Consider the following 57,671-nt stretch of genomic DNA (forward strand, 5'->3'; position numbering starts at 1 on the left):
ACCCTGTCCATGACAGATTTATGAATTCGAAGTTTGATTGGTGTTTGCAGAGTTGCCAAAATATCAGTAAAATCCAACTGTGGTTTTTGATAATCTCGTGGCGTAAAAAATTCCGCTTGTATTTGTAGGTTTGACATGCGGGATAGTTTAAATAAGCGAAAATCATTTCTTTTATGGCAATATCCTTGCCAATACCAATGACTACTTTTCAATACAAGCTGATACGGCTCGGCTGTTCGTGTGGTTTTATTTCCGTGGCGGTCTGCATATTCAAACGAAAGTAGCTTGCTTTCCTGTAACGCTGTTTTGATCATTTCTAAATATGATTGTATGTTCCTGTTACCCATCCACGGACTTAAATCTATATATATTTGATTTGCTTTTAATTCAATGTCTTTCGCTCTGTCGGCGGGGATAAAACTCTTGACTTTTGCAAGGGCATTTACCAGTTCATCACCTCGTATCATGTTGGAAAGACTGGAAAGCCCCATCAAGATAGCGGAAAGGTCGGCAGTCGAAAAAACCTTTCTATCAATCTTGTATTTCTGCATGATTTCAAAGCCGCCGCCCACTCCCGATGTTGACCGAACAGGAATACCCGCCATGTTGATAGTGTCTATGTCACGGTAGATTGTGCGGGGTGAAACTTCAAACATATCTGCTAACTCCTGTGCGCCTATACGCTTCTTATCAAGGAGTATCATAATAATGCTAACAAGCCTATCAACTTTCATCTGATAACCACCTTCCAAAATTTCTTGTTATCATTGTAGATTGTTGCCATACTGTTGTCAACAATTGCAAGGTATGATAAAAAAGCAAACAAATCAATCTACCTGTCAGGAGGAAACACTATGCAAAATAAAGCCTTAGTAATCATCGATATTCAAAATGACATAACAAAGAATTACAAGGATGTTATTGGCAATATCAATAAAGCTATTGATTGGGCAGTCAATAATAATATTTATGTTATTTATATAAGGCATGAAAATTTATCAGCCGGAACGAGGACATTTAAACCCGATACATATGGGGCTGAATTAGCTTCAGACATGAAAATGGTATCAAAGAATATTTTTACAAAATACAAAGGAAACGCATTAAGTTGTGAAGAATTTACAGACTTTATTAGTAAAAATGAAATCTGTGACTTTTACATAGCAGGAGCAGATGCTGTTGCTTGTGTTAAATCAACCTGTTACAACTTACGCAAAGCAAATTATGGCGTTAATGTCCTATCAGATTGCGTTACCAGTTATGATAAAAGGAAAATTGACGAAATGCTACATTATTATGAAAGTAAAGGAAGTAAAACTATTTGTTTGAATGACCTATTAATTTAAGCTCTTTCCATATAACCGCATAGCGCGGCGGCTGGATAGTTTTGTCCAAACAGCATCATAGTCGTGGATTATCCTTTCTGACAGACAGATAACTATGTAATATCATATCAAAAACTATGTGCAAGTGTAAATTCCAGTTTGAGTTAAAATTGGGGGGTGTGGAGTGGAATTTAAAATTTCACTTTACGTATTAGATTAATAATTGAATTGCTAAATGTACATAATAATGTTACAATAACATACAAAAAGGAGGCGATTATTATGCCACAAATTAGACCGATAACAGACTTAAGAGATACAAATGAAATTTCAGAGATATGTCATTCTAATTCAGAACCGATATTTATAACAAAGAATGGATATGGAGATTTGGTTATTATGAGTATAGAAACCTATGAAAAATTAGTAGAAGGAACAAGGGCAGAGGAGATAGTTACTGAAGCAGAACCGGAGTACAAAGCAGGAACAGAATTATTCGACGCCAAAGAAGCTTTATCTTCATTAAGAAAGTTAGATATCCCTCCATTATTACGCAATAAATGAGTATTACGATACAGCAGTATCAATGTCCTCTTGATATGCAATCTCTCTAATTTTGTTTACTATTGATTTTAAGCAAATATATAGAACCCATCTGCACAGATGGATTCTATTCATTCAATAATTATTTTTATAGAATTTATATACTGAAATAGTTTTATTGATTGTGCGTTAACCCATTCTTACTGAATTTATAAAAACTTGTGATAATAACATATCCAAGTATCACCTCGATTAATGTAATATATTCTGCGTAACATATGTTCATACAAATCACCGTCCAAGGATGAAATATAACACCTATTGGAGAGTTATAAATAGTTGCCAACCAATGAATAGGTATATAACCAAGCGCTGCAAGTGAGATATATAATGCGGGCAACCCAAGCAGAATTACTTTAGGCAGATTAATTTTCCATTTCCCTTGCTTCTTTATTTCGATAAATAAGTTTTCTCCTCCTAACAAAAATCCAATCGCTATGCACATAACCATACCATAAATTATATATTTACCATCCATTTGACGCATATGATTGCCCGACACGATTGCCGATTCCGTACGTTCTCTTAAAAATACTACGATAACTATCAAAACAATATTTACCAAATACCTTAACCATGATTTGAAATTGCTGGTTGGTATCTGATTATGTAAATCATCTTTGGTGCGTTTATAGAAGCTTGTTATAATAATATATCCAAGAATAACCTGAAATATCCTCACATATCCTGTCCAATAAGAAACAATTCCGCATACCTCACACACAGTATAAGATACATTTTTTATCATATTAGACCAAAGTGGACTATCTGACGCAAATCCAAAGTTTGCAATTGAAAAATATAATGCTGGCAATCCAACCAAAATGAGTTTAGGGAAATCAATTCCCCATCTTCCACCTTTTTTAATTTCTTTTAATAAGTATTCTCCTCCTAAAAGCAATCCAATTGTTATGCAAATAACCATACATGCCATCGGATATCTCCAATCAGACAAACGACCTCTTATAAATTTTTCTTCTATATAAGCACTTAACATCACCATTGCTGCTACTAAAACAGCATAGACTAAATACTTCAACCAAGATTTCCCTCTCATATGCTCCTCCAAATCAGATTTTTAATTTTATCCCTACTCTACTATCAAATCATAGTCGGTTATAATTCCTTGCTGAGACGATACCGGCGAGTGATCACCATTTAACATAAAACTGAATGCATATCCATATATTTTATTGACACAAAAGCTATCGAGCTCCTCTTTGGTAAAGAAACCAGCTACACGAAATTTGCTGACCTGTTCCTCCTTCCCTTGATATTCCCAGTACATAGCATATCCAACATGATAGCCAAGATTGTTTAATCGCTGCAGCTCAATATTCAATTCATCTTTACTATTATTTAATGCTTTATTGTCTGCAAAAATATCGATAGCAAGGAAATATGTTAGATTTTGGTCATTATATTTTTTCAATGCATCATTAACTTCAATAAAGTAAAAATATTTCCCAGCATCAGGTGGTATATAACAGGCCGCTGAATTAGAAGTATAACTATCTATAACTTTTCCTGTTGGAACATACCGTTTGGCGACAGTCGTCAACGTTTCAGGGTTGGAGTCCTGGTCTTGCGAGGGGCTTAAATATCCGGCTATATCATCTCCAAACATTGGACCATTGGTTGATTTTGTGTTTAGGCTCCTATTATGTAGTGGTAAATTTATAAATAGTGCTCCGCTCACTATCAGCATAAAACAAGCAGCTATTTCAGCTATTTTTTTCCAAGGACGTCTATGCTTCTTAATTTTGTTCTCTATTTTTGCGGCAATAAATTCATCTATATATTTCACATCTACGCTTCCGATGGCGTCGATCAGCTGCTCGTTCTTAGTCATACAAAGATACTCCTTTCAGTTAAATAAATTTTCAGCTTTTTTCTCATCCTAGTCAGACGAACATTTACGGCATTTTTACTTATGGAATGCCTGTTAGCAATTTCCTCCACACTTTGGAATCCATAATATCGGCTCATAAATATGTGTCTATGCTCAGCAGACAGCTCACCAAGAAATTCATTAATTACATCTGAAAGATCACTATCTTCACTTTGTATTGCATTTATATTTAAAATGCATTCATCCATTTCAGCAAGCGATATTTCATACTCTGTTCCCCCGCGCTTCTTTGCAGTATAAAAACGCACACGATCAATCGCTTTCCGTCTCACGATCATACATGCATAGGAAGAAATAGATTCTGGTTCTTTCGGTGGTACCGAGTTCCAAATATCAAGCAATGTATCATTTACACATTCCTCTACATCATCATTCGAAGGTAGAACGTGGTATGCAATGCTGTGTAATAAATTCCCATAGTGTATAGAAATTTCTTTAAGTGCCACCTCACTTCGCTGCCAAAGTAATTCCATGATTTTATCATTCACATTCAACCCCCCCCCCCTTCTTATATACTGATTGCCAATACGAATACTCTTGTGTATGAAAGATTGAAAATCTCGCTCACTATATAATCGTAAAATAATCAAATAACTTTCACTTTGATTGTAAATATATTTTATTTTTCTAAATTGTCGAATTCCTGAAATTTATGCAACTATACTTAAGTCTATAATAATATAAGATCCACGAACTATCAACATTTATAACTTCAAACAAGAGAACCATAATAATTGCTTTAAAACTATATAAAATAAATAAAAAGAGATCATAAGTGTCTAAAAAGCAAATATAACACTTAATAATATTAAGAAAAAAGCACGATAATACACTTTATATCAATTGAAACACGCTATATTTAACTTTAAGTTTTGAAGTTATTGAACCATATTTACATTTGATTCTTAAGGTGTTATTCTCAAAAACGATAAGGAAACACATGAATAACATAATAAAATAAAGTGACATAAAGAAAACAGAGAAAACAAAGAAAAAGCGAATAACAGAGAAGAGGGTAAAATGTTGACAAGAATGGAATCAGACTCAATGGGTATGTTGGAAGTAGAGAAGGACGCTTATTATGGGGTACAAACATTAAGAGCAAAGAGAAACTTTTCAATTACAGGCCAAACAATGCATCAGGAATTAATTATTAGCCTGGCTAAATTAAAAAAAGCTGCAGCTATTACAAATCGTTCCGGAGGAATGCTTTCTTCAACTATTGCAAATGCCATAATAAAGGCGAGTGACGAAATCATAGCGGGGAAATTACATAATGAGTTTATAGTTGATGCCATTCAAGGAGGCGCTGGTACTTCTGCTAACATGAATGCAAATGAAGTGATTGCAAATCGCGCAATTGAAATCTTAGGGGGAGAAAAGGGAGACTATTCAATTGTTCATCCAAACGACCATGTGAATATGGCGCAGTCAACAAATGATGTTTTTCCATCAGCTGGAAAGTTAGCAGTTGTGACGTTACTTCCAAAAACGATTTATCAATTAGAACGATTAGATGCGGCATTGATGAAAAAATCATTTGAATTTGACCACATCATAAAGATGGGAAGAACGCAATTGCAAGATGCAGTGCCAATGAGACTAGGACAGTCATTTCATGCATATAGCTCTGTTATTAAAAGAGATATTGAAAGGCTGATTAGAGTAGAAAAAACTATGCATACATTTAATATGGGTGCCACAGCAATTGGAAGCGGAATCAATGTGAGCCCTATATATTTCGATAATATAGCCCAAAATGTAAGCCTTGTATGTAATGATAAATTTTATCAAGCAGAAGATTTGTTTGATGCTACGCAGAATTTGGATGGATTCGTTGAAGTATCTGCAGCACTAAAGATATGTGCAGTAAATATTTCAAAGATATGTAATGATTTAAGATTGTTGTCTAGCGGACCAAAGACGGGTCTGGCAGAAATTAATCTTCCTGCAATGCAAAATGGATCTTCAATTATGCCAGGTAAGGTAAATCCAGTTATCCCGGAAGTGGTTTCACAGGTGGCATTTAATATAATAGGAAATGATATTACGATTACAATGGCAGCGGAGTCTGGTCAAATGGAATTAAATGCATTTGAGCCAGTATTGTTCTATAAATTGTTTGAGTCCATTGAGACACTAAAAGCTGCAGCTGCTACATTAGTAGATAATTGTATACTAGGGATTTCTGCAAATGAGGAACGATGTAGTGAACTCTTAAATGCGAGTGTGGGAATATCAACAGCGCTATGTCCTCATATTGGATATAAGAAATCTGCAGAAATTGCAAAAGAGTCTTTGAAAACAGGGATTTCGGTAAAACAGTTAGTATTAGAGAAAGGTTTATTGAATTCTTCCCAATTAAAAATCATCTTAAATCCAATCATAATGACTGAACCACAAAGTGACCTTAAAAAGATGGCAATCTAAAATTACATTTTTCTTTATTTTTCCTATTGTATATTGTTACATAAAAAGATAAAATAATTAGTAACATAATAAATATATAATATGAAAGGAATTTCTTAATATATGAAAAAAATTATTTTATCAACAATACTAATAACTACCGCAATTGCACTTACTGCATGCAATTCTAATACTACTTCTAAGATTGAAGCGACGTTAGAACAGCCAATGTCAACAACGTCAGGACAAATATTAGGATCAGATATTGTATCTGCGTTACCCTCCAATGCAGCAGTCCCAGTATATTCAAATATGGCCTATTATTTGAGCGCAAAGCTAGAGGAATACAAAGCTTATTCACTTGTACATCCTGATTATACACTTGAAAATATAGTCACTTATGTGAATATAGGACTTGATAATGCATTTTATACGAATACTAAAGTGATTCAGAAGCCAGAAGATATACTGGTACTGTGTAACAAATATAATTCACTTCCAGATAATTATGTGCCAAGTGATCTAGTAGAAGTGACAACTGCTAATTCAGCTGCAAGTGGCTTGAAGCTTAGAAAAGAAGCGGCACAAGCGTTTGATAAATTGTGTGATGGTGCAAAACAAGCAGGATATACGATTTTTGGAGCTTCTGGTTATAGGAGTTATAGTACGCAGAAGTCGTTATATAATAATTATGCGGCATCAGACGGTGTTACGAATGCGGATACTTATAGTGCAAGGCCTGGATTTTCAGAACATCAGACAGGATTGGCTATCGATGTTAAAAATGCTACCGTTGTATATGATAGCTTTGGCACCACACCAGAATATCAGTGGGCTAAGGATAATGTACAAAAATATGGATTTATAATTAGATATCTGCCTTCAACAATCGGTATCACAGGATATAAGTCAGAAGAATGGCATTTTAGGTATGTTGGAGTTGACACTGCTACGGCTGTATATGCGTTAGGAATAACATATGATGAATATTGTGCTAGGTATTTGATGAAATAAGGGGGGACAATATGAAATTATTTCATTTGTCAGATTTGCATATTGGAAAACAATTGCATGGTTACAATCTAAAGGACGATCAAATTGTTGTTTTCGGGAAAATTGTTTCGGAAGTAACAAAGCAGAGACCGGATGTGATTATGATTGCAGGGGATATCTATGACAAATCGGTTCCTTCTGCGGAAGCGGTTAATGTGTTTGATGAATTTCTGACAGAATTATCGATTATTGAACCATCAATTCCGATTCTTATTATTGCAGGAAATCATGATTCTCCAGAGCGTTTGGAATTTGCTAGTCAGATTCTTGGAAAAAATAATATATATATTGCTGGAATGCCGCCAAGAAACAAGGAAGATTTTATTAAAAAGATAACACTCACGGATGAATTTGGTGAAATAGATTTTTATTTATTACCATTTATGAAACCTGGTTATGTTCGGAATGTTTTTGAGGAGCCAATCGATAACTATGATGAGGCTCTAAGACGGATTATAGAGAGAGAAAATATAGATTATACGAGACGAAATGTGCTTATATCGCATCAGTTTTATACGGCAGGAGATAAGGAAACAGTTCGAAGTGACTCTGAACTGATTAGTGTTGGCGGTATAGATAATGTTGATATTTCTGCGATAGCCAAGTTTGATTATGTGGCATTGGGGCATATTCATGGTCCACAGCAGGTAGGGCATGAACATATTAGATATTGTGGAACACCTCTAAAATATTCTGTTAGCGAAAAGAATCACAATAAAGCAATACTATGTGTATCCATAGGAGAGAAAAACACTCCAATTGCGCTAGAAAAGATTGAATTTGAGCCAATAAGAGATGTTAGAGAAATCAAAGGAAAACTGCAGGAGGTTATTGCAGCAGCCACGAAGGATAATAAGGATGATTTTATTAGTGTGATTCTAATAGATGAAGACGATTCACTTTACAAACCGAAGGATCAACTGATGGATGTATATTCCCATATTCTAGAAGTAAAGGTGGATAATCAAAGAACAAGAAATATGCTTGAAGATGCGGATGAAGTAGAAAAGATTACGGATCCGTTTTTGGCATTTGAAAAGTTCTTTTTTGCTATGCAATCTAGAGATATGACAGAGGATGAGAAGAATATTATTATTGAAATTATAAATAATGCAAAGGAGTCAGAGTGATATGAAACCGTTAAGGCTAGAAATGTCGGCATTTGGCTCTTATGCAGCTGAAACAAAAGTTGATTTTACAGCAGTAAATCATGGGATATTTTTGATCGCAGGGGATACAGGAGCTGGAAAAACAACAATATACGATGCCATTAATTATGCACTTTATGATAAAACAAGTGGAAATCAACGTGATGGAAATATGATGAGAAGTCAGTATGCAGCACTTGATGTACCCACGTTTGTTAAACTTACATTTAATTATGGCAGTAATGAATACACAATAATTCGCAATCCGGAATATATTCGAGAGAGTAAAAGAAAGAAAGCGGACGGTACGAATGATAGCGCGGCTCAAAAAGCAGAGGTTAGTCTGATTATGCCGGATGGTTCAGAATTCATTGGGAAAAAGGTAGATATCAATAAGAAGATTGTTGATATTATTGGGCTTGATGCGAATCAGTTTTCTCAAGTGGTTATGATTGCACAAGGAGATTTTCTGAAGTTGCTTCATGCTAATTCTGACGATAGAAAGATAATATTTTCTAAAATATTTAATACTAAGATATATTGGAAAATAGAAGAAGAGTTAAAGTATAGATTTAAGAGGATATACGGTAAGCTTGAGGATAATAATAAGGAATGTAGAATCATAATTAATAATGTAACAGTTAGTGAAGATAGTATGCATATAGATTCATTTTATGGGTGTAAAGAAAAGTTAGAGCCCGACTTCGAAAAGTTATTACCGTTGATTAAAGAGATTATTAATGAGCAAAAGGCAAGCCAGAAGATAATTAAGAAGAAGGAAGCAGATTTACAGACACATTTAGATGAAATAAATGCACAGCTTAAGGCTGCTAATGATTTAAATCAATTATTTGTACAGTTAGAAAATTCCAATCGTAAGTTATTAAAGTTAAAAGAACAAAAACCATTCATTGATAAGAAGATTTTGCTTGTAAATAGTGCCAAGAAGGCCGAAAAAGTGTTCGTATTTGAGGAAAGATATAGGAACGGCAAGAAAGCATATGATGATGGTGCTACTAGAATTGCAGAGTTGAGCAGGTGGATTACGGCGAACCAAAGTATCGTTGACGAGAAGAAGTCATCGGTAGAGATATTAAAACATCAAAAGGATGAGGAAGAACCGAATCTGCAGCAAATCATAGCTAGAATAGATTCCGTTATTTCAGAAGATAAAAATTTACTTAAAAATAGATTTAATGCCGGAAATAATATAGATGCAAGAGCGATAAAAACATTAAGTGAATTAAGAGAAGAATATCAAGACTGTAAGTTTGATTTTGCTAAAATGGAAGCGGATGTAACAGAATTAACTGCAAAAAAAGAGGCACTTAGCAACCTATCTAAAAATATTGAAGTTATCGAAAAGCTAAATAATATACAAAAGAGAGATTATCAAAAGTTAGATGATGCGATTGGTAGCTATCGTAGTAAATTTCAAGAGTATGAGAAATTTTATGAAACATTTTTAAGCGAACAAGCAGGAATTTTAGCAATTGGGCTGAAAGAAGGGGAGCCATGTCCTGTATGCGGGTCAATGACACATCCCAATAAAACACCATTGTCAGCAGCAGCGGTTACGCAGGAGCAGGTCGATAGAGCAAAAAAAGATAGAGATTTACAAGAAGGTCTTAGAGATAAGGCAAATCAAGCCTTTCAAATTAGTAAAGGTGAATATGATAAGGAACTAGATTATATTGAACGGGAAGCAAAGAAAATCGTGGCGATTAATTTTGTCGCAGATGACAAAGGGTTTCTATTAATATCACAAAAATTCGAGGAATTTAGTAAACAGCTTATTTCTTCTCAATATCAATTGGAAACAGCGAAGAAAAGGGCTGAAAAGTATAGAATAGAGGCAAATCAACGCCTACAATATCTGAACTTTAAATTTGAAGAAGAGTCTTATCAGTATCAAAAACTTGTCAGTGAACTGGAAGCAAAAAATGGTGCAAGAGATAACGAAAAAGCAAATTACACAAAACTTGAAGAGGAATATGTTCTGTCGCAGGAGCATTACCGAAAGTCTATTGTTGATAATGGATTTAAAGATGAGAATGACTATAAACTTAGTAAAAAGACAGAAGATGAGCTTGAATACATTCTTAAGGAAATCGAAGTATTTAAGGAAGAGAATATTCGAACTAGTGAAAATGTTTTAGTACTAACCAAGCAGACGGAAGGAAAGTCAGTGATTGAAGTTGACTCTTTACTTGAACGGCAAAAAGGCATCTCAAGGGAAAAATCAGAGATTGAAGAACGCCATAGAATTATATATAGTAGCGTGCAACAAAACTCAGATGCATTTAATAAGTTGGAAAGTTTAGCAGGTAAGCGAGAAAACTTGAAGCGGGAATATGAAAATATTAGCGTTTTAAGTAAAACTGCAAATGGTAATCTTGCAGGAAGTGCAAAAATTGATTTTGAGACATATGTACTTAGACAATACTTTAGACAAATTATAGCTGCGGCGAATAAACGTTTAATAAAAATGGTATCGAATCAATTTAAACTACAGTGTAGAAATATTGATGAATTGGGTGGACAGGGTTCCGCCGGTCTTGATTTGGATATATTTAGCATGGTGACGAATTCGAGTAGAGATGTGAAGACGCTTTCAGGTGGCGAGTCATTTATGGCGGCACTATCAATGGCACTTGGGTTGGCAGATGTAATTCAGAACTCGGCTGGTGCAGTTCATATTGAGACAATGTTTATAGATGAAGGATTTGGTTCACTTGATGATGAATCTAGGGAACAGGCAATTATGATTTTAAATGAACTTGCTGGAAATAACAGACTGGTCGGGATTATATCCCATGTAACAGAATTAAAAGAGCAAATTGATTGTAAACTAATTGTTGAAAAGAGTGAAAAGGGTAGCAGAATCAGATGGTCCTTTTAATAAAATAGAATACATAAAGAATACCTAGTATGGTTTGATAAAAAAAACAGTACTAGGTATTTTTTGACATAAAATCATAAAAAAAACTCTTATATTAGACAAAAATGATGCATGCCAAAAATGACTCTGTAAAATATAGATAAAATAATTGTATAGTAGGTGTATAAGTTGTTAGAAATGTCAGTAAGAAAGGAGAATTAGAATTAACAAAAGAAAGCAAGGCAAGAAGTAGTGAAAGATGAGAAAAAATTAGTATGATTTTAAATAGGAGGAAGAATTAAAATGATGTTTATGAAAAGTAAGACATTAAGAAAAACATTAGCTATTATGTTTTCATTTATAATGGTAGCAATGCTAGCAATCCCATCAGGTGGATTCGGATTTAGTTCAACAGCATATGCGGCTAGTACAAAAGCGGTAGATGGAGATTATTTCTTTGATTTTAGAGATGGTTCAATAATCCCAACAACTACAAAGGGAAATGTTGATGTAACTTATGAAACAATGAAAGTATTAGTAGGAACAAAAAATGCATACGGCTATAACGGAGCACAGCATGGCGTACAATTTAAGGCAGGTAATTCAATTGAAATAGCAGTAACAGGACCTACAAAAATTTCAGTTGGTGATTGCCAATATTCAAATGGTCAAAAACCTACAACTATGACATTATCTAGTTCGGATGGATCATATACACAGACATGTGATTCTGCAAAAGCTTGTTATGATGATAATGGGAATAATATGATTGTATTTACATATAAAGGAGATGCTGCAACAACACTTGTACTCTCATTTACTGGTTCAACATATGTTCCTGTCATTAAGGTAGAGTCTTTAAGCAAAACATATGCTTTTACAAATCAATCAATTATTACATCAAGTACAGCGACCACAACAGATACTACCTATGGAAGTTTAAAAGTATTAGCAGGAACAAGCTCATATTATAATCATATGGATGTACATGGTTCAGAATTTCATCCTGGAAATTCATTTCAACTATCTGTTTCAGGAGCTACAAAGGTAAGTGTTGGTGATTGTAAGTATTCTGATTTTACATCAATGACACTGAAAAGTGCAGATGGTTCATATAGTGAAACTATAAATGCCACAAGAAGCGAAACAGGAATTCTTGATTTTAAATATACTAGTGTTGATGCAACGGTACTTACTTTAACAATTAATGGTGGAACAAAGGCTTATATATCATCTATTAAAACAAGTGCAATATTTGAAGAAGTAGGCGATGTTAATGGTGTTCCTAAGGATTCCGTACACGCTTATAACTTTTCAGATGGTTCAGTAGTTGCAACATCATATGATGCAGCAACTAGATTAACATCTTTCGTTACTTCTACTGACGGGTTCTTAAAGGTAGTCAGTGCAGGAAGTTTATACACACATGATAAACAACATGGTTTAGCAATCTATAATGGAGACAGTTTTGAAGTCAAAGTTTCAGGAGATGCAGTTGTAACCTTTAATCTTTGCCAGTATGGTGCAGATAAAACAGCGACTATTGTTGCAAGTAATAAAAAAGGTGCAATTACTTCATCAAAAACACAACTTCTACAAGGGACTGAAAATGATGGACTTTCACAAGCATCATTTCAGTACGCAGGTGTTGCTACAACATTAGTATTTACAATTAGCACACCAGTGGCAGGAGCAGAAATGTACTTACATGGTATGAATGTATCTGATCTTCCAGCAGCACAGGCTACGCCTACATTAGTCGGAAATGGTAAAGTTGATGTATGGGATCTTGGTGCACAACAATTAGATACAGCAAAGTATAACAACATGTTATCTGAAAGTATCATTAACAGTTGGTATCCTTCTACAATAACAGCTGGTAGTGCAGGAAACTCTTTAGGATCATTTGCTACAGCTGAACTTATGTTTGTTGCACAAGGTTACACAAATAACAGACTTAGAACATCTAATAAAAATCTTACAAGATATGATGAAAAAACTGATATTATAGTTGATGGTACAACATTGTCAGGTTATGTTTATTCAAATAATGCGGCCAATGCTACACTCAGTTTAGATGTTAAAGCTTATAAGAATGATATTTTAACAGTTTATGCTGGCTCAAATGGCGCGGACTCAACAATTTACTGTGTATCTCCAACAGGCGTTATTCAACAGGGAATGTCAAATGGAACGGGTGTAAAACTTACATTTGCAGCACCAGAATATGGCCTATACAAAATCTACTCAACAGATGAAAAATTAGTTATTTATAGAGTAGAAAGAGCGCATACACAACCGATTTTAGTTACTGGAAATGTTGACATAACAGCAGCAACTGGAATTGCTGCAAAAAATTATAAAATTAATTTCACTAATAAACAAACAGGTGAAGTAATTGAAACTTCAGTTGTTGGTGGATCATATAGCGCATATTTAAATGAAGAGTTTGATTATAATATTACATTAGCAAATGCAAATGGTTATATTATAAGTAGTCAAAATGCAGTTAAATATGCAAAAGGAACTGGAAATTCCACATTGTCAATTACAATTAAATCAGTTGATTTGGCGACTGTAACAGGAGAAATTGTAGGACTTTCTGCAGCAGCCTTAGCTAATTTAAAATTATCATTTGTAAATACAGATATGATTTATGTTCCTGATTTTACAATTAGTGGAACAACAATAACGGCAAAATTAGAAAAAGGTGTTACATATAAAATAGTTGCTAATAATATTAATGATTATTATCTATCAGATATATCAACAATTAATAAAACAGCTGATGTAACGCAGAATATTACATTTGCATTAAAACCAACCTATAAGGTTTCATTAAACTTAGCCGAGCTTCCAATAAATGTTGCAGCAGGAGCTACGGTAACATTTACAAATATCAATGAAACTGGATACAAATATACTTTTAATGCTGCAGATCCTATTAAATTAAGAGATGGACAATACAAAGTAGTAGTGAAAAATATTGGTACCGATGCATATGTTCAAGCATTAACTTCAGATTTGAAGGTTAATGGAGCAGATGTAAGTAAAACCGTTAAGTTTAAAAACAATACATCATGGGATTTTTCAGTATATAACGGTAATCCAGGTATCGAAACAATTGCTGGAAGCCAATATTACTTAGGATTAGCATTAACAGGTGCAGTTCTTGAAAACAAGACTTATTTACTTGTTAATACAGATGGACAAATAGCAATTCCAGTTAAAAAAGGAAACATTGTTAATTTATCATACTGTTATTGTGCTTCATTTAGCATAGACGGTGTTCAAGCGGTTGATGCAAAATCTGGAAGTACAACACAGATTGATTCATACCAGTACGTAGCAACACAAGATGGAGTTGTAACAGTAAAAGGTACTGCAGGAACTACATCTTCACAAACATACTTTACATCTATTGCAGTTTCAGCGACGGTTCCATATAGTGCAAAAGTATATGTAGGCGCTGACAAACAATACAAGACGATTAACGCAGCTCTTGATGATGTTAAAAAGATGGCTAGATTAAATAATGAAAGAGTTGAAATTGTTATTAATCCAGGCAACTATGAAGAAATGTTAACAATTAATATTCCTAATGTATCGCTTGTAAATGCAGCAGGAACAAGCGCAAGTATTGCATTAGCAAATAAAGGCGTTGATATTACAAATAACGCAGTAAGAATTACATCATATTACGGACATGGTTATAGCTATTATAGTATGATTAGTGGATGTAAATATGATGAAGAGACACTTGCAGTTAATGAAGAAAATGGATATCTTACAACAGTAAATCCAGGCTCAGGAACAACAAACGGATCCTATTGGAATGCAACAGTTGTTGTTAATGGAAGTGGATTTGAAGCGAATGGTATCATTTTCGAAAATTCATACAATCAATATATTTCAGCAAAAGAAGCAAATGATACTGTAGTTGAATGGGCAACAGGCGGAAAAGGAACAAGACCAACAACTGTAGGTGATACATCAGTTCAAAATAAATCTTTCGTAGAAAGAGCAGCTGCAATTGCAGTTAATGGAGACAAATCAGTATTCTCCGGTTGTAAATTTATCGGAAGACAAGATACATTATACGGTGCAACAGGAATTACTTCATTATTCCAAAAATGCGATATTTTAGGTGCAACAGATTATATCTTCGGTGGAATTACCGCAGTATTTTATCAATGTAACCTTACAATGAATACTGACAGTGCGGCTACAGCAGATACATCATATATTACAGCAGCACAGCAATCTACGGGTAGAGGATACTTAATGTATAACTGTAATGTAACGTCTACTACACCAGGTGTTGACACAGCATCAGCTTATCGTTCAAAGCCAGGATATTTCGGTAGACCATGGGCAGCGAATACATCAGAAGTAGTATTTTACAAGACAACGGTACAAGCAACAGATGATTCTAATAATGTAGGAGCATCTTTAATATCAAAGATTGGTTGGCTTGATTCATTAGGTGGTCAATCAACAAAAATGTATGAATATGGCACTATGGATGCAACAGGAGTTGATAATAGTACATCAAGAGCAACATGGTCATCCGTATTGACAACACCAGTTCTTAACGATGGTACAGCAATCTCAATTGCAGCATTCCTCGGTGATTGGGTAACTACATTACAAGCTAGAGGTTTAGCTTTAGATTTAACAGATTCACAATTTACATCATTAAGTACTGTTACAGGTACACTCGAAGAGCGTTTAGCAGCATATAATAGTCTTACAACAGTGATTACTTCAGCAGGAGCGATTACATCAACAGTATATACAACAGACAGCTATGCAACATTAACTGCAGCAATTAAAGCAGCTAAAGCGATTGTAAGTACAGATGCTTTAGGTACTATTAATTCAACAACAACTGCATTAAATAGTGCAGTAGCAGGTTTAACAAAAAAAGGTGCTGATTATTCAGCTCTTAATAAAGCGATAACAGATGCGCAAGCGCTAACCTCATCAATGTATACTGCAAATAGCTATGCAGCAGTAACCACGGCACTTCAAGCAGCAAAAGCTGTTGATAGTACGTTGAAGATTGATGCTCAGGCAACAGTTGATGCAGCAAGAACTTCATTAAATAATGCAATAGCAGGTTTGACAAAACTCGGTGCTGATTATACAGCTCTTAATAAAGCGATTGCAGATGCACAAGCTCTTTCGGCAACAATTTATACAGCAAGCAGCTATGCATCAGTAACAACAGCACTTCAAGCAGCAAAAGCAGTTGACGCTACTTTAAAGATTGATGCTCAAGAAACTATTAATTCAGCAACAACTGCATTAAATAATGCAATAAAAGCATTAGATATTCAAAATGAAGTAATTCCAGCGGTAGGTGTTACCGGTGGTCAGGTTGTTGATATAACTAATGTTATTCCATCAGGTGCAAAACTTGCTATACAATCAGTTGTATTTGGAACAGCATATGATACCGCAGCAGCAATCGTTAAACAATCAAGTAACAATTTATCTCAATTCGCAGTATTTGAAATAAATCTTACAGATTCATCTAATACAGCAATTACACTATTAGGTGATAAAGTAAGAGTTACACTTCCAATACCAAGTGTATTTGATCTTACTAAGACAATTAGTGTGTTCCGTGTTGAATCAAATGGTAGTCTTACAAAACTCGATACACAAATTGTAGATAGAAAATGTATATTTGAAACAAATCATTTCAGTACGTACGTTATTGGGGAAGTTGCAGCAACTATAACTACAACTGATCCAGCAACGGTAGTAACAACTGATACAGCAGTAACTGCAACAACTGTTGATACGACAACAAAGACAGGTGATACATCACCAATAATGGTATATTTAGTATTATTTATGGTATCTGTTGGCGCAGCAATGTTAGTAATCAGAGCGAAAAAGAAAGAAGTAAAAGAATAATATATAAAATATCAATTAGACGGAATAGTTAGACAGAATATTCACACAAACATAATTGATGCGAGATACCAAATAATATTGGTATCTCGCGTTTTTTACTTGATTGTAGGTATGAAAAAACATATAATAAAAATATATTATTTTATTTAATTAAGATAGGAATTGAGGAGATATTCGTGAAAAAATCATATTTCAATAAGGAATATTTTAAGAGTAAAATATTTAAGAAATTATTTGCATCATATATCATGATAATACTATCGTTGTTTTTATTATATACAGCAGTTATTGTATTTGAGACGATTAATATTAATAAAGAGAGACAGAGCCAATATTATAACTTAAAAGTGCAGGAACTTGCTAATGTTTTAGATCTTCAGTTTGTAGAGGCAGATATTATTGTTTCAAATATTAACTCATCGGATGTAATTAGGCAGTTTAGCAGGGATGTTAATAATAATGCGAATATTAATACATATGACGTTATATCTGAAATTAAGAATTATACAATTTCAAGCTATAATTTGAATATATATGACACTGTCTTGTTTTTAAATGGATTTAATAAGGCATATTCTAGTATTCAGACATATAATTTAGATAAAACGAATGATGATTATGATCAATATAAGGCCTCGAAAATTAGCACGATGACACTTGATAATTTATTTTCGCTTTCTAACACATCTACCGTCTTTAACAAGGAGTGGATAATCTATACAGGCGGCTTCAATTCTGTCCTAAATCAAGGAAGAGTATGTGTACTTTTTGATAAAAATAGTATTTCAAATAGTGTGAAGAATATTATTGGAAATGATACTAATATTAGGTTTTGCTTTAATGATGAACAGATGTTTTCCAGTGGGCAGGTGAAGAATCAAGTTATATTTGAAAAAAAATCATTTGTAAATAATGATATTATATATAAAATTGTAGTGGATAGTGGGAATCTTAAGGTAAGTGGGAATTTGTATATGATAGTTGCAATCAGTCTTGCAATTATATTGTGTATTGGATTTATAATAATCTCATTATATCTATCAAATAAGTATTACCAACCATTTGGTAATATTGAAAGAATAATCGATAATCAGCGTCAAAGTGATCAAAATAGTAATGAGCTTGAAAATATTATTTCGGGAATTGAAAATCTAATTGGTGAGCGCAACGGTTATATGGAAAAAATGGTTATGATTAAGCCATATGTGCAGCAGGGTATGATTCATGGAATGCTAAATGGCAATTTAGAACCAGAAAAATTAGATGTATTATTTAAAAAAGAGTATATGGTACTCCAAAAACCATACTTCCTTTTGTCTGTAATTAATATTGCATACGTGGGTAACGATGTATACGATAAACAGCAATGTAAACGTATCAATGCTATTATTTCAGATATATCAAAAGAATATTCTACAGAAGATATCAATATTGCGTTATATGACAACGACCTTTTTAACACATTTGTAATAATAAATAGTAACATAAACGAGAATTTGGATAAGTTATATTATGAACTATTTGAGAGGATTGTAAAACGAATTGATAATGATGATTACGTAATTACAGTTGGTGTGGATGAAATAAGAGAAGATATATCACAATTATCAGAAGCATGTAATAATGCAATTAAAACACTTGGGAGCATGGTTGTAGGTGGCCGTGGTTCAGTATATTTCTATGAAAAAGAGACGAAAGCGGACAAGCAAAAATATTACTTTCCGAAAGACGCATTGAACAGGATTACGAAGGCATTAAAAGAAAGAAATTTGGATGATATTAAAAAGTTCTTACTAGAGATATTAGATTCGAATACGAAGAAATATGATATATCGCCCAATACGATCCAACTTCTGATTGATGAGGTACATATTACAACAATAAAGGCACTAAAAAACGTTGATTCATTTAATATGATAGATTTTAGTATTGAAAAAATCAAAACGGTAGCAACATTAGATGAAGTTTTGAATTATTATTATGCAATATATGAGACGATTAGTAAGAAGCTTACGGATATAGCTACACCCAAAAAGGATATTGGGGTACTAGATAAGAGTATAATCACATGCATTGATACTCAGTATACGGATTGTGAAATGTCATTACAGTATTTAACAGAAAAGTTTGGAGTAAGCAATAAGTATATTTCAATCGTATGTAAAAAATATTTCGAAATGACATATTTACAATATTTACAAGAGAAGAGAATTGATTATGCAATTTCACTTATGATATCAACACAGTATTCATTGGAACAGATTGCAAAAATGAGCGGTTACACAAATTTACTTACTTTTAGACGTAATTTTAAATCGGTTAAAGGGATTAATCCAAGTGAATTCATCGAAAAAAGGGTGTGTGAAAAGCTATGAAAAATGTTAAAAAATATGCAACTTATGTATTATGTGTTGCATTTGGGTGTATAGGAATTACAAGTTGTGCGAAAAGTACTACTGAAAAAGAGAAAGTAGAAATAAGTATTTTGGCTAAAAATTCATGGTATAGCAATGTTGATTATGCAGATTCACAAATTGTAAATACTGTTATTCAAAATTCTGGATATAGTGTTAATTGGAAGCTGAATGCACCCTCTAACTATTATGATACGGTGAGACCTTTATTGTTACAGCAAAAAAGCTATCTTGCAGATATTATACAAGTCCCTGATTTGGATGCAAATGCGGATTATATTAATACAGGTAATTTTATCAAACTGGATGAATATTTGGATTATATGCCTAACTTCAAAAAATATTTAGAAGAAGATCCTGCAATTAAAGCATCGCTTAAAGCAGAGGATGGTCATATATATTATGTTCCTCAAACAGTGCACACGCAAAACTATCAACCGTGCATCATGTATAATATGGAATGGCTTGACAAATTAGGACTTGAGGTGCCAACAACTTTAGATGAATTTGTGCAAGTGTTAAGAGCCTTTAAGGCAAATGATATGAATGGAAACAAGATTGCTGACGAGATACCTTTAAGCATAACGGCGGATTTTTTACCATATATGTTTGGACCAGCATTTGGCATTGAGCTTGTAAATGGATTTTATGCGGATGAAATGGGTGTAGTTCACTATTCATATTGTGAAGATGAAAATTATAAAGCATATTTAAAATTTCTAAACCAATTATATAATGAAGGCCTTTTGGAATCCGATTTTAGTTCTCTTACAAGAGATAATATAATGCAGAGATGCAAAAATAATCAAACCGGCATAATATTTGATTTCAGTTGGCAGATGTCATCACTATATTCGGCACAGTATTCGCAATATGATGGAAGCAATCCTATATTTTATGGTGCACAACCATTATCAGGGAAATATCAAGGTTACTACATAGGTAGAAATGAAATAAGCGGGTTATTCGGAGTTATGACAAGTAGTGATAAGATTATTGATTCGGTAAAACTTTTGGACTATATTATGAGCGAGGACGCGCAGAAACTTTATTGTTGGGGAATTGAAGGAGAAAGCTATATTGTAAATGATAATGGAGAAAAAGAGTTTACCGAAAAGGCATCAGATGATACTTGGCTTCAAAAGCTCGGAATCAATCCAGTGTGTATGCCTTCGAGACAATCTGTAGCGGCAGTGGATGCACATCTTCCAAATTGGCATAGTGATGTTGATAAACAACTTGTTACATATATAAGAAAACCATTTCCGTTTATTTTTGCGACATCAGCTGAAACAGAGATCGATCATGGATATACGAATTATATAGCACAATACGTTTCACAGGAAGGTATTGGATTCATTACCGGAAAATTGAGCTTGGATTCATTTGATTTGTATCTAACTACCTTAAAAAGTATGAATATAGATGCGGTTATCAGAGTAAAACAAGCACAGTATGATCGATACGTAAAAGCATATAATTAATTTATAAAATGTTTCGTATTAATTTCGAATTTATTGTGAATTACTATATATGGAGCTATTGCGGCACTTTAATAAAAAGAGTATAATAAGCCCTAAGCGTAAAATTTGACGTTGATTGTCATGTATATTCATACATATTTTGAGAAAGGAAGTTTTATAAATGACAAAAATAGATATTATTTCAGGGTTTCTAGGGGCAGGAAAAACAACTCTAATTAAAAAATTATTAGGTGAAGCATTGAGTGGAGAACAGGTTGTTCTTATAGAAAATGAATTCGGAGAGATCGGAATTGATGGAGGTTTTCTTCGCGATGCAGGCGTTGAAATCAGAGAAATGAATTCTGGTTGTATCTGTTGTTCTTTAGTTGGAGATTTTGGTACTTCGTTGAAGGAAGTTATAGATAAATATCATCCAGATAGAATTATTATTGAACCATCAGGCGTTGGTAAGCTTTCAGATGTTATCCAGGCCGTTAAAGATCTTCATATGGAAGATGAAATTCAATTAAATAGTGCATGTGCGGTAGTGGATGCCTTGAAGTGTAAAGTTTACATGAAGAATTTTGGCGAATTTTTTAATAATCAGATTGAGAATGCTAACACAATTGTTCTAAGCAGAACTCAGAATGAAAATGAAGAAAAGCTTGAAAAGTGTATTGAAATGATTAGACAACTGAATGCGAAAGCGCATATAATTACAACTCCTTGGGATGCTTTAGAAGGTAATCAAATCCTTGCAGCTATGGAAAATGCTACGAATCTTGAGCTTGAATTATTGAACGATTATAAAGCGCATGACCATGAAGAGCACGAACATAAACATCACGATGGAGAATGTGGTTGTGGGCATGACCATGAAGAGCACGAACATAAACATCACGATGGAGAATGTGGTTGTGGGCATGACCATGAAGCGCATGACCATGAAGAGCACGAACATAAACATCACGATGGAGAATGCGGTTGTGGACATGACCATGAAGAACATGACCATGAAGAACACGAACATCACGATGGAGAATGTGGCTGTGGACATGATCACGAAGCACACGAACATAAACACCACGATGGAAAATGTGGCTGTGGCCATGACCATAATGAACATGAGCACCATCATCATGATGCCGATGAAGTTTTTAATAGCTGGGGAGTTGAAACTCCTAATAAGTATGAAAAAGAAGAACTAAATAAAATACTTGAAGCACTTGCAAATACACATGAATATGGACAGGTATTACGTTCAAAAGGTATGGTTCCACAAAAAGATGGAAGCTGGATGTATTTTGATCTTGTACCTGGTGAATATGAAATTCGCGAAGGAAAACCTGATTATACAGGACGAATCTGTGTAATTGGTGCTAATCTTGAAGAAGATAAGTTGAAAGTACTTTTTAGTATTATATAAGGCTTTATATAAAAGTTATTTAGTTTTAATCAAGCGTATAAACCAGTAGCGAAGCGGATCGGGAATATGTTATTTTAAAGTACGATAAGCATAATGTTATATAGATGGGAGTAATATGGACCAGAATTACGAAATACCAGTGTTTCTAATTAATGGATTTTTAGATGGTGGTAAGACAACATTTATATCTGAGACTATTGATCAAGGACAATTTGATGAAGCAAAAAATAAGTTATTGATAATTTGCGAAGAAGGTGAAAAAGAGTATGATGAGGATATGCTTAAAAAGCATGAGATATCAATGATTACTCTTACAAAAGAAGAATTCACACAGGAAAAACTTCAAGAATTGGATGAAAAGTATGATCCTTGGTTAATTATTATAGAGTATAACGGAATGTGGGAAAAGACACTGTTCGATGATATGAAAAAGCCATTTGGATGGATGGTATATCAAAACATTGCAATAGTAAATGCAGAGACGTTTGAGCTTACTTGGAATAATATGAAATCACTAGCAATTGAAACAATCAAAGATGCAGAAATGGTTATATTTAATAGATGTAAGTCAGGAATGAATCTTGGAAGTTATAGAAGAAGTATTAAGGTCTTGAATCAAGCGGCACAGATTGCGTTTGAAGATGAAAGTGGAGAAATGGTAGCTACATCAGAACAGCTTCCATACGATATAGATGCAGAAATCATTGAAGTAGATGATTCGGATTATGGAATTTGGTATATGGATGTATCTGAGCGACCAGAAGTCTATGAAAATAAAATTGTAAAATTTAAGGGACAGGTATATAAGAGTAAGAAATTCCCACACAAGTCATTTATTCCAGGAAGAAAAGCTATGACATGTTGTGCTGATGATACAGCATTTATTGGATATGTCTGCATCTTTAAAGATTCAGATTCAATAACAAATAGACAATGGGTCAGTGTTGAAGCGACAATTAAGTATGAGTTTCAGAAATCATACGGAAAAAAAGGTCCTGTGCTTTATGCAAAACAAGTAGTTGCTGCAGAACCTGCAAAAGATGAATTAGTATATTTTTAAATGGTATAATTAAAAGAATGTTAATGTTGAAACAAAGTAGTTGAATTTTATCATAAAATGAAACCGCACAAATATAATCTAATATATGCGTTATAATCTGTAATGGAGAGGACATATGTTAAATTATTTGTGGGGTTTTTTGATTATTATAGGCGTCGTATATGCGGCACTTACAGGCCATATGGCGGAAGTTACCAATGGAGCCTTAGATTCATCCAAAGAAGCTGTTTCTATATGCATTACAATGCTTGGTGTTATGTCTCTATGGACGGGACTTATGCAGATTGCTAAGAAAGCAGGCATTATTTCTTCGTGTACGAGAAAAATACGTCCATTACTTAAGTGGCTTTTCCCAGACGTTCCGCAAGACAACCCAGCAATAGAATATATAGCAACTAATCTGATAGCTGATTTTTTGGGACTAGGATGGGCGTCTACGCCTGCGGGTCTTAAAGCTATAAAAGAATTAGCGAAGCTAAATAAAAAAGATGTACACACGGCGTCTGATGCTATGTGTACATTTCTTATTATTAATATTGCATCTATTCAATTAATTCCGGTTAACATAATAGCATACCGAAGTCAGTATGGATCGGTTAATCCTGCAGCGATAATCGTACCTGGTATGATTGCAACAACGATATCTACAATTGTGGCAATCATTTTTTGCAAAATAAAATGTCATAAGTCAAAGAGAATCGTTAAATAAACATTATTTCCATTCTTTAAAGCTAATATTTAAATCAACTTTTCCAGTAATTCCATCAACGATACCAGACTGTGAGTATTGCCACATACTAATGTTATATGGAAAATATAGTGAGGTGTCATAACTAGCATACCATTTTTCGTAAGAATTCAGTTTATCTAAATTGAGTTTTGATACATAACATTTCAGATTGGAATAAATCATTGGTGTATATCCCGCTGATTTTATTTTTTCACAGAAGGCAATGCATATATTGGTAAGTTCTTCAGCCGTCAGGTTCTGCTGTCTGAAGGTATCATTAATAATTTCTTCTACGTCAACTACGATTGGGTAGTTCACGTTGTATCCTTTAATTTGATCTAATACATATTGGGCTTCCTCGATGGCTTCAGTTGTATTGATTGCTTGTGAATAGAAATACACACCGATGTCAAGACCAGCGCTGCTGGCACCTTGAATGTTTTGCTTAAAGGTGGAATCTTCGATGATTATACCAGTGCCATAGCTACGATATCCAGTACGCAAAAATGCATATTCAACATTGGAATTTTTCACTTTTGTCCAGTCGATATTGCCTTGATATTTTGAAACATCAATTCCTTTATGCGATATTACAGTACCGTTTTCCGAATATGTAAGTTCTTTATTTGTATCAACTAAAATGTTTTCCGATTTAAGATCGTTTTTTGGGACTGAGTCCAAAATCGAAGCAAATATGTATTTATCGGTATCATAGTAAACTATATTTTCGGGATATAAGCTTCTTATAAGAGAAAGTGAGGACGTCCCGCTAGAAAGCTTTGATTTTATATCAGCTAACATGTCTTCTCTAACATTTGCTGTTGAAGTATCAATGTAGGAACCTAGTTCCTCATTTGTATAACTTGTAACCTTATTTGAGGTTACAATAGATTCTAGCTTGTGGTAATTAATAAAAATAGTAGCGCCGAGAGAAATAAGTATAATTATACTAATAGTAGAAATAATAATTTTGCGTTTTTTAGTAGAATGTGGTTTGGTTTTCATTTTATTTTCAGCTCCAATCTGCTTTCTTTAACTAAAATACTATAGGAGTTATAGGAATAAGTCAAATCTTATTCGTAATTTATTACAAAAAGTTTTATTTTATAAAATATATTATTTTGAAAGGAAGATATATTATGAATCGTTTGGTTTATATGTCTCAATTTATCATACCTCTTGTAATATTCTACATAGTTGGCTATGGGATGCTAAATAAAACGAATGTATATGATGATTTCGTAGAAGGTGCAAAAGATGGCATGAAAACGGTAATTGGAATTATGCCAACACTTATCGGACTTATGGTTGCAGTGGGGATTTTGAGATCATCTGGATTCCTTAACTTTTTGGCACATGAGTTACAGTATATTACTGATAAAATCTCATTTCCAGCACCACTGGTGCCAGTTATTCTTATGAGAATGTTTTCTTCTTCGGCTGCGACGGGACTGACACTTGATATTTTTAAGGAGTATGGGACGGATTCCTATATTGGTTTATTGACTTCTATTATTATGAGTTGTACAGAAGCAGTTTTTTATGTAATGTCAGTATATTTTATTGCGGCTGGTGTGAAAAAAACTAGGTGGACATTACCCGGGGCATTACTTGCAACAGTTGCGGGTATTGTTGCAAGCGTCGTTATAACAAAGATGATTGTTTAATATATTTAGCAGAAGGCCTTAAAATAGGGATAATTTAAGGAATAAAATAAGTATTTTATAAAAATATAAAAACTTTCTAAAGGAAATCACTAATTAGTTGATTAGTATTTTTATTAATGTTACAATAATACCCATGTCTTGACAATTATTTTAAAATCGTTTAATACATAATATGTAAAATAGAAGACGCAGTATTAAAAACATCAAAATAAAGCATAATATAATAGGAAGATTATCAGCGGAGGAATTAGTATATGAAAAAAACTAAAATAATATGTACACTTGGTCCAGCAACGGACAGTAAAGAGAATCTGATCAGCCTTATAAAAGAAGGCATGGATGTTGCAAGATTTAATTTTTCCCATGGCACGCATGAAGAGCATGCAGCAAGATTAAACCAACTCAAAGAAAGTAGAAAAGAATTAAATTGTTATGTAGCAGCACTTTTGGATACAAAAGGACCTGAAATCCGTATAAAACAGTTTGATGCTGGAAAAATCGAATTAGTAAAAGGTCAAGAATTTACATTAACAGCAAGAGAAGTAGTGGGGACAGAACAAATTGTATCCATTACATTCGCAGATTTATATAAGGATGTAAAAATAGGAACACGAATTTTGGTTGATGACGGTTTGATAGAACTTCAGGTGTTAAGATTTTCAGGCGTGGATATGGTATGCCAAGTTTTAAACGGAGGAACTATCTCAAATAATAAAGGGATTAATGTCCCAGGAATCAGTTTGTCTATGCCATATTTGAGTGCAAAAGATAGAAGTGATATCATTTTTGGAATAAAAAATGATTTTGATTTTATTGCAGCATCATTTGTAAGAGAAGCCGCTGATATTCATCAGATAAGAAAAATTCTCGAAGAAAATGGTAGCAAAGATATTCACATTATTGCTAAGATAGAAAATACGCAGGGAATTCAGAACATAGACGAAATAATAGGGGCTGCTGATGGCATAATGATAGCAAGAGGTGACATGGGAGTTGAAATACCTTGTGAAGATGTTCCTGTAATTCAAAAGATGATTATTAAGAAAGTATATGAAGCAGGAAAGATCGTTATTACTGCAACTCAGATGCTTGATTCAATGATGAAAAATCCAAGACCTACTAGGGCAGAGGCAGCCGATGTTGCAAATGCTATATATGATGGCACTAGTGCAATTATGCTATCAGGCGAAACTGCAGCAGGATTATACCCAATCGAAGCTTTGCAAACAATGGTTAAAATCGCTAACAAGGCAGAAGCAGATATCGATTACAGAAAACGATTTTTTGACCATAAAAGAAAAGAAAATCCTGATATTACGGATGCTATTTCACATGCAACCTGTACAACTGCTCATGATCTTAATGCTGCGGCAATCGTTACAGTTACAAAATCAGGTAAATCAGCAAGAATGATTTCAAGATATAGACCAGCATGTGACATAATAGGATGCTCTACTGAACCTAAAGTATGCAGACAATTGAATCTTTCATGGGGGGTTACTCCAGTAATCGTTGAGGAAATGAATGATGTGTTTGAATTGTTTAAACATTCAATAGAAAAGTCAAAGAAGAATAAATATTTAACATCTGGAGAAGTTGTCGTAATAACATCAGGAGTTCCAATTGGCATTTCTGGAACAACAAACATGATTAAGGTTGAGGTTGTTTCTTAATTTTAGATACAAAGGGTCTTTTGCTCCATAGATAATTACGCATCTATGGAGCAAAAGACCTATTTTTTTACAAATTTATCAACTTATCTACAATTGTACATAAGCCTTCAACGATTGCAGCAGCAGATTATGAAGTTCGGATGGGATAATAAGAATTAATATAGAAAAGGATATTTGGCTAATTCACCAAATATCCTTTTTCATTAAGTTCTTTTTCAATTATATCAAGATCATTTTCAGTATCGGCTTCCACAGTATGATAGTGGCGCCCATCAGTAAGATTCTTTAATGGTTTTGTTTTGCTATCTTTTAATTTTTGCAAGAATTCTTTAATATCTCGTCTTGAAGCGATAATTAGATCAACCGTAATCTGTCCATAAATATCATGTTCGATAACAACATCAAGCACTTTACCATTATTATCAACAATAATTTCAAGTTCCTCTGCTATCTGTTCATCGGTATGCGTTACATAATAACTGCGTTTGAATCGTTTGCTTTCATCACTATAGAGAATATAACCCTTGTTAGTAGACAAAATACTCTTGTTAACTGCACGTAAAAGTGCGATATCTTGAACAATTATTTGCCTGCTTACATTGAGCATTTCGGATAAATCATTTCCGGTGATAGCCCTATCTCTTGTAGTTAAAATATCTATTATTTTTTTTCTCCTAGAATCGCCTTCCATGTTATATCCATCCTCTCTAAGCATATTGATCTCTCTCATCTTAGAATATTTCTCGGATATTTGCAATATAAAAAATAGTTATCACAGGATTGGAATTCTTATATGTGAGTACTTGGACTATGATATGAGGAGGTATTTGAAGATTTGCTTGAAGCGTTATCGGAAGAGCTATTTGAGGTATTACTCGATAATTTACCTGAGCCACCATTTGAAGCGTTACTCGAAAATTTATCTGATCCACCAGTTAAAGCGTTACTCGACAATCTATCTGATGCGCTAGTTGAAGTCTTACCGGACGCTTCACCTGCAGCTTTTGCGGCTACATGTGGAATTCCAAATTGATACAAATCATTATACTGTGATGCCGAATCGGTTTCATTGCTTCCTTGTGGGATTAAGCCAGTACATTCAGAAGCGGAAGAAGTACCAGCCATATCTAAATAATCTTCGTCAGTAAAATATTCATTATTTTTCTTTTTATCTTTTTCATTCATAATAATTAGACACCTTTCTCTATTCGATTTTTGATAACCACAAATTTTAGATTTATGCATATTTATAGTTTGCCACGGGATGGCGGTTCTATTCAAAAGTCATTTTTAATATTGTAAATATATTTTTACCATTTATATGGAAATAACTTGAAATAAAAACAACAATGTTATAAACTTAAGCAAGACAAGGTATTGGGGAATACATTGCGATTGGGGTAGGTGTTTTAGAGTTAGGTGTTATTGTTAATAGCAGTTATTATTCGTTGCAGATTCCCATGTGAGTCTGCTATTTTTTATGGAAAATGGATTGTTATGGTTTGCCATAACGGATGTAGTCCTAACCTAGAGAGGGAATGCGAGGCAAATGAAATAGAAAATAAGGGAGAGAAGAGATGACGAAGGAAAAATTACTAGCGCAAGGGAATACAGCTGAAATATATATTTATTCAGCAGATAAAGTCATAAAACTATTTAGAAAAAATATGCCGTATGTAGCGTGTGAAAGCGAGTATTACATTACAAGTAATGTATATCAATCATTAAAAACATGTCCGAAAGTATATGAACAAATAGATGTAGATGACAGAAATGGTATTGTTTATGAAAGAATAGTTGGAAAAACATTGCTAAATCTAATGTTATTGAAAATGTGGAAATCTAAGCAAATGGCGAAGCAAATGGCACAGTATCACGTTGATATTCAAAAGGAAGTGACATTTGAACTCCCTAGTGTGCACAATAAATTAAAGATTGATATCAGTGCTGTTGTTGAATTAGAACAAAAAGAGAAAGATGTTTTATACGAATACATAGATAAACTTCCACGCGGTAATCTTTTGTGCCACTTCGACTTTCATCCAGGAAATATTATTATGCGTGATAATCAGGCAGTGGTAATAGATTGGATGACTGCATGTAGGGGTGATAAGTTATCAGACGTTGCAAGAACGGGAGTTATGTTGAAATACGCAGATATTCCAATAAAATCAAAGATATTAAAGAAAATAATGCGGAAATTTCAAAATAGAATCTGTCAGGAATATCTGAAAGAATATATTTCTATTACTGGCGCACAAATTGCAGAAATAGAAAAATGGGAGTACCCAATAATGGCTGCACGACTTCGAGAGTGGGTACCTAAAAGCGAAAAGCAGGTATTACTGAAGTTTGTTCGGGAGTACGGGAAAAGAGCTTAACAGAGGGATGATAACGAATGAAGTGACATAATATGGCGTATGATAATGATAAATTGGAGGGGATTATATGATCAAAGTAACTCCACTGGAAATTAAGGAAGTGCTAGTCCTGGAGTATGAGGAGTATGAAGATAGCCGTGGGTTAAGCGTCTCGACTTTCTCAAAGAAGGAGTTGGAAAAAGTTGGTATTGTCACAGAATTTCTAGAAGAAAATATATATTGTCCCCAAAAAGCTGGAACATTATATGGAATTCATTTTCAAAATAAGCCAGTGGAACAGACAAAACTGTTATATTGCATGAAGGGCAGAGGCCTTGACTTTGCAATAGATTTACGAAGAGATTCTAATACCTATAAAAAGTGGGTATGTGTTGAATTGTCGTCGGATAACAGAAAACAGATATACATACCAAAAGGCTTTGGACATGCTTTTTTATCACTTGAGGATAATACTACAGTTGTAATGAAGATTGATAATTATTTTCACCCGGATTATAGAAAAGGGATTGTGTGGAATGATCCTGAATTAAATGTAGAATTTCCGATAGAAAATCCTATACTTGCACAACATGATGTCGATGCACCATTTTTAAAAGATAGTGGGTGTAATCTGTAGTAAATTAGCGAGTGCACAAAGATATTTGTTGTGTAATACTACTGTTCTATTAATATTTTAGGTTAAGGGGGATTTAGACTTTATGAAATGGAAATGTTTAAATAGCGAATATCTAGTCAATTCAAAATGGTTAAAAGTAAGAAGAGATGAAGTGCAATTGCCCAATGGAACGATCATGGATGATTATTTTGTGATAGAAAAAAAGAATGTTGCCTTGATAGTTGCGATGGATAAAGATAAAAGTGTGATTTTAAAAAAGGAATATAGATATGCTATTGATAAAGAACTTATTGAGATACCAGGTGGTACATATGATAATGATTCTGATAATCCCCTGGACGTTGCAAAAAGGGAATTACGTGAGGAAACAGGCTATAAATCTGATAATTGGGAGTGCTTAGGCACTTTATTTGATTATCCAACCAAGGACACCAATACGATTAGTCTTTATCTGGCTAAGAATATTTATAAAGTAGGTGAGCAGGAGTTAGATATATCAGAGGATATTACATTTGATTTTGTTCCAATTAAGGAAGCTATTCAGATGTGTGTAGAAAATCAAATATGCGTTAGTGGTTCTGTTGCAGCATTAATGAAGGTATTTTATCAAATGTAATAGAGCGAATGAGGGGGAGTAGAAAAAATGGATGAAATAATGCAGATAGTGTATCAGGCAAAAGAATATCTGACATTGGGAATCGCAGCAGTCATATTAGCAGCAGTTGTTTTCGTTATTTTATATTATATAATATATAGAAAAATCATGAAGGGTACGAAAAAACTGTCGAATAGGAAAATACTAATAAGTGCAGTGTTTATCTGTTATATTATGGTGGTCTTCGGGGCCACGTTGCTTGGCAGACGAAGTTCTTCTTGGAACAATGCTAACATTAATTTTCAATTATTCAGCTCTTATAGGGCGGCGTGGAACCATGCTTCATCTATAGAGTGGCGAAATATTATATTGAATATTTTGATGTTTGTTCCATTGGGCTTCCTACTTCCACTTTGGTCAAAGCGTTTTAAAGTTATTTGGAAAACGTATCTTTCAGGATTGCTGCTGACTGTATTAATTGAGGGGATACAGTTATTTGCTAAAAGTGGAATCTCTGAGATTGATGATATTTTTAATAATACAATTGGTACTGTAATAGGATATGGTTTGGTGATGCTAGTCCTTGCAATTTTTAAGGGAAAAAATAATAAGCATTCTATTTGGAAAATTATTTCTATGCAGTTACCATTAATAGTAACGGTTATAGGATTTGCATGTATCTTTATAGTATATCAGCATCAGGAATATGGAAACTTAAGCGAGAATTATAATTACAAGGTGAATATGTCAAAGGCGAAATATTCAGTCAATACAGTATTATCGAAACAAGAGAAATCGGGAGACATTTACAATACAAAGATAGGAAATTTCTCCGAAACACTTGAGTTTGCTAATGAATTTTTTGCTAAACTGAATACCAGTGTAAATGAATCAAAGAATGATATATTTGAATATGCGGCTATTTTTCACTCAATGGATGGAAATTATTCTCTCTCCGTGGATTATGTAGGATTTAAGATCGGTTTTACAGATTTTGATGAAATACAGGTAAACGAAAAAATGGAATGTGATTTTGAAACTGTCAAGAAAGCACTTTCATTATATGGAATATCAATTCCAGATAAATCAGAATTTTCAAGGAAAGATGGTGGTACCTATACGATTTCCGTTAAAAAGTACTTAGAAGGAAATACCATAACAGATGGAGAATTGAGATGTATAGTGAATGAGAATGGAAAAATTGCGAGTATTCGCAATAATATAATCGCATATAGCAGGTACAAAAAATGCAATATTATATCTGAGCAGGAGGCATACGAACGAATAAAAGAGGGAAAATTCTTGTATTATAATTCATCTGGCGCTATTAAACAACTGGCGATCCAGTCAGTAGACCTAAGTTATAGAATGGATTCCAAAGGGTATTTTCAGCCGGTATATGAATTTTTGACTTTGGTAAATGGAAGAGAGACAACAATTGTAATCCCATGTATTAAATAATAAATGAATTAATTACAAGGCGACAACTAGAAAGGATATTTTGACATATGAAAAGATTGTATGTTACAGTTTCTAGGTGGGGCATTAGCGGATATAACATCGCTATTGGTAGAGGCGCAGCGAGTATTTGACTTTCTTGAATCAAATGAAAACGAGGTTGATACTACTAGTAGTATTTCTAATGGTAAGGATTTAGATCTGGCATATGAAGAAGGAATTAATATAGAAAGACTTACGTTTGCTTATAAAGATAGAGAGCCTATATTACATAATTTTAATCTACAGATAAAAAATGGTGAAAAGGTTATGCTCGTGGGCGAGTCAGGTTGTGGCAAAAGTACGATACTAAAGGTGCTTATGCGCTTCTATGATCAATCAGAAGGTACAATTAGGATATGTGGTCATAATATCGAAGAATATAGTTTAAAACAGCTGAGAAGTATGATAACATATGTACCACAGGAAAACTATTTGTTTGAAGGCACAGTTATGGAAAATATATTATTTGGAAATCCTTATGTAGATGAAACGATGGCCAAAAATGCTGCGAAAATGGCATATGCACATGATTTTATAAGTGAGATGCCAGACGGATATGATACGATTTTATCTTCTGGTGGAAGGAATCTTTCTGGTGGGCAACGTCAAAGAATTGCAATTGCAAGAGCATTTATGAAAAATTCGCCAATATTACTTATGGATGAACCTTCATCGGCGTTAGATGTTGAGAGCGAAAATAAGATTAATCTAGCAATGAAAAAGCTCATGGGAAACAGAATTGTGATTATGGTAACACATCGAACTTCATCATTTCATGAATTTGATAGAGTATTTGAATTGTAGACTGGCGGCCAGTAGAAATCAATGATGAATTTGTCATTCAAGGTAGAACGTATACGAATGATATGGCACATTAATGCAAGCATGCGGGCTAGCAACTATTTTTATCGGTATTGAAGGAACTCTTTCTGGGATGTTTACCGTGACAAATGGAACCATAGAAACCAGTGGAACCCTTCTATTAATTGGCTCCTTAGTAATTGGCGGATTGATCGGTGAAGTAATCGATTTGGAAGAAAAAATAGACCATTTAGGTGAAAAATTGAAAGTGTTGATAAAAGTACAAAGCGACACCAAATTTGTAGATGGCTTTGTAACCGCAACACTAGTTGTTTGTGTTGGTGCTATGGCAGTTGTCGGTTCCATTCAGGATGGATTAACAGGTGATCCATCAATGCTTTATACCAAAGCCTTATTAGATGGAATTATCGTCTTGATATTCGCATCGGTATTTGGAATAGGAGCGATTTTTTCTGCGATACCGCTTGGTATCTATCAGGGGTTGATAACGTTAGGCGCAGTATTGATAGCGCCCTATCTAACTGGTGCATTAATATCAGAATTATCATATATTGGATCAGCTCTGATTTTTGGAATTGGAATTAATATTTGTTTTGGTAAAAAAATCAAGGTGGGTAATTTGCTGCCGGCATTGCTTGTTCCGGTGGTCTATGAAATTATTATATATTTTATTAGATAAGAACGATTAAACTGATAAGAATAATCAAGTAAGAACTGTTAAATTATAAGAACGATTAAATTTATAAAGACGATTAAATTACAAGAACGATTAAATTTATAAGAATGATTAATGCGATAAGAATGATTAAAGTAATAGCAATTTTTACTTATTTTGAAAGTAAAGGAGATTATTAAATTATGGTTGAACAAGATTATATAACACGTCTCATAAGTGGGAATATTAGAACTATATTAAAACTAGTATTTCAAATTGAGGCAAATCAGGAAGACAATATAGAATTAGAAGATGAGGAGACAGCTCAAAAATATATACGGTTGACCGACTTAATAAATGCTGGAAAAATAAATGAGGCCGAGAACATATTAATAGAAGAATTGGACTATAGTGATATTAAACAATTTGAGATGGCGCTTAAATTCTATTCCTATTTGAATGAAATAGATCAAGATTTTTTGGAAGAATGCAACTACACAAAAAAAGAAATTGTAGAAGGAATCAAGGACATGTCTAAAATGTATGGATATGGTGGTTTGACCACTTCATTTTTAGATATTGATTAATTGAAAAAAATTCAAGTATATATAATCAGTTAAAAAACGAATAGTTGTTTGGAGGATTAATGTAATGAGGGATGCAGAAAAAACAATTAGCAATATAATCGATAAGCAAAAAGTAGCATTTATTAGCTCTGTGGATTCAGAGGGTTTCCCCAATACAAAGGCTATGCTTGCACCACGGAAAAGAGATGGGATTAAAACTATATATTTTACGACCAACACATCTTCAATGCGTGTGGGGCAGTATCGTGTAAATCCTAAAGCGAGTATATATTTTTGTGATAATCGATTTTTTAGAGGGGTTATGCTCAAAGGTACTATTGAAGTGATGGAAGACAAGCTAACTAAGGATATGATATGGAAAATTGGTGATAGAATGTATTATCCAAAAGGTGTGACTGATCCGGATTACTGTGTGCTTAAATTTACTGCAATATCGGGTAGATATTATAGCAACTTTAAATCAGAGGAGTTCACGGTTGAGTGAAGTTTTGGTGATGGAAAATAAATCTGAAGTTGAAAGGGGAAAATTTTTATGCAAGATTTATACACAAAACAATTTATGGCGGCATTGAAAGACCATGATACAGAAACTTTAAAAAAGGTACCCAAATCCGACTTACATAATCATTTTGTGCTAGGTGGAAATCGCCAGTATATTAAGAAAATGTCGGGAATTAGTATCCCGTGTCATCAGGGCGTGTTATCCTCTATGCAGGATATGCATGACTGGAATGGCGAATATATTGGTGGGAAATTTGATAGTACGCAGATGAGAAAACTTCTAATTGAAGCGACGTTTGTCCAGGCAAAAGAAGATGGCGTTAAAGTACTTGAAATTGGAGAAGATGTCTGGGGACTAGGAAAGTTCTTTCATAATGATATTGACGAGTTAATTGAAACCTTTCGTAATGCAAATAGTACAATTGCACCAGAGGTAGAATTAAGGATGCAAATTGGTTTGTCAAGACATTGCAAAGTCGACTATCTGATGAAATGTTTGGATCACTTTTGGGGATACAAAGAATTTTATTCCATTGACCTGTATGGAGATGAATTGGCGCAACCAATAGAAAATTTCGTTGAGATTTACAATAAGGCGAAGGATAATGGTTTGAGACTAAAAGCACATATCGGAGAATGGGGAACTGCGCAAGATATTCAAAAAGGAATCGAACTATTAGAACTTGATGAGGTCCAGCACGGGATTGCGGCCGTAGATTCCCAAGGTGTAATACAATATTTAGTTGATCATAATATTAGACTCAACGTAACACCAAGTAGTAATGTGAAGTTAGGTAGAGCTAAAGATATTAAAAATCATCCGATTCAGAAGTTATATCGGGCAGGAGTAAATGTCACAATCAATTCAGATGATATTTTAATATTTGATAGTGATGTATCCAAAGAGTATTTGCGGTTGTATGAAAATGAAACCTTGAAAGCTGAAGAATTAGATGATATTAGGGTAAATGGATTGAAGAAATTATAAGAAAAAAATTAGAGAAGTCGTAAATGCAGAATATTAATTTTATTGTTAGTAATATTTAAGGCTTTATCTTACATAGATAACAAAACTAAAAAGAAATAAGTATCCTGGCCGTCCAACGTCTAGGATGCTTATTTCTCTAAGTTAATTCATATACGAGGGCATCAGCTTTTGTATCTGACCGCTTTTCTTGATTTGATTATACAATAGGGTGCTTGATTTTTAAGTACCCTTTCAAAGTAATTTAAAATAATTTAACCGGAATTAAAGAAATATTTTCAAATCATACAAACTAATGTTATAATGAAACTGCAGAAAATAGGTTTAAAAATCTGGATATAATTTTTTGAAAAAGTAGATAAAAGTTCGGATGTACTTGAATATAGAAGTTTATGAATATAGAAGTTAAAGAACATAGATAGAGCTGATTATCGAGAAAGAAGGAATTGTCAAATGAATGGACAAAATAGAGACGATATTAAAATAGGTGCAGAGGTTGATATTGTATTAAAAAAGGATCAACCAACAGGAATATTAACAAGGGGACATGTAAAAAGAATCCTGACAAATAGTAAATTTCATCCGCATGGAATTAAAGTTATGCTGAGTGAGAAAGATATGGTCGGTAGGGTACAAAAGATAATTGAGTAATATATGATTGATTGTTCAAATATTAAATCAAAAAAGAAGCAATTAGTAATAATATTGTTACAAATGCAAAGCCAAATGTTTTCCAATATCTATAATATAAAGCTTCTATTACTCCATAAAAACAAAACAATATTGCAGGTACAAAAATAACAATAGCAATATATTTGTGAAGTATATAAGTAGATAACGAAGCTACAAAAAATATAATTCCAAACAGCAACATAAATACTACCTTTAACTTAATTTTCGCTAATGCAACATGGGGAGGTAATTCACCATGTTGTTTCCGGGCTAAATCCAAGCCGTTTACTTTGGTTAAATATGATATATTAGTAATGATTTCAGTCATACCAAAGGTTAATAATAATGCTCTAAAAATCTCTTCTCCCCAAGTCATAACGTCCCCTCCTTTGATAAATTATTAATTATTTTATTTAAAGATTTATTTAATATTTGTATATCATTATAATCCAAACCATCTAATGCCTTGTTGGTTACATCAATAGCCATTTTTTCCATATCATTTATCAGGACCTTGGCTTTAGGAGTTAAGCTGACTACATTCATCCTTTTATCCTTTTTATCCATCGATTTTTCCACATATTTTTTTTCATATAATCTTAAAATGATTTCTCCAGCGGTTGCTTTATCGCCTAATAGTTCTTTCGCAATCGCTGTTTGTGTTAATGGGCCTTTCGTGGCAAGAAGCTTTAGAACTGCCCACTGAGATGTTGTGATATTGAACTCGCTTAAGTTATCGTCCATTGTTCTTTTGATCAGCTTGGAACTGGTATTAAGTAAATACCCTAATATTTGTTGTATCTCCATAATTACCTCATTTCTACTATAATAGTAAATTCACATAAAGTATGTATACTTACTATTATAATGTATTGAATTTGATTGTCAATGTAAATTAAATATTTCATCATAAAATAACTTGAAATAAGTGCGAAAAAGTTATAAGATTATTTCATTACAAGATGTTGGGGAATATATTGTAGGGGGAATGTTTAATTAGATTTTATTTTTAATATAATATTTACTATTCGCTATTTATATCAGATTCCCAGATGAGTCTGTTATTTTTTTATAAATTAATAAAAAGTTTCTTATATTGAAAAGGAAAAAGAGATCTTTGACTAAAGAAGGAATTGCTGCCATTCAAAAGGAATATAAACGTCTTCCATTATCAAGATGGAACTATGATATGTACGGAATATATGGATGGCAATTAACAACAACGAAAGATGCAGAGACGGTAGCACAGGCACGGAAAGTATCGGGATTTATGGGTATTTATGAAAATAGTCTTGAGGAGAATTATGAATGAGTGATTTTAGTGAACGAGGTTATGTAGTAAAAGAAACAGGTGCTGTTTATTATACAGAAGATATGGATACAACGTTGCGGTGGTTTGAAGAAATTCTTGGGTGGTATGGGAAGATTGAGTCAAGGGATGACATAGGTAATGGAAACTATGGATGTGTCTATAATATACCAACAGAGATTGAAGAGCTTCATATTGCTCCATTTACTGGAATTCACATGTTCATGGGAGCGCCACTGCAACTACAAGTAGCGTTTATTCAGGTACAAGGTATCGAACAATTATATGAGTTTGTTAAGAATAAAGGTTGGGATGAAATCACTGAAGTAAAGGAAGAACCTTGGGGTGGAAAGACATGCACCGTTACTACAGTTGACGGGAGTTTTCTATCGTTTTTTGAATAATACAACCATAGTCTGTATTTTTAGCACAAAAAAATAAGAGAGGACCTCGAATTTATGAATGATAAATTTAAAATTGCTGTATTACAGAAAAGCTCATCTGGCCGTAATTTTAAGCGAAATACAGATATCGGTATAGAAGAAATGGATAAAGCAAGTAAGGCCGGTGCTGATATCCTTTTGTTTCCTGAATGTTTTATAACTGGATACGATTTGCCAATCGCGTATGAGGAAGCAATTGATAAGGATAGTAAGTACATTCAATCTTTTTGTGATAAAGCAAAAGAACTATCTATGGGTGTGGTAATTACAGCATTTACAAAAGGAATTTCAAAAGCTAGAAATAGTGCATTTGTCATTGATAAGCAAGGGAAAATAGTAATGAAATATGACAAAGTTCATACTTGTGATTTCGCAGATGAAAAATGTCTTGAAAGTGGGGAAAACTTTCAAGTATGTGATTTTGATGGAGTAAAAATTGGTATTATGATTTGCTACGATCGTGAGTATCCAGAAAGTGCAAGAATTTTAATGTTAAAAGGTGCAGAGATTATTTTGGTACCAAATAATTGTTGCTCGATGAGACCAAGATTGAATGCATTATCAACAAGAGCATATGAAAATATGGTAGGTGTCGTTATGGCAAACCCACCTGGTAAAAATGCAGGATGTTCGTGTGCATTTAGTCCTATTCCTTGGGATAAAGATGGTCAATGCATAGATATGGATATATTTGTTGCAGATGAGTATTCAGAACAAATTTATATCGCGGAATATGACTTGATAGAGTTGAGAAATTATAGAAGCCGTGAGATGATGGGCAATACATATCGAAAAGTTAATACTTACACAGAACTGCTAAATAAAGAAGTGAAAGAACCATTTGTTAGATAAAACATTGTATCAATGTTTGTTAATATTAGAAGAGGTGTTACCAGATATTATGTGATACAATTAGATACAAATTCACATACGATGAGATTGGAGAAAACATGAAAATAATAAGAAAAGGCAATCCGAAGCAAATTGAATGTAGTAAATGTGGTTCAGTACTGGAATATGAAGTAAAAGATATTCATAAACAACAAGTTAATATGAATAAATATTGCAATTATGTAACTTGTCCAGTTTGTGAAAATGAAATAAAGGTAGATTAATTAATTTTACCGGATATGGTATTACCAATAATTGTATTAAATCAGATTGAAATTACTTGAAATATCAATGTAAATGTAATAAAATTAATTCAGACAAGATGTTGGGGAATATATTGTGATGGGGATTATTAAAATTTATAATATTTCGTATAGACATTTTATTAGCTACAGATTCCCAAGCGAGTCTGTGGCTATTTTTATATTAAAATACAATATTTATGTAACTTGAAAGTTACGAAGGGAGATAACAAATTGAATCACAAGGTAGAGTTTAATAAAATTGAATGGATAGAGGCAGCGATTGGATTTAAATATAAAGCATTTATTGGTGGTAATCAAAAAATTCGCTTAGTTGAGTTTTCAGAAGGACTTAAAGAACCCGATTGGTGTAAAAATGGACATTCGGGTTATGTAGTTGATGGAGAATGTAAAATTGATTTTAATGGTAAGATAGAATGCTTCAATAAGGGCGATATACTGCATATACCGACTAGTGAAGAAGATAAACATATGGTTATGATGGATAAAGGTGGATGGGTTCAAATGATTTTGTTTGAGCAAATAAAGTGATACCGTAACTGGAAGAAGGATATTTGATAAAGTGTTCAGGGGTATATGATTTTGATAAATGTTTTGATGTAAAAGAAGAAGTACTAGAAGACTTCGAAATAAGATTTCCTGCAAAAGTTAAAAGAGAAGCAAGAAAGTCGGATTTAAAATAAGGGAAAAGGGTACCCGTAAAAAGAGGTATGGCAAGTATACAGTGGATATACTTGCCATCTTATGAAAAATTAAGTTATTGTATTAAGTAAGTTAGCTTTCCGCAAGAGGGATTTTCTTGTTCCTAGGTTAACTTATATTTATAGTATACATACCAATTATGTCATGAAAGTGAATAATTGATGAACAATTTGCAATTAAACTTTGAAGAAACTGTGAATTATTGTGTCATATTAAGGCAGAATATAGAAATGAAATTGTCGAAAAAGTGCGAGATAAGGGGTTTGCTTATGAAAAATACATTATTTGTTAGGGGAAAGGGATTCGATAATGAAAATAAAAAAAAGATGTTTACTACAGTCGCATGCTTGATTAGCAAGGCACTACGATTGTACAAGCTAGAAATGCACAAACTAGAAATGCACAAACTAGAAATCCACAAGTTAGAATTGCACAAGCTAGAAATTCACAGAAAGATGCATAGAAATGAGGACAATTATGGAAAACAATGATGAATTTAAAACACCTGCACCCAGTTTTGAAAATAGAGGATATAATGAAGTAGTACAATCCGAAGGAATCCCAACGGTAGAAATACCACCTGAAGCAATGAAAAAAAAGAAAAAAAACAAAGGAATCATTGGCTTTTTTGGAGCGATTTTTGTTATCTTCACCAAATTTAAATCACTTATTATTTTGCTTAAACTAGGTAAATTCGCTTCAACTTTCCTATCTATGTTTTTGATGATATGGATATATGCTCAATTGTATGGCTTTGCATTTGGAGTAGGATTTGTCGTTTTGCTTTTGATTCATGAGATGGGACATTATATTACCGCAAAATTATTTCACTTAGATGTCTCATTACCATTATTTATACCTTTTGCAGGAGCGTTTATCAATATGAAAGAGATGCCCGAAAATGCAGAAGTGGAAGCTAAGGTTGGCTTGGGTGGACCTATTTTAGGCAGCATTGCAGCATTTATATGTATGCTATTATATTATCCATTAAAACAAGATATTTGGTTAGCCCTTGCATATACGGGTTTTATGCTTAATTTATTTAACCTAATTCCGATTCGCCCTTTAGATGGAGGAAGAGCAGTAACAGCGATTTCGCCTTGGTTATGGTTGATTGGGTTGCCAATTGCCGTTGTATTTCTATTTAAATATTTCAATCCGATATTATTGCTGATCCTAATTTTGGGGATTTCTGAAATAATAAAGCAATTTAAAAATCCAAATAAGGAATATTTTAAAGTGAAGCCATTAAACAGGCTCCTCTTTGCAATTGTTTATTTTGGGCTCTTGGCTACGCTAGGCCTGGGCATGGTCTATATTCATGGAATACATGTCAACTTATTTAGAAGTTGATATTATATTTGATATTAACAAAATAGCAGTATTTTAATATGGAGTAAAGCATGCGTACATATAGAAAAATAGAGGAGGCACTAAATGAGCATCGAAATGAGCATCGAAATGCTACAAGCGTGTGGCATTGGTGTATCAGTAAGCAATGCAATTATTGAAGTAAAAGAAATATCCGATGATATATGCAAAAATAATGACGAGGATGGCGTAGGGAAATGGTTAGAAGCACATATGATATGAAAAACCTGGTTGATTTACATATACATTCTTATTTTTCAAATGGAACGATGTCACCCAGTGAAATAATTGAAGAGGCATTAAAAAAAGGAGTGTCTATATTGGCGATTACTGACCATGAAACGATTGATGGAAGTAAAGAGCTTCTCGAACTTGCTAAGAATAAAGATATTAAGTGTATTTCAGGAGTGGAACTAGATGCCATAGAAAATGATATGAATTTTCATATATTGGCATATGGAATTGATTTAGAAGATGAAGAATTTAATAATAGGGTACTAAAAAATAGCGAACTGTTAGAAGAAGTAAATGAAAAATTGATTGCGAAAATGAAAAAAGATAATCCTAATATTTCATATGATGAATATTTAAAGTATTCATATAATAAAAATCTTGGTGGGTGGAAGGCTTTACACTATTTTGTGCATAAAGGGCTAGCAGATTCGTTATATGGGGGATATCTATTATATGCACAGTATAATCATTCTTATACCTGTGTCAGTTTCCCAGGAATAAGTGAATTATGTCAGTGGATTCATAAAGCAGGAGGAAAAGCGATATTAGCACATCCAGGTAAAGTCATTAAAGAAAACGATAGCAGTATATTTCACAACAAATTAATTGCGCTTGTAGATTTGGGGTTAGATGGAATCGAATGTTATTATCCAAGCCATAGCCAAGAGATTACGGATATTTGTCTTGATATTTGTAAAGAACGTAATTTGATTATAACAAGCGGATCAGATTGCCATGGTAGCTTTGAAAACACATTTATAGGCCAAATGAATACTACCATTGAGCAGGTTGATATAGGAAAAATATTAGTAAGTGATTGAAAATTATAGATTAGGTTAGAAATTTTTTTTGGAAAATGTAGATGATAAAGAGATAAACGTATACAGCGTATTCATGATTATTCTTGTAATCACCCCATAAAAAGAGGAGTGGCAAGTATATAGTGAAATATACTTGCCATTTTATGAAAAATTAAGTTATTTTAGTTTGTGTAAGTTGACTTTTCACAGGAGGGATTTTCCTGTTGCTTAGTTAACTTATATTCCTAGTATACATATCAATTATGTACCAAAAGTGAATGCGCAGTGAACAATTTACATATAAAAGTTGAAGAAATTGTGAAGTCATTTCGTTTGGTTAAAAAAATAACGATAAAGATACGTAAATATTAATATAATGAAGAGAGATTTTTTATGAGTATGGAGTTTATTCTTCTTATAGTTTATGCATGTGCATTTGTTTTAATAATCCTTACAGTATGGACATATTGTGAGAAGGAAGCGTTTAAGAAAAGTTGGAAGGATAAAAATATATAGAATCAAAGATAGTAAATCATAAAAATGAAATGGAAAACGAAAATTAAATTAGTAAATATATTATTTATAGAATGGAGGAAAATATGAGAATCGAATATAACAAACCTAGTACACATAGTTATATTAGCTTACGAATGAAATCTGGAATGGGTGGAAAAGATCAGGGAAGAGCAGCAACTGCTCTCAAAAATTCGTTGTTTACAGTATCCATATATGAAGATAATGGTGAAAGTTTGATTGGCTTTGGTAGAATCGTTGGAGATGGTGGAATTACTTATATTATTAGCGATGTAATGGTTGATCCAAAATATCAACGACAAGGATATGCTACAATTATAATGCAAGAAATCGATCAGTACCTAAATCGAAACACTTATGAAGATAGTTACATTTGTTTGATAGCAAATGCACCTGCAGATAAATTATATAGTAAGTTCAAATTCTCATATTTGCCAAGTGACAAATGTGGGATGCTCAGGGATCAGGGTCTTAGTATGATAAATGATCTGGAGAATGAGTCTGAAAAAGGCCTAAAAAATGAGGATAAAAACGAGTCTGAAAAATGAGTTTATAGTGAATGTGAAAATTTGATTTTTGGGGGGAGAAAAAATGAGTCGAAAAGTCAGAATTGGAATTATTGGAGACTATGATGGTCGTCCATCTCACTTAGCAACAGAAGAAGCGCTTAAACATAGTGCGAAAAAGTTAGGAATGGAAATCCAAATCAAATGGATAGATACTGTTGAATTTGAAAAGGATGAACAAGATTTACAATGTTTTGATGGGTTATGGTGTGCACCTGGTAGTCCATATAAAAGTATGAATGGGGCAATTAATGCTATTCAATATGCAAGAGAAAATGATTATCCGTTCATCGGTACTTGTGGCGGTTTTCAACATGCAGTAATTGAATATGGTAGAAATGTATTACAAATCAATAATTTAAAAGATATTAACTTCAATCCTTATGACGCAAATGATTTTATAACTGCGCTATCATGCTCACTTCTTGGACAAGAAAAACGCATTTTTATCGATAAAAATTCCAAATTATATAATATATATGATTGCACTGAAATCATAGAAAAGTATAATTGTAGTTTCGGATTAAATAAGGACTTTCAAAATCTACTAAATCAAAATGGTTTTAAGGTTGTTGGTACAGATGAAAACGAAGAAGCTCGTATTATGACAATTAAAGATAATACCTTTTTTTTTGTTTCACTATTTCAACCTCAGCTAAGTTCTACATATGAAAATCCACATCCATTAATTTCAAAATACTTAAGTTCGGCTAAAACGTTTAGTGATGCAAGATCATAAATTTATGAGGAGGATTGAAATATGCATTTAGGAAGCATTTATTTAATAGAGGGGGATGCTGTTAAATACATATCAGACCTGCTTGATAGCATAAGTAAAGGTGATAATGATCTAATAAAAATATTAAAAATCTGGTTGATTCAACCAAGGATATACAGATAGAATTCATTTTGCTTAATTACAAAGAGATTCTATGGAATTCATATTATTCAGATTTTCATTATGAAATGATAGAACAAGAAAGAGATAAATATGATAGAACTAGAAAGAGGTAATTATGATAGTATAAAAAAATTGCAGATATAAATATATTTGAGAATGAGGGAGGTTTCACAAATGAATTTTATTTATAAAAAAGCAGATATATCAGATATCGATATATTGACCAAGATGAGGGTACAAGTCCTAAGAGTAGCAAATAAACTTTCATATGATGTAGATATGACTGTAATTGAAAAAGAATCCTATAATTATTATAAAAAATATTTGGTAAATGGAGAACATATTGCTTATTTGGTAATTGATGACAATCGGTTTGTTGGTGCAGGCGGAGTGAGCTTTTATAAAGTCATGCCAACTTATAATAATCCACAAGGTATTAAAGCATATATAATGAACATGTACACCCATCCAGACTATCGTAGAAAAGGTATCGCTTATAAAACATTAGATCTATTGGTTAATGAGGCAAAAAATAAGAAGGTTGATTTTATTACGTTGGAAGCAACCGAAATGGGTCTACCGTTGTATAAAAAATATGGGTTTAAGCAAATGCACAATGAGATGGAATTAAAGTAGGCGCAAAAAGTATCATTGCAATGGTTGTATTTACGATAGTATATATATTAAATCTAGCAATTTTAATCGCTATTATTTCAACTATAATTTATTTCGTGATTTTATTGGCTAAAGCGTCGAAAAAATACCTTCACTCATAAATTATAGATTTATTATCTGAGAATATTTCAATTTTGGAGGAAAAGTAATGCGTAACCCATTTTTAGATATACCCCTGGAAACATACGAAAAACATATGAATTTAGATACGGTACAGCAACAGCAAGTATTAAATAAAATCATGAAAAAGCAACTGCACGGTTACGATGTTAACAGTGTTATGATTCTTGGAATCGCAGGTGGAAATGGTTTAGAACACGTAGAAACACAAAAAATAAATATTGTTTATGGTGTTGATATTAACGAAAAATATTTGGAAGTCTGCAGACACAGATATTCAGAATTAGATGGTCATTTCGAGACAGTTTGTGTTGATCTAACCAATAAGAACGTTGAATTGCCAATCGCAGACCTAGTAATTGCAAATTTGTTTGTTGAGTATATCGGGTATGATGCTTTTACACATCATATGAATGTGATGTCACCTAGATATATTTCTGTTATCATACAAATAAATGAACAGGATGGTTTTGTCTCAGAATCGCCTTATATTCATGCATTTGATAGGGTTTGTGAGGTTCATCATCAGATGGAAGAAGATAAACTTACAGATGAACTTGCACTAATTGGATACTCGAAGATATATAGGGAGGATATTCCATTACCAAATGGAAAGAAATTTGTGCAAGTGGATTTTATGAAGATGTAACATACTTAAAGTGCATTTCCAAGAGCAATATTTTGATATTAGAATTGAAAAGGTGGTATCATCATATTAGAGTAATACATATTAATGCGCAGGAGGAAAATATCAATCATGGAAGTTAAATTTTATGATAATATAGATGATGAACTGCTTAAATTTGCTGTCATTATCTCAAAATCATCTGGGAAATGGGTATTTTGTAAACACAAAAACCGAGATACATACGAAGTGCCGGGAGGACATAGAGAAGCTAATGAAAATATCATAGATACGGCTAAAAGGGAACTTTATGAGGAAACCGGGGCATTGGAGTTTTCAATTACACCGATCAGTGTTTATTCAGTAACCGATAAAAATGAAGTGAACGGAACTGGAGAAGAAACTTTTGGGATGTTATACTATGCAGAAATCGAAACATTTGAGGAAGAATTGCATAGTGAAATGGAAAAGATATTTCTTTGGGATGAGTTACCTACAGAATGGACATATCCATTGATTCAGCCGAAACTTATTTCCAAATTGAAGGAAATAGAAGAAGCAAAACAAATAAGTGGTACAGATATTGATAGCAGACTACGTATTAGCCATTAACAAATTACTCAATAAATGGAGCACCAAGTCCCCGTAAAAAGAGGAGTGGCAAGTATACTGTGGAATATACTTGCCATTTTATGAAAAAATTAGTTATTTTATCTTATGTAAGTTAGCTAGTTTTTCGCGGGAGGGATTTTCCTGCTACTTGGTTAACTTATATTCATAGTATACAGATAAATCATGTCGCAAATGTGATTGCTTGATGAACAAATTGCGTTTAAAGTTTGAAGGAATTGTGAAGATATACTATTTTATAAGAAACAAGAAGACATCGTATTTAGAAGGGTGAGAGCGTATGAAATATTTTGGTGAGGGTTTGAGTGAAAAGCATAAACAATTAAATAGTATTATTCGTCAATCAAATAAGATTGAGCAAGCGAAAGAAATATTTCTAGAAATTCATGCAAGCTTGCATTTATCTAAAATATCGGGTACAAGACCAAATGAAGTAGATTCGCTAATAAATGATTTATGTGATAATGAATATGCCATTATGCCAACGAGCAAGGATGAGACTATCGCATGGGTAATGTGGCATATTGCAAGAATCGAAGATATAGCAATGGGTATCTTGGCAGCAGATGGAGACCAATTATTTAACGAATCATGGAGACAGCAAATGAACGTTTCAATTACTGATACTGGAAACGCCCAGACCGATGATGAGATTATGAATTTGAGTAAAAATATTAATATAGAGGAATTACTTAATTATAGAAATAAAGTCGGAAATAGGACGAGAGAGATTGTCAGTTCATTAACTCAAGATGATATGAAACGTAAGGTTTTACCTAAAGCCATAGAAAAGATACTTTGCGAAGGCGGTGTAACGAGCCAGCAAGACTCTATTTGGTTACTGGATTTTTGGGGTAAAAAGGATGTAGCAGGAATTCTGTTAATGCCCCCTACACGGCATGTAATGCTTCATTTAAATGATTGTTGTAAATGGAAAGAATATATAAGAACAAGAAATAAATTTTTTCGAAGCTGAAATTAACAAATCTTCGAAGAAATAAGATGTGTAATATTACCAAGTTAAACAGGAATTCATGAAGGAGGATAAATTGAAGATGAAGACAGTAGGATTGATTGGTGGAATGAGTTGGGAAAGTACAGTAACATATTATCGAATAGTAAATGAAGTTGTAAAAGAACAACTTGGAGGTCTCCATTCGGCGAAGGTTTTGTTATATAGCGTTGATTTCCAGGAAATTGAGGCATGTCAGGCAAATGGAGACTGGGATAAAAGCGCAGAAATATTAGGTACAGCTGCTCAAAATCTCGAAAAAGCAGGAGCAGATTTTATCGTTATTTGTACCAACACAATGCATAAGGTAGTACCCCAAATCCAACAAAAAATTAGCATTCCAATTATTCATATTGCAGAAGCAACAGCAGAAAAGTTAAAAGAAAATGGAATCAAAAGAGTAGCGCTTCTTGGAACGAAGTATACGATGAAAGAAGATTTTTATAAAGCCAAATTGATTATAAATAAAATAGATGTTCTAATACCAAATGAGGAAGATATGGAAATTATAAATCATATTATATATCATGAATTATGCTTAGGCATTATTTCAGAAGAATCCAGAAATAAATATATAAAAATAATTGGAAAATTAAAAGAGAAAGGTGCACAAGGAGTTATTCTCGGATGCACAGAAATCGGTTTGCTTATCGGGTAGCAAGATACTACATTACCAGTGTTCGATACTACACAAATCCACGCAACGAAAGCAGCCATGTTTGCAATGGGAAAATAAGTTCACGCTTTATATTATTTATTGGTCTTCTACAGATGTAACCGTCAAAAATTCCCCGCTTTTCATATTTGCTAATGAATAACTCTCTTCATTATAAAATCCCATATATGGTACAACGTCATTTGCTTTTAATACATTGGTTTTATTTATAATTCTTTTTGTGGATGTCATAACAATACATACTAAATGTTCCTGTGAAAACTCGGTGCCTTCATTCCTTGAGTAAAATTCTTGCAATTCTTTATTTGTAACACCATATGAACTTAAATCATTAATGATCATATTTTCTGCAGCAACACCAGTAGCGACAACAAACGTACCCTCGAAATAATTATCATTCTTTATATTATTATCTTTGTACCATAAATAGGTACCATTGTCATTTAAATATAAGGTTGAATCGTCAATAAAAGTAAATGTCTTCCCATAAAAACCATCCGGTTTGCTTACAATACCTTCAGATAGACTATAATAAGATTCTACATAACTTTCTATGTTTTTTGCTAGATAACCTCCCAATATTAAACTTGAAACAAACATAAACGCGATGCTAGTAACAGCACCTATAACGATGGCAACAATACCACCGGTACTAATTCTTTTCTTTTTTGGATTCAACGGTTGTCCATTATTGTTGAAATATCCATATTGTTGCGGATTTTGATTATTGTAATTATTATTATTGTTCATTTTGTTTATTCTCCTTCTGGTTTATTATAATATAAAAAAAGTTGCAGATTCACTTGGGAATTTGCAACAACCAATGCTCTTATTAATTCATAAACTTACATTACCCACTACAATATATTCCCCGATATGTTGTCTTAACTAATCTTATAACATTGCAATATTCATTACAAGTCATTTTGGACCGATTTCAAAATAATTTTAGAAATAGTTTGAGATTCTATCCACTCAATGCCGAAAAGAAATATCATTATGCTAGAAAGTATTTACAATAAAATACAAAAAGGTATGACATTTATGATAGAAAGTATTTGGTTTGATAATGCAGATATAATCTAATTATAGTAGTATAATAGGAGTTAAATGTGCCACTATGATTTTAAAGAGTGGATTATATCTATATTGAAAAGAGGCTATTTAAATGAAAACCAAATTTATAAGTGTACTTCTTGTGATTCTGTTAAGTGTTTCAATTACTGCGTGTTCCAATAAAAGCAGTTCAAACATAGAAAACAACAGTAGCGTAAGTAATAGCAAAAGTTCTGATGTAAGTATTTCTACAAGTTCTTCGCCGACATCGGTCAATGCTTTTGCAGACAGTAAAACTACTCAGATGTCATCTGAGAAAAAGTCAATAATGGAAGCATACAAAGCAGTGTTGCAAAATAAAGCTACATTTTTTAGTACAGATAACAAGAAAAATGTATATTTGAATGATTTATTAACAAATAAAGAGCTTTATGGAACCATTTTCAAAGTAACGCACTTCGCAGTACTCGATATGGATGGGGACAATATACCTGAAATTGTTCTTGAATTAACAGTAGGTAGTGATGTGCAGTTTTATGAAGTTTTACATTATATGAATAATGAAGTTTATGGATACATTCAGGTGCTTCGAGGTTTACAAGATCTTAAAGCAGATGGAACCTTTAATTATTCAAACGGTGCCTTAGACAATGGATATGGAAAATTGAGATTCAAATCAGATATTAGTGAAACTGATATATTAGGGTATTGTCAGCCAAGTACATACGATTCAACAGCCGAATTATATTTCATTAATAACAAATCGGTGACGGAAGAATTATATAAAATTCACATAAAAGAACAAGCGGGGAAAAAAGGTGTGGTTTGGTATGATTTCTCTTCTGAATACATTGAGAAAGAACTATCTATTTAAGAGGTGGGGTGGGACGTTAATTTGGAGGATTTGGAATGATTGTTTTAATTGCAGGGAGTTCACATACAGGAAAAACGGTACTTGCTCAAAAGCTATTAAAGAAATATGAATTTCCATATTTATCATTAGATCATTTGAAAATGGGACTGATTAGGAGTGGATTTAGTAAATTAACACCAGAAGATGATGCAGACGCTATAATGGATCTGCTTTGGCCTATCACTAGAGAAATTATAAAAACAAATATTGAAAATAGGCAGAATTTAATAATAGAAGGCTGCTATATTCCGTTTGATTATAAAAAGGATTTTGAAGATGAATATTTGAAATACATAAAATATAGTTGTCTAATATTTAGCGAAAAGTATATTCAAGAACACTATGATGAAATTATAGAAAATGCAAGTGCTATTGAATATAGGGATGAGAGTGATTCTGAATATTGTACAATTCAGATGCTTGTTCGAGAGAATTTGATTAATTTTAAAAAATGTAAACGATCAAATTGCGATTACATTTTAATTGATGATAAGTATGAAGTTGATATAAAATTGTAAAGATGAGCATCTTGTTTACTAAAATCCTCTATTATGCCATCATATTGGATATGTAAGTAGGATACGATTAGATAAAATCGTCAGCGCTTAGCAGTAGATATAACATTCGCTAAAAATCTCGAACTATAAGGATAAAGGGGAACTCTGATGATAGAAATAATAGCATATGAAATGAAATATGTTGGGAATACGATAGATTCAAGCCTTAAACTAAATCATTATGATGATTCTATGTATGACGTATATGTTCAGATTTATAATGAATGCTTTTATGAAATGAGGAAAACACTCGAAGTTCAGCCATATAATTTTTATTCATCACCTGAGCAGCTAACGGTGAAGAAGGATAAAATACATTGTTGGATTGAAAATAATGAGTTGATTGGTTCTGTGGCATGCAATGGAAATGAGATAGATGATTTAATCGTAAATAAAAAGTATCGTGGCAGAGGATATGGGGAACAACTACTTCATTTTGCAATTAGTCATATACAGGATACGAGTGAAGCTCCAATCAAGTTGCATGTTGCCAAGTGGAATGAAAAGGCTATAAAACTTTATGAAAAGAATGGATTTAAATGTGTAAATGTAGAGAAAATCAGGCGAGATATTTGAGATAGAGGAGTTACAATAGTAGGGATAATATTGACTGTTCATATTGCATGAGTTATATAAAAAACAGGAGGCAAGACATTTGAAATTTCCAACAGAGAACCATAAAGAATACATTGATTATATGATATCTGTATGCGACAAAAACGCATTATCTCTTGTATTAGAGGGCTCCCTTGCACATGGCAGGGCAAAACCATTTTCAGATGTGGACTTAATATTGTGTGGGGATATAAATAACGATTTACTGGATGAAATAATAGGGAAGTATAATCGTATTGTTATGACAAATCGCACTGAAAACCCTAAAGGTATATTTATTTTAAACTATGAAAATGGCATAAGCGTGGATTTGGATATTCGTGAAACGGTGCTTCAGACTGAACTTGATAATGAAATAATTCTATGTGATTATGGCTTTCACATTTTGGAAGAAACGAAACGAAAAACAATTCAGAGTAAATTTTTGCCTGAAAGACCAGAATGGTATAAAGCTGTAAGATTAATTCATAGATGCTGTATTAAATATTTATGCGGAAAGCAAATAGCAGCCCAAGAATTGGCGATAGAGGTTGATGATGCAATTGCCAAATGCTGTGGGGAAAATAGGCATGAGGGTGGAATCAAAGAGGGAGTTAAAAATAGAATTAAAGAAGCAATTAAGGATAGAATGGAATTTTCACTTGCAGAATTAAATCATTACTATAACATTGATGACGATGTTGTAAAATTATTTCATACGCTTTTTGAACATATGTAAAACAGGAAATATCAGTACTTTTGATATTGAAAGGAAGGTAGAAATTCATATTGGAAATCAAGGAATTTCAAAAAGGCGACAAAATCGCAGATGAAAAAGACGTTTGGGGAGATGATGAGCAGATTTTTACTATAGATATCGAAAATTCAATTTCATGGTAAATCATATTTAAAATAACAGAAAAGCTAAATTGAATATTTACACTATATTGGTAATATATAGTAGATATAATTAAATCATTATAGTATAGTATATGTAAATTAAGTCGCAAACGTATTAGGATTGTGAGTTTTATAAAAGGGGGAGATTGAAAAATGAAAAAGAGAACTACAGGGGTAGCTTTTGTATTTATTGCAGCGTTATTATTTATATCAAGATACATCATTGCAACCGCAATCTGTTGTGTGGGTGCATCTACGAGAAACTGGGATTACTATTTATTTAATGAGCTATTAGGTTCTATTGGAATACCATTATTGATATGCAGTATAGTAAGTTTGATTGTTGGTATTGGATACTTAAGAGGGGCAGAAAAAGAGAAAGAATAATAAAAAATGATAGAAAAATGTATATATTATGGGGTAAATTAATGGGACAGATATATTATTTAGGCGGTTCACCTTGCTGTGGGAAAAGTACAATTTCTAAAATGCTAGTCGACAAATATGATTTTCAATATTTTAAGGTTGATGATTTTTTAAATACCTATATAGAAAAAGGCGCTAAGGATGGAAAGCCATTACTCTCTAAAGTTTCAAAAATGACGTTAGATGAACTTTGGTTAAGAAATCCGAATATACAAAATGAAGAAGAATTGAAAATGTATTGCGAAATGTTTGAATATATTTTGGCTGATTTAATCATTAAAGCTAGTGATATTCCAATTGTGGCAGAAGGAGCAGCCTTCTTGCCAAATCTGATGAAGAAAATAGGAATATCTCAATCAAAGTATATTTGTATGGTTCCAACAAAACAGTTTCAATACGAAGAATATTTAAAGCGGCCATGGGTACCACATTATCTTAGGGGATGTGGTAACAAAGAACTGGCATTTGAAAATTGGATGCAAAGAGATTACCTATATGCAAGCGTAGTGTTAGAAGATGCTAGGAAATTAGGCTATCATACCTTAGTAGTAGATGGAACAAAAAGTATAGAAGAAAATTATTTAGCTGTAGAGAAGATATTTAAATTATAAAAGATGGTTCATTGTTCGGGAAAATATGATATTAACTTCACGGGATATGTCATTACCAATATATGTATTGATTTAACTTGAAATAACCAAGTAAATGTAATAAAATTAGGTCATACAAGATGTTGGGGAATATGTTGTAATGGGGATTGTTAAAATCAATTAATTTTAATATAAACATTTTATTAGCTACAGATTCCCAAGTGAGTCTGTGGCTATTTTTATATTAGAATAGATTCTTTATACAAGGCGTATAAGATAAAAATACTGAAGTTTTTCGAGGAGGAGTCGTGAAAAAAGTGAAAATGAAAAAGTATAAAATAGCAGCAATTATAATGATAATACATGGTGGATTATTTGAACTTTGTGGATGCCTTGCACTCATTCCAATTTTAGCATTTGATTTTGACATAGCAAATGCAGGACAATACATCTCCTTCATCGTACCGTATCTACAAGCAAATCTTTACCTAATGATGATTATGGGAGGAATTTTCGGCGTGGTTCGATTAATTGGTGCATATGGTTTATTGAAAAACAGAATGTGGGGATTAGCACTTTCGGTAATTAATTGTGTAATTACCATGGCATTGATGATTTTTATGTTACCAGCTGGAATTATGGATGGTATTTTGGCGTGTACGGCATTAATTTTAATATTAACACAATATTTTGGAGATAAGAAAATAGTAGAGTGAGAATCACCCATAAACAGAGGAGTGGCAAGTATACTGTGGAATATACTTGCCATTTTATGAAAAAATTAGTTATTATATATTAAGTAAGTTAGCTTTCCACAGGAGGGGTTTCCATTTCCTTGGTTAACTTATATTCATAGTATACATAAGAATTATGTTGCAAAAGTGATTACTTGATGAACCAATTGCGTTTAAAGTTTGAAGGAATTGTGAAAATATTCTATGTGGAATTAAAAAGAATACGAATTTGAGACATTAAAAAAGGTGAGGAAAATATGGATAGATCTATTAAAACAACGCTCTTAAATATGTGCATGATATATGATGAAACGAATAACAAAGTTTTAGTTTTGGATAAAGTAAAAAAAGAAGATGATGATTGGTATGGATACACATTCCCAGGTGGTCATGTTGAAAATGGTGAAAGTTTAATTGATTCCACAATAAGAGAAGTTAAGGAAGAAACGGGATTGGATGTATTTAACCTAATACCATGTGGGGTAATTGATTGGGATAATGCAGATGAACCTGAACGCTGGCTCGTATTTCTATATAAAACGAAAGCTTATAATGGAGAACTTATTGGTGAAACAAAAGAAGGGAAAGTTTTCTGGATGGATAAGGAAGCTTTTCTTGATTCAAAGCTTGCACCAAATATGAAAACAAATATGGTGTTATTTTTAAAGAATAATGTAAATGAAGCTTATGCAACATGGAGCAAGGATGGAATAAGTCAAATTAAGTTGCGTTGATATGAGAATAAGTAAAAATTTGTCTATGTAATCTGTTAGAAAGGAATTACCCTATGTCAGTACAACCGAAAAATACAAATTTAGATAATAGTAAAAGACCTAAAGTATTATCCTTGCAGGGCTGTATGGCTTCAGGTAAAACGACAGCTTTAAAGTTCATTGAAAGTAATACGGATGATGTAATTGCAAGCTTTGAGTGGGATGATGAGATGACTAATGTTTTAAATCAACATAATTACGATAAATCAGTTCTTAAGGATTATATTGAAGTTCAGAAAATATGGATAGATAAAGAGATTAGAAGATATATAAAAGCAACTGAGATGAAAGGCAATAGTGTGGTTTTTGATTTTGGAGCAGAAGAAATAGAATTCCATACATTATATTGGCCGAGAACAATTGGACAAGCGTGGGATGTTGAAAAATATTTACATAAAGAACTTGGAGAACTAAGAAAATGTTTCCCAGATAAAATTTTATTCCTAAAAGCCAGTGAGGAGAAGCTACGTAGTAATAAATTAAGTGATTCGGTGAGGCAACGTAGATATTTTGAGTATTATTTTAATAAAATCATGCCATTAAAAGAAGAGTGGATGAAGGGATTAAATAATGTGGACTATTTAGAGGTTGATAATTTGCCACAGGAACAGTTGGGTAATGAAGTATTAAACTGGGTTAGAAGGCAAAAGGAGCAAATACATATGGTTGAATCAAGATGCGGCATTGTGTGCAGTGAATGTACATTTAAAGAAAAGAAAGGCTGTAAGGGTTGTGTAAATATTGATAATCCTTTTTGGGGTAATTGTATAATCAAAACTTGTTGTGAAAGTAAATCATTGAATAATTGTGGCGAGTGTTCCGAGATTCCTTGTGATAATTTAAAAAGGTTTTCTTATGATGAAGAGCAAGGTGATAAAGGAAAAAGAATTGAGCAATGTAAAAGTTGGTGTAACAGATAAGGGTTATCCATTGTATGATATTTTATTTAAACAAAATTTATAAGTAAAACATATAGTGAGTGTTATATATGGAAGGATTACAAATGAAATTAATATTTATAAGACATGGACAAACTGATTGGAATCTTGAAAAAAGAATTCAAGGAAGTACAGATATCGAACTTAATAAAAATGGGTTAGACCAGGGGAAGAGATTAGGCATCGAGTTAAAAGATATGCATTTACATATAGAGAAAATATATACAAGCAAACAGAAACGAGCAGAACAAACAGCAGAGATAGTATCTCAGTATTTAAATAAAAAATATGAAGTACTAGAAGGCCTTGAAGAAATGAATCTAGGATTATGGGAAGGGAATACATGGACCGAAGTACAAGAAAAATATCCTGCACAATATAGTAAATGGCTTATAGATAGAAGATATACAAGGCTGCCAGAAGGGGAATCATATCAGGATGTCTTAGATAGGTTACTTCCAATCCTTAAGAAAATCATTAAGATAAATAGTTCAGATGTATTAATTGTAACACATAGCGCAGTCATAATGTGTCTGCTGTCTTATTTACGAGATACTCCATTTAACCAAATGGTTGAAAATTACGCCATGAAGAACACTGAGATTGTAGAAATCGATAGTAAAGAATTCGGAGGAATCTCATAATGAATAAAAAGAAGATGGCAGGAGAAGCAGCAGCTAAATATGTAAAAGATGGAATGATTTTAGGGTTAGGAACAGGTTCCACTGCTTATTATGCTATTAACGCAATTGGAGAGTTAGTAAAAAAAGGGATGGATTTGAAAGCCGTACCTACTTCAATAGCAACTAAGTTACAAGCAAGGCAACTGGGAATACCATTATTAACAATTGATGATGCAGATCACATTGATTTAGCAATTGATGGAGTCGATGAGATCGATTCACATTTCAATGCTATCAAAGGTGGCGGTGGCGCATTATACCGAGAAAAAGTAGTTGCAACATTGGCTAAAGAAGTTATATGGATAATGGATGATTCCAAACTAGTAAATTCGCTTGGTAGATTTCCATTACCAGTAGAAATTGCAATATATGGTTCCAAACAAGCATTTTCTAAAATGCAAGACTTTGGATTTCGTCCTGTACTAAGAGTGACAAATGGAGAAAAGTTTATTACTGATAATGGTAATTATATTGTGGATTTACATTTAGGAGCTCCAATTAATATCGATGATGTAATAACAAAACTTGCTTCAATAGTTGGGATATTGGAACACGGTTTATTTATTAATCTGTGTAAATATATTGTGGTTGGAACCGATGAAGGTGTAAAAACCATAAAAAATGATGTCTAGTGAAATTAGGAGGAAAATAAAAATGAAATGGTTGGGGAAACTCTCGGCAGGATTTATAATTATAGGAGCAATAATGTCGGTTGGAGGAGCTCCTTTCAGCATTTGGATTCCCTTTAT

63 protein-coding genes and 1 pseudogene (2 of these 64 cut by a window edge) are annotated in these 57,671 nt (G+C 33.0%); 54 read left to right on the forward strand and 10 right to left on the reverse strand.

The features are described from left to right. Positions 1–734 carry the 5' portion of a helix-turn-helix transcriptional regulator gene (locus tag BMY18_RS12045; protein WP_092454356.1) on the reverse strand. 199 nt of this gene lie to the left of the window's left edge, so the window shows 734 of its 933 coding nt (coding positions 1–734); it begins with the start codon at positions 732–734; the stop codon falls past the left edge of the window. 120 nt (positions 735–854) lie between these two features. On the opposite strand from BMY18_RS12045, the gene BMY18_RS12050 reads away from it, so the two are divergent. Both BMY18_RS12050 and BMY18_RS12055 read left to right on the forward strand, forming a co-directional pair. Then, positions 855–1,346 (forward strand): cysteine hydrolase family protein, encoded by a 492-nt coding sequence (locus tag BMY18_RS12050; RefSeq protein ID WP_092454358.1) that lies wholly within the window; start codon positions 855–857, stop codon positions 1,344–1,346. A gap of 261 nt (positions 1,347–1,607) precedes the next feature. After that, positions 1,608–1,889 (forward strand): type II toxin-antitoxin system Phd/YefM family antitoxin, encoded by a 282-nt coding sequence (locus BMY18_RS12055; protein WP_092454360.1) that lies wholly within the window; start codon positions 1,608–1,610, stop codon positions 1,887–1,889. A 154-nt stretch (positions 1,890–2,043) separates the two neighbouring features. Here BMY18_RS12055 and BMY18_RS12060 read toward each other — a convergent pair whose 3' ends face one another. The 3 genes from BMY18_RS12060 to BMY18_RS12070 are packed head-to-tail and all read right to left on the reverse strand — an operon-like array spanning position 2,044 to position 4,328. Continuing rightward, positions 2,044–2,985 carry a hypothetical protein gene (locus tag BMY18_RS12060; RefSeq protein ID WP_092454362.1) on the reverse strand — a complete coding sequence of 314 codons (942 nt, stop codon included), beginning with the start codon at positions 2,983–2,985 and terminating at the stop codon, positions 2,044–2,046. Positions 2,986–3,018: 33 nt separating this feature from the next. Beyond that, positions 3,019–3,780, reverse strand: coding sequence for a hypothetical protein (locus BMY18_RS12065; protein WP_092454364.1), 762 nt, complete (start codon positions 3,778–3,780; stop codon positions 3,019–3,021). Beyond that, a complete protein-coding gene (locus BMY18_RS12070; RefSeq protein ID WP_139197274.1) occupies positions 3,777–4,328 on the reverse strand; it encodes an RNA polymerase sigma factor in 552 nt (183 codons plus the stop codon). The genes BMY18_RS12065 and BMY18_RS12070 overlap by 4 nt, the downstream gene beginning before the upstream one ends. Before the next feature lie 532 nt (positions 4,329–4,860). On the opposite strand from BMY18_RS12070, the gene BMY18_RS12075 reads away from it, so the two are divergent. The 10 genes from BMY18_RS12075 (at position 4,861) to BMY18_RS12120 (ending at position 24,331) form a co-directional block, all read left to right on the forward strand. Further along, on the forward strand, positions 4,861–6,270 hold the full coding sequence (locus BMY18_RS12075; RefSeq protein ID WP_092454368.1) for an aspartate ammonia-lyase: 1,410 nt from the start codon (positions 4,861–4,863) through the stop codon (positions 6,268–6,270). 102 nt (positions 6,271–6,372) lie between these two features. Continuing rightward, positions 6,373–7,263, forward strand: coding sequence for a M15 family metallopeptidase (locus BMY18_RS12080; protein ID WP_092454370.1), 891 nt, complete (start codon positions 6,373–6,375; stop codon positions 7,261–7,263). Between the two features lie 11 nt (positions 7,264–7,274). Further along, complete coding sequence (locus BMY18_RS12085; RefSeq protein WP_092454372.1) at positions 7,275–8,432, forward strand: exonuclease SbcCD subunit D; 1,158 nt, start codon at positions 7,275–7,277, stop codon at positions 8,430–8,432. 1 nt (position 8,433) lies between these two features. Further along, the gene (locus tag BMY18_RS12090; RefSeq protein WP_170841389.1) at positions 8,434–11,352 is read left to right on the forward strand and encodes an AAA family ATPase; all 2,919 of its coding nucleotides are present in this window, start codon (positions 8,434–8,436) and stop codon (positions 11,350–11,352) included. Positions 11,353–11,634: 282 nt separating this feature from the next. Further along, positions 11,635–17,259 (forward strand): pectinesterase family protein, encoded by a 5,625-nt coding sequence (locus BMY18_RS12095; protein WP_092454376.1) that lies wholly within the window; start codon positions 11,635–11,637, stop codon positions 17,257–17,259. Between the two features lie 176 nt (positions 17,260–17,435). After that, positions 17,436–19,634, forward strand: coding sequence for a helix-turn-helix domain-containing protein (locus BMY18_RS12100; RefSeq protein WP_092454378.1), 2,199 nt, complete (start codon positions 17,436–17,438; stop codon positions 19,632–19,634). Then, the gene (locus BMY18_RS12105) at positions 19,631–21,157 is read left to right on the forward strand and encodes an extracellular solute-binding protein (protein ID WP_092454380.1); all 1,527 of its coding nucleotides are present in this window, start codon (positions 19,631–19,633) and stop codon (positions 21,155–21,157) included. Before BMY18_RS12100 ends, BMY18_RS12105 begins: the two co-directional genes overlap by 4 nt. Positions 21,158–21,317: 160 nt before the next feature. Then, positions 21,318–22,562 carry a CobW family GTP-binding protein gene (locus tag BMY18_RS12110; protein WP_092454382.1) on the forward strand — a complete coding sequence of 415 codons (1,245 nt, stop codon included), beginning with the start codon at positions 21,318–21,320 and terminating at the stop codon, positions 22,560–22,562. Between the two features lie 115 nt (positions 22,563–22,677). After that, positions 22,678–23,622, forward strand: coding sequence for a TIGR03943 family putative permease subunit (locus BMY18_RS12115; RefSeq protein WP_092454384.1), 945 nt, complete (start codon positions 22,678–22,680; stop codon positions 23,620–23,622). Positions 23,623–23,737: 115 nt separating this feature from the next. Then, entirely contained in the window at positions 23,738–24,331 is a 594-nt protein-coding gene (locus BMY18_RS12120) for a nucleoside recognition domain-containing protein (protein WP_092454385.1), read from the forward strand. A 3-nt stretch (positions 24,332–24,334) separates the two neighbouring features. Here the strand turns inward: BMY18_RS12120 and BMY18_RS12125 are convergent, their stop codons facing one another. Beyond that, positions 24,335–25,357 (reverse strand): glycoside hydrolase family 25 protein, encoded by a 1,023-nt coding sequence (locus BMY18_RS12125; RefSeq protein WP_092454387.1) that lies wholly within the window; start codon positions 25,355–25,357, stop codon positions 24,335–24,337. Positions 25,358–25,491: 134 nt separating this feature from the next. Here BMY18_RS12125 and BMY18_RS12130 point away from each other — a divergent pair, with 134 nt between their 5' ends. Together BMY18_RS12130 and pyk are read left to right on the forward strand one after the other, a co-directional pair. Continuing rightward, positions 25,492–26,019, forward strand: a complete 528-nt coding sequence (locus tag BMY18_RS12130; protein ID WP_092454389.1) for a spore maturation protein — start codon at positions 25,492–25,494, stop codon at positions 26,017–26,019. Between the two features lie 254 nt (positions 26,020–26,273). Then, a complete protein-coding gene (pyk, locus tag BMY18_RS12135; protein ID WP_092454391.1) occupies positions 26,274–27,692 on the forward strand; it encodes a pyruvate kinase in 1,419 nt (472 codons plus the stop codon). Between the two features lie 178 nt (positions 27,693–27,870). Here pyk and BMY18_RS12140 read toward each other — a convergent pair whose 3' ends face one another. Continuing rightward, the gene (locus BMY18_RS12140; RefSeq protein WP_242941026.1) at positions 27,871–28,422 is read right to left on the reverse strand and encodes a transcription repressor NadR; all 552 of its coding nucleotides are present in this window, start codon (positions 28,420–28,422) and stop codon (positions 27,871–27,873) included. A 59-nt stretch (positions 28,423–28,481) separates the two neighbouring features. Next, a complete protein-coding gene (locus BMY18_RS12145; protein ID WP_092454393.1) occupies positions 28,482–28,877 on the reverse strand; it encodes a hypothetical protein in 396 nt (131 codons plus the stop codon). 392 nt (positions 28,878–29,269) lie between these two features. On the opposite strand from BMY18_RS12145, the gene BMY18_RS12150 reads away from it, so the two are divergent. The 10 genes from BMY18_RS12150 (at position 29,270) to BMY18_RS12195 (ending at position 36,985) form a co-directional block, all read left to right on the forward strand. Further along, the gene (locus BMY18_RS12150; RefSeq protein WP_092454395.1) at positions 29,270–30,073 is read left to right on the forward strand and encodes a phosphotransferase; all 804 of its coding nucleotides are present in this window, start codon (positions 29,270–29,272) and stop codon (positions 30,071–30,073) included. Positions 30,074–30,140: 67 nt separating this feature from the next. Continuing rightward, the gene (gene rfbC / locus BMY18_RS12155) at positions 30,141–30,689 is read left to right on the forward strand and encodes a dTDP-4-dehydrorhamnose 3,5-epimerase (protein ID WP_092454397.1); all 549 of its coding nucleotides are present in this window, start codon (positions 30,141–30,143) and stop codon (positions 30,687–30,689) included. Positions 30,690–30,771: 82 nt separating this feature from the next. After that, positions 30,772–31,305: an NUDIX hydrolase gene (locus BMY18_RS12160; protein ID WP_092454399.1), complete on the forward strand. Its 534-nt coding sequence runs from the start codon at positions 30,772–30,774 to the stop codon at positions 31,303–31,305. Between the two features lie 27 nt (positions 31,306–31,332). Then, entirely contained in the window at positions 31,333–32,745 is a 1,413-nt protein-coding gene (locus BMY18_RS12165; protein WP_092454401.1) for a VanZ family protein, read from the forward strand. Between the two features lie 60 nt (positions 32,746–32,805). After that, complete coding sequence (locus BMY18_RS12170; protein ID WP_092454403.1) at positions 32,806–33,588, forward strand: ABC transporter ATP-binding protein; 783 nt, start codon at positions 32,806–32,808, stop codon at positions 33,586–33,588. Between the two features lie 73 nt (positions 33,589–33,661). Further along, positions 33,662–34,285, forward strand: coding sequence for a DUF554 domain-containing protein (locus tag BMY18_RS12175; protein ID WP_092454405.1), 624 nt, complete (start codon positions 33,662–33,664; stop codon positions 34,283–34,285). 179 nt (positions 34,286–34,464) lie between these two features. Beyond that, positions 34,465–34,848 (forward strand): DUF6483 family protein, encoded by a 384-nt coding sequence (locus BMY18_RS12180; RefSeq protein WP_092454407.1) that lies wholly within the window; start codon positions 34,465–34,467, stop codon positions 34,846–34,848. A 64-nt stretch (positions 34,849–34,912) separates the two neighbouring features. Further along, positions 34,913–35,332 carry a pyridoxamine 5'-phosphate oxidase family protein gene (locus BMY18_RS12185; RefSeq protein ID WP_092454409.1) on the forward strand — a complete coding sequence of 140 codons (420 nt, stop codon included), beginning with the start codon at positions 34,913–34,915 and terminating at the stop codon, positions 35,330–35,332. Positions 35,333–35,380: 48 nt separating this feature from the next. Next, positions 35,381–36,337, forward strand: coding sequence for an amidohydrolase family protein (locus BMY18_RS12190; RefSeq protein WP_092454411.1), 957 nt, complete (start codon positions 35,381–35,383; stop codon positions 36,335–36,337). 450 nt (positions 36,338–36,787) lie between these two features. Further along, complete coding sequence (locus BMY18_RS12195) at positions 36,788–36,985, forward strand: YwbE family protein (RefSeq protein ID WP_092454413.1); 198 nt, start codon at positions 36,788–36,790, stop codon at positions 36,983–36,985. Positions 36,986–37,007: 22 nt separating this feature from the next. On the opposite strand, the gene BMY18_RS12200 is transcribed toward BMY18_RS12195, so the two are convergent. Together BMY18_RS12200 and BMY18_RS12205 are read right to left on the reverse strand one after the other, a co-directional pair. Then, positions 37,008–37,382: a hypothetical protein gene (locus BMY18_RS12200; RefSeq protein ID WP_092454415.1), complete on the reverse strand. Its 375-nt coding sequence runs from the start codon at positions 37,380–37,382 to the stop codon at positions 37,008–37,010. Continuing rightward, positions 37,379–37,813, reverse strand: a complete 435-nt coding sequence (locus tag BMY18_RS12205; protein ID WP_092454417.1) for a MarR family winged helix-turn-helix transcriptional regulator — start codon at positions 37,811–37,813, stop codon at positions 37,379–37,381. Before BMY18_RS12205 ends, BMY18_RS12200 begins: the two co-directional genes overlap by 4 nt. A 310-nt stretch (positions 37,814–38,123) precedes the next feature. On the opposite strand from BMY18_RS12205, the gene BMY18_RS12210 reads away from it, so the two are divergent. The 18 genes and pseudogenes from BMY18_RS12210 (at position 38,124) to BMY18_RS12280 (ending at position 48,818) form a co-directional block, all read left to right on the forward strand. Next, a complete protein-coding gene (locus tag BMY18_RS12210) occupies positions 38,124–38,318 on the forward strand; it encodes a hypothetical protein (protein ID WP_092454419.1) in 195 nt (64 codons plus the stop codon). After that, the gene (locus BMY18_RS12215) at positions 38,315–38,719 is read left to right on the forward strand and encodes a VOC family protein (RefSeq protein WP_092454421.1); all 405 of its coding nucleotides are present in this window, start codon (positions 38,315–38,317) and stop codon (positions 38,717–38,719) included. The genes BMY18_RS12210 and BMY18_RS12215 overlap by 4 nt, the downstream gene beginning before the upstream one ends. 54 nt (positions 38,720–38,773) lie before the next feature. Beyond that, positions 38,774–39,610 carry a carbon-nitrogen hydrolase family protein gene (locus BMY18_RS12220; protein ID WP_092454423.1) on the forward strand — a complete coding sequence of 279 codons (837 nt, stop codon included), beginning with the start codon at positions 38,774–38,776 and terminating at the stop codon, positions 39,608–39,610. Positions 39,611–39,708: 98 nt separating this feature from the next. Beyond that, complete coding sequence (locus BMY18_RS21070) at positions 39,709–39,873, forward strand: hypothetical protein (RefSeq protein WP_170841390.1); 165 nt, start codon at positions 39,709–39,711, stop codon at positions 39,871–39,873. Between the two features lie 252 nt (positions 39,874–40,125). Next, the gene (locus BMY18_RS12225) at positions 40,126–40,443 is read left to right on the forward strand and encodes a hypothetical protein (RefSeq protein WP_092454425.1); all 318 of its coding nucleotides are present in this window, start codon (positions 40,126–40,128) and stop codon (positions 40,441–40,443) included. 23 nt (positions 40,444–40,466) lie between these two features. Then, positions 40,467–40,595 (forward strand): hypothetical protein, encoded by a 129-nt coding sequence (locus BMY18_RS21520; RefSeq protein WP_278281015.1) that lies wholly within the window; start codon positions 40,467–40,469, stop codon positions 40,593–40,595. A gap of 288 nt (positions 40,596–40,883) precedes the next feature. Next, positions 40,884–41,105, forward strand: a complete 222-nt coding sequence (locus BMY18_RS12230) for a hypothetical protein (protein ID WP_139197276.1) — start codon at positions 40,884–40,886, stop codon at positions 41,103–41,105. After that, positions 41,092–41,967, forward strand: a complete 876-nt coding sequence (locus tag BMY18_RS12235; protein ID WP_242941027.1) for a site-2 protease family protein — start codon at positions 41,092–41,094, stop codon at positions 41,965–41,967. The genes BMY18_RS12230 and BMY18_RS12235 overlap by 14 nt, the downstream gene beginning before the upstream one ends. Before the next feature lie 84 nt (positions 41,968–42,051). Continuing rightward, the gene (locus BMY18_RS12240) at positions 42,052–42,207 is read left to right on the forward strand and encodes an HAD family hydrolase (RefSeq protein ID WP_092454429.1); all 156 of its coding nucleotides are present in this window, start codon (positions 42,052–42,054) and stop codon (positions 42,205–42,207) included. Beyond that, a complete protein-coding gene (locus BMY18_RS12245; RefSeq protein ID WP_092454431.1) occupies positions 42,183–43,040 on the forward strand; it encodes a PHP domain-containing protein in 858 nt (285 codons plus the stop codon). Before BMY18_RS12240 ends, BMY18_RS12245 begins: the two co-directional genes overlap by 25 nt. A 578-nt stretch (positions 43,041–43,618) precedes the next feature. After that, the gene (locus tag BMY18_RS12250; RefSeq protein WP_092454433.1) at positions 43,619–44,101 is read left to right on the forward strand and encodes a GNAT family N-acetyltransferase; all 483 of its coding nucleotides are present in this window, start codon (positions 43,619–43,621) and stop codon (positions 44,099–44,101) included. A gap of 43 nt (positions 44,102–44,144) precedes the next feature. Further along, the gene (locus BMY18_RS12255) at positions 44,145–44,858 is read left to right on the forward strand and encodes a CTP synthase C-terminal region-related (seleno)protein (RefSeq protein ID WP_092454435.1); all 714 of its coding nucleotides are present in this window, start codon (positions 44,145–44,147) and stop codon (positions 44,856–44,858) included. Between the two features lie 21 nt (positions 44,859–44,879). Then, on the forward strand, positions 44,880–45,020 hold the full coding sequence (locus BMY18_RS21075; RefSeq protein ID WP_170841391.1) for a hypothetical protein: 141 nt from the start codon (positions 44,880–44,882) through the stop codon (positions 45,018–45,020). Positions 45,021–45,194: 174 nt separating this feature from the next. Further along, positions 45,195–45,656 carry a GNAT family N-acetyltransferase gene (locus tag BMY18_RS12260; protein WP_092454437.1) on the forward strand — a complete coding sequence of 154 codons (462 nt, stop codon included), beginning with the start codon at positions 45,195–45,197 and terminating at the stop codon, positions 45,654–45,656. Between the two features lie 187 nt (positions 45,657–45,843). Next, positions 45,844–46,464 carry a methyltransferase domain-containing protein gene (locus tag BMY18_RS12265; protein ID WP_092454439.1) on the forward strand — a complete coding sequence of 207 codons (621 nt, stop codon included), beginning with the start codon at positions 45,844–45,846 and terminating at the stop codon, positions 46,462–46,464. A gap of 108 nt (positions 46,465–46,572) precedes the next feature. Next, entirely contained in the window at positions 46,573–47,052 is a 480-nt protein-coding gene (locus tag BMY18_RS12270; protein ID WP_092454441.1) for an NUDIX hydrolase, read from the forward strand. A 298-nt stretch (positions 47,053–47,350) separates the two neighbouring features. Next, entirely contained in the window at positions 47,351–48,046 is a 696-nt protein-coding gene (locus BMY18_RS12275) for a DinB family protein (RefSeq protein WP_092454442.1), read from the forward strand. A gap of 79 nt (positions 48,047–48,125) precedes the next feature. Beyond that, a pseudogene (locus BMY18_RS12280) lies at positions 48,126–48,818 on the forward strand (aspartate/glutamate racemase family protein). Positions 48,819–48,836: 18 nt separating this feature from the next. Here the strand turns inward: BMY18_RS12280 and BMY18_RS12285 are convergent. Beyond that, a complete protein-coding gene (locus BMY18_RS12285; protein WP_092454444.1) occupies positions 48,837–49,508 on the reverse strand; it encodes a hypothetical protein in 672 nt (223 codons plus the stop codon). A 418-nt stretch (positions 49,509–49,926) separates the two neighbouring features. On the opposite strand from BMY18_RS12285, the gene BMY18_RS12290 reads away from it, so the two are divergent. The 12 genes from BMY18_RS12290 to BMY18_RS12345 all read left to right on the forward strand — a co-directional run. Further along, on the forward strand, positions 49,927–50,688 hold the full coding sequence (locus BMY18_RS12290) for a hypothetical protein (protein WP_092454446.1): 762 nt from the start codon (positions 49,927–49,929) through the stop codon (positions 50,686–50,688). A gap of 35 nt (positions 50,689–50,723) precedes the next feature. Then, complete coding sequence (locus BMY18_RS12295) at positions 50,724–51,245, forward strand: adenylate kinase (RefSeq protein ID WP_092454448.1); 522 nt, start codon at positions 50,724–50,726, stop codon at positions 51,243–51,245. Between the two features lie 147 nt (positions 51,246–51,392). Further along, a complete protein-coding gene (locus BMY18_RS12300; protein WP_092454450.1) occupies positions 51,393–51,860 on the forward strand; it encodes a GNAT family N-acetyltransferase in 468 nt (155 codons plus the stop codon). 79 nt (positions 51,861–51,939) lie between these two features. Continuing rightward, positions 51,940–52,617, forward strand: coding sequence for a hypothetical protein (locus tag BMY18_RS12305; protein WP_092454452.1), 678 nt, complete (start codon positions 51,940–51,942; stop codon positions 52,615–52,617). Positions 52,618–52,931: 314 nt separating this feature from the next. Then, positions 52,932–53,165 carry a hypothetical protein gene (locus BMY18_RS12310; protein ID WP_092454454.1) on the forward strand — a complete coding sequence of 78 codons (234 nt, stop codon included), beginning with the start codon at positions 52,932–52,934 and terminating at the stop codon, positions 53,163–53,165. A gap of 41 nt (positions 53,166–53,206) precedes the next feature. Beyond that, positions 53,207–53,815 (forward strand): nucleoside/nucleotide kinase family protein, encoded by a 609-nt coding sequence (locus BMY18_RS12315; protein WP_092454456.1) that lies wholly within the window; start codon positions 53,207–53,209, stop codon positions 53,813–53,815. 287 nt (positions 53,816–54,102) lie between these two features. Next, positions 54,103–54,510, forward strand: a complete 408-nt coding sequence (locus BMY18_RS12320; protein WP_092454458.1) for a hypothetical protein — start codon at positions 54,103–54,105, stop codon at positions 54,508–54,510. Between the two features lie 275 nt (positions 54,511–54,785). Then, a complete protein-coding gene (locus tag BMY18_RS12325; protein WP_092454460.1) occupies positions 54,786–55,262 on the forward strand; it encodes an 8-oxo-dGTP diphosphatase in 477 nt (158 codons plus the stop codon). A 53-nt stretch (positions 55,263–55,315) separates the two neighbouring features. Beyond that, the gene (locus BMY18_RS21635; RefSeq protein WP_330385980.1) at positions 55,316–56,221 is read left to right on the forward strand and encodes a DUF3795 domain-containing protein; all 906 of its coding nucleotides are present in this window, start codon (positions 55,316–55,318) and stop codon (positions 56,219–56,221) included. 83 nt (positions 56,222–56,304) lie between these two features. Continuing rightward, positions 56,305–56,883, forward strand: a complete 579-nt coding sequence (locus tag BMY18_RS12335) for a histidine phosphatase family protein (RefSeq protein WP_092454462.1) — start codon at positions 56,305–56,307, stop codon at positions 56,881–56,883. Beyond that, positions 56,883–57,554, forward strand: coding sequence for a ribose-5-phosphate isomerase RpiA (gene rpiA / locus BMY18_RS12340; protein WP_092454464.1), 672 nt, complete (start codon positions 56,883–56,885; stop codon positions 57,552–57,554). The genes BMY18_RS12335 and rpiA overlap by 1 nt, the downstream gene beginning before the upstream one ends. Positions 57,555–57,576: 22 nt before the next feature. Beyond that, positions 57,577–57,671: the 5' end (the start) of a hypothetical protein gene (locus BMY18_RS12345; RefSeq protein ID WP_092454466.1), read on the forward strand. 208 nt of this gene lie beyond the right edge of the window; only the first 95 of its 303 coding nucleotides appear in the window; the start codon lies at positions 57,577–57,579; its stop codon lies off the right edge, out of view.

The sequence above is a fragment of the [Clostridium] fimetarium genome, assembly GCF_900111235.1.
GTDB classification, from domain to species: Bacteria; Bacillota; Clostridia; order Lachnospirales; family Lachnospiraceae; genus Clostridium_N; species Clostridium_N fimetarium.

Coding starts and splice junctions, on each gene's coding strand:
- BMY18_RS12050 (WP_092454358.1), top strand. CDS start 855: ATGCAAAATAAAGCCTTAGTAATCATCGATATTCAAAATGACATAACA.
- BMY18_RS12055 (WP_092454360.1), top strand. CDS start 1,608: ATGCCACAAATTAGACCGATAACAGACTTAAGAGATACAAATGAAATT.
- BMY18_RS12060 (WP_092454362.1), bottom strand. CDS start 2,985: ATGAGAGGGAAATCTTGGTTGAAGTATTTAGTCTATGCTGTTTTAGTA.
- BMY18_RS12065 (WP_092454364.1), bottom strand. CDS start 3,780: ATGACTAAGAACGAGCAGCTGATCGACGCCATCGGAAGCGTAGATGTG.
- BMY18_RS12075 (WP_092454368.1), top strand. CDS start 4,861: ATGTTGACAAGAATGGAATCAGACTCAATGGGTATGTTGGAAGTAGAG.
- BMY18_RS12080 (WP_092454370.1), top strand. CDS start 6,373: ATGAAAAAAATTATTTTATCAACAATACTAATAACTACCGCAATTGCA.
- BMY18_RS12085 (WP_092454372.1), top strand. CDS start 7,275: ATGAAATTATTTCATTTGTCAGATTTGCATATTGGAAAACAATTGCAT.
- BMY18_RS12090 (WP_170841389.1), top strand. CDS start 8,434: ATGAAACCGTTAAGGCTAGAAATGTCGGCATTTGGCTCTTATGCAGCT.
- BMY18_RS12095 (WP_092454376.1), top strand. CDS start 11,635: ATGATGTTTATGAAAAGTAAGACATTAAGAAAAACATTAGCTATTATG.
- BMY18_RS12105 (WP_092454380.1), top strand. CDS start 19,631: ATGAAAAATGTTAAAAAATATGCAACTTATGTATTATGTGTTGCATTT.
- BMY18_RS12110 (WP_092454382.1), top strand. CDS start 21,318: ATGACAAAAATAGATATTATTTCAGGGTTTCTAGGGGCAGGAAAAACA.
- BMY18_RS12115 (WP_092454384.1), top strand. CDS start 22,678: ATGGACCAGAATTACGAAATACCAGTGTTTCTAATTAATGGATTTTTA.
- BMY18_RS12120 (WP_092454385.1), top strand. CDS start 23,738: ATGTTAAATTATTTGTGGGGTTTTTTGATTATTATAGGCGTCGTATAT.
- BMY18_RS12125 (WP_092454387.1), bottom strand. CDS start 25,357: ATGAAAACCAAACCACATTCTACTAAAAAACGCAAAATTATTATTTCT.
- BMY18_RS12130 (WP_092454389.1), top strand. CDS start 25,492: ATGAATCGTTTGGTTTATATGTCTCAATTTATCATACCTCTTGTAATA.
- pyk (WP_092454391.1), top strand. CDS start 26,274: ATGAAAAAAACTAAAATAATATGTACACTTGGTCCAGCAACGGACAGT.
- BMY18_RS12140 (WP_242941026.1), bottom strand. CDS start 28,422: ATGAGAGAGATCAATATGCTTAGAGAGGATGGATATAACATGGAAGGC.
- BMY18_RS12145 (WP_092454393.1), bottom strand. CDS start 28,877: ATGAATGAAAAAGATAAAAAGAAAAATAATGAATATTTTACTGACGAA.
- BMY18_RS12150 (WP_092454395.1), top strand. CDS start 29,270: ATGACGAAGGAAAAATTACTAGCGCAAGGGAATACAGCTGAAATATAT.
- rfbC (WP_092454397.1), top strand. CDS start 30,141: ATGATCAAAGTAACTCCACTGGAAATTAAGGAAGTGCTAGTCCTGGAG.
- BMY18_RS12160 (WP_092454399.1), top strand. CDS start 30,772: ATGAAATGGAAATGTTTAAATAGCGAATATCTAGTCAATTCAAAATGG.
- BMY18_RS12165 (WP_092454401.1), top strand. CDS start 31,333: ATGGATGAAATAATGCAGATAGTGTATCAGGCAAAAGAATATCTGACA.
- BMY18_RS12170 (WP_092454403.1), top strand. CDS start 32,806: ATGTTACAGTTTCTAGGTGGGGCATTAGCGGATATAACATCGCTATTG.
- BMY18_RS12175 (WP_092454405.1), top strand. CDS start 33,662: ATGCAAGCATGCGGGCTAGCAACTATTTTTATCGGTATTGAAGGAACT.
- BMY18_RS12180 (WP_092454407.1), top strand. CDS start 34,465: ATGGTTGAACAAGATTATATAACACGTCTCATAAGTGGGAATATTAGA.
- BMY18_RS12185 (WP_092454409.1), top strand. CDS start 34,913: ATGAGGGATGCAGAAAAAACAATTAGCAATATAATCGATAAGCAAAAA.
- BMY18_RS12190 (WP_092454411.1), top strand. CDS start 35,381: ATGCAAGATTTATACACAAAACAATTTATGGCGGCATTGAAAGACCAT.
- BMY18_RS12195 (WP_092454413.1), top strand. CDS start 36,788: ATGAATGGACAAAATAGAGACGATATTAAAATAGGTGCAGAGGTTGAT.
- BMY18_RS12200 (WP_092454415.1), bottom strand. CDS start 37,382: ATGACTTGGGGAGAAGAGATTTTTAGAGCATTATTATTAACCTTTGGT.
- BMY18_RS12205 (WP_092454417.1), bottom strand. CDS start 37,813: ATGGAGATACAACAAATATTAGGGTATTTACTTAATACCAGTTCCAAG.
- BMY18_RS12215 (WP_092454421.1), top strand. CDS start 38,315: ATGAGTGATTTTAGTGAACGAGGTTATGTAGTAAAAGAAACAGGTGCT.
- BMY18_RS12220 (WP_092454423.1), top strand. CDS start 38,774: ATGAATGATAAATTTAAAATTGCTGTATTACAGAAAAGCTCATCTGGC.
- BMY18_RS21070 (WP_170841390.1), top strand. CDS start 39,709: ATGAAAATAATAAGAAAAGGCAATCCGAAGCAAATTGAATGTAGTAAA.
- BMY18_RS12230 (WP_139197276.1), top strand. CDS start 40,884: ATGAAAAATACATTATTTGTTAGGGGAAAGGGATTCGATAATGAAAAT.
- BMY18_RS12235 (WP_242941027.1), top strand. CDS start 41,092: ATGGAAAACAATGATGAATTTAAAACACCTGCACCCAGTTTTGAAAAT.
- BMY18_RS12240 (WP_092454429.1), top strand. CDS start 42,052: ATGAGCATCGAAATGAGCATCGAAATGCTACAAGCGTGTGGCATTGGT.
- BMY18_RS12245 (WP_092454431.1), top strand. CDS start 42,183: ATGGTTAGAAGCACATATGATATGAAAAACCTGGTTGATTTACATATA.
- BMY18_RS12250 (WP_092454433.1), top strand. CDS start 43,619: ATGAGAATCGAATATAACAAACCTAGTACACATAGTTATATTAGCTTA.
- BMY18_RS12255 (WP_092454435.1), top strand. CDS start 44,145: ATGAGTCGAAAAGTCAGAATTGGAATTATTGGAGACTATGATGGTCGT.
- BMY18_RS21075 (WP_170841391.1), top strand. CDS start 44,880: ATGCATTTAGGAAGCATTTATTTAATAGAGGGGGATGCTGTTAAATAC.
- BMY18_RS12260 (WP_092454437.1), top strand. CDS start 45,195: ATGAATTTTATTTATAAAAAAGCAGATATATCAGATATCGATATATTG.
- BMY18_RS12265 (WP_092454439.1), top strand. CDS start 45,844: ATGCGTAACCCATTTTTAGATATACCCCTGGAAACATACGAAAAACAT.
- BMY18_RS12270 (WP_092454441.1), top strand. CDS start 46,573: ATGGAAGTTAAATTTTATGATAATATAGATGATGAACTGCTTAAATTT.
- BMY18_RS12275 (WP_092454442.1), top strand. CDS start 47,351: ATGAAATATTTTGGTGAGGGTTTGAGTGAAAAGCATAAACAATTAAAT.
- BMY18_RS12285 (WP_092454444.1), bottom strand. CDS start 49,508: ATGAACAATAATAATAATTACAATAATCAAAATCCGCAACAATATGGA.
- BMY18_RS12290 (WP_092454446.1), top strand. CDS start 49,927: ATGAAAACCAAATTTATAAGTGTACTTCTTGTGATTCTGTTAAGTGTT.
- BMY18_RS12295 (WP_092454448.1), top strand. CDS start 50,724: ATGATTGTTTTAATTGCAGGGAGTTCACATACAGGAAAAACGGTACTT.
- BMY18_RS12300 (WP_092454450.1), top strand. CDS start 51,393: ATGATAGAAATAATAGCATATGAAATGAAATATGTTGGGAATACGATA.
- BMY18_RS12310 (WP_092454454.1), top strand. CDS start 52,932: ATGAAAAAGAGAACTACAGGGGTAGCTTTTGTATTTATTGCAGCGTTA.
- BMY18_RS12315 (WP_092454456.1), top strand. CDS start 53,207: ATGGGACAGATATATTATTTAGGCGGTTCACCTTGCTGTGGGAAAAGT.
- BMY18_RS12325 (WP_092454460.1), top strand. CDS start 54,786: ATGGATAGATCTATTAAAACAACGCTCTTAAATATGTGCATGATATAT.
- BMY18_RS21635 (WP_330385980.1), top strand. CDS start 55,316: ATGTCAGTACAACCGAAAAATACAAATTTAGATAATAGTAAAAGACCT.
- BMY18_RS12335 (WP_092454462.1), top strand. CDS start 56,305: ATGAAATTAATATTTATAAGACATGGACAAACTGATTGGAATCTTGAA.
- rpiA (WP_092454464.1), top strand. CDS start 56,883: ATGAATAAAAAGAAGATGGCAGGAGAAGCAGCAGCTAAATATGTAAAA.